The sequence below is a fragment of the Pseudomonas sp. ES4 genome, from assembly GCF_050586665.1.
GTDB lineage: Bacteria > Pseudomonadota > Gammaproteobacteria > Pseudomonadales > Pseudomonadaceae > Aquipseudomonas > Aquipseudomonas frederiksbergensis.
In genome coordinates, this window is record NZ_JBOBDO010000003.1 from 111387 (window position 1) to 169057 (window position 57671).

Sequence of the window (57671 nt, forward strand, 5' to 3'; positions counted from 1 at the left end):
AAGTGCTTGATCTGTTCCAGCAGCAGAGGTGGCAGATCGGTGTATTCCTTCACGTCGACGTACAGCTGGGACAGCTTGTCGTGTGGGACTGCGATGACTTTGGCATCGCCGCCGCCGTCGTCGGTCATGTGCAGGATGCCGACCGGACGGGCGCGGATGACCGAACCTGGCGCTACCGGGTAAGGGGTCACGACCAGCACGTCGAGGGGGTCACCGTCGTCAGCCAGAGTGTTCGGGATGAAACCGTAGTTGGCCGGGTAGAACATCGGGGTGGCCATGAAACGGTCAACGAACAGGCAATCGCTGTCTTTGTCGATTTCGTATTTGATCGGCGCGTGGTTGGCCGGAATCTCGATCGCGACGTAGATGTCGTTCGGCAGGTCTTTGCCAGCCGGAATCTTGCTGTAGCTCATTGGGCGTTGCCCCCGTTAGTTGACCAAAATCACTTGGCCGGATTGACCAAAAAGTGGCGGCGATTATAGGCATATTCCGCCGCCGATGCTATGTACCAGAGGTCGTAGAGACCTTAGTCGCGTGCCTGATAGACCGGGTTCTCGGCCAGAAGTTGCCGCAGCCGGGGCAGCGGGTCCTGGCGATAAAACAGCTTCAGCTGCTCATAGACCTGAGGATACGCCTCGTGCAGCAAATCCGGGGCGCTGAAGAAGTATTCGCTGGTGACTGCGAAAAACTCGGCGGGGTTTTCCGCCGCGTACGGGTCGATGGCGGTGTCAGCGTCGGGATTGTGGTCCAGTTGCCGATCAAGGTCGTCGTAGGCCTCTTGCATGACTTTGGCCCAATCGCTGACCCGCATGTCGGCGTGCAGTGGCGGCAGGCCGTTGGCGTCGCCGTTGAGCATGTCGAGTTTATGCGCGAGTTCGTGGATCACCAGGTTGTAGCCTTCCCAGCCACCACTGGCCATCACGCCGGGCCAGGCGAGGATGATCGGGCCTTGCTGCCAGGCTTCGCCGCTGTGTTCGCCGTCCCATTCGTGCTCGACACCGCTGGCGTCGCGATGGCGCTGGGGGCTGAGAAAGTCGTCGGGATAGAGGACGATTTCGTGGAAACCCTGATACCAGTTCAGATCGCCCAGATGCAGCAGCGGCAGTTGCGCCTGGGCGGCAAGCAGCAGGCGCTGCTCCTGATGGAGTTCGACGCCGGGCAGGGCGGTCAGGTGTTTGTCCTGGAGGAACAGCACGCTGGCTTCACGCAGCCACCGGTCTTCAGCGGCGCTGAGGCCATCGAGAAAACTCAAGTGATGACGCACCCGCTGCCACATGTCGTCGGCAATCGGGTGTTTGGCCAAGGTGCGCCGACGACGCCAGGCGCTCAGGGACCACATGGTGAATCAGCGCGATTGTGCTTTGGACGCGGCGTTGCCGAAGCGGCTGCGGATGATGCCGATGATCATCGGTACCAGCGACAGCAGGATGATGCCCACGACCAGCAGCGACAGGTTTTGTTTGATGAACGGTACGTTGCCGAAGAAGTAACCGAGGGTCACCAGGCCACCGACCCACAGGATGGTGCCGAGAACGCTGAAGGCAAAGAACCGCGGATACGGCATTTTCGCCACGCCGGCGACGAACGGTGCAAAGGTGCGGATGATCGGCAGGAAACGCGCCAGGGTCACGGTTTTGCCGCCGTGTTTGTCGTAGAAGTCGTGGGTTTGCTGCAGGTAGTCGCGGCGGAAGATTTTCGAGTTCGGGTTGCTGAACAAACGCTCACCCGCCGTTCGTCCGATCACATAGTTGGTGCTGTCGCCAAGGATCGCCGCCAGCATCAGCAGGCCGCCCAGCAGCACCGGGTCCATGCCGCCACCGGCCGCAACGGCACCCGCGATAAACAGCAGGGAATCGCCCGGCAGGAACGGCATCACCACCAGACCGGTTTCGCAGAAGATCACCAGAAACAGAATGGCGTAAATCCATGGCCCGTAGTTGGTTACCAGCAAATCGAGGTAAACATCGAGATGCAGGATAAGGTCGAGCGGGTTGAAATCCATGGAGAGCACCTGAGGTGACGGCCCGACTCGGCAGGCCTGTGCGGATGACTTCGCGAAAGGCTACAGACGGGTGTAGTTTTTCTTACAAGCCGGAAAGGTCGGCATTATACGGTCTGACAGGTGAAAAGCGCGTTGAGTTTGTAGCGGGGAATGTCGACAGGATCAACGGTTGGTATGGACCACTGTGGGAGCGAGCAAGTCGAATCGTCGCGCCGCCGCTCCCACAGGTGTTGAGGCGGATCAGAGCTCCTCGCTGATCGGCAACACGTAGTTCTTGAACTCGGTGTCTTCCTTGAACCCGATGGATTCGTAGGTTTTCTGCGCGACTTCGTTATTGCTGCTGGTGGAAACGCGCATGCGTACAGCGTTGGTTTCCTTGGCCATTTTTTTCGCGGTGCGGATGAGGTTGTCGGCCACCAACTGGCGGCGGGCCTCTTCGGCAACGTAGATGTCGTTGAGGATCCACACGCGCTTCAGCGAAAGGGACGAAAAGCTCGGATACAGCTGACAGAAACCCATCAGTTTGTTGCTGTCGTCATCGGCCAGGGCCAGGTAGATCACCGACTCCTTGCGACGCAGGCGTTTTTCAAGGAATGCCCGGGACGAGTCGGGATAAGCCAGGGAGCCATAAAACTCGCGATATTTAACGAATAACGGCGTCAACAGGTCCAGGTGTTCGAGGGTCGCTTGAATAATCCGCATGGTAGGTCTCGTCTTCAAGTGGCTGTCTTACATGGGGACGGCGACGGGAAACCCCTGGCGGCCGTGCATCGATCCTGCCTGAAACATGGATAGAAACGCAATGCGGAAACGGTTCAGGTATCCGACGGGCTCAGTAGGAAATTACCTTTCACGTCCGCCCCCTCTTCCGACTCCAGTGTCAGAACCTGGGCTTCGTCCTTGAGATTGACTCCTGACAACTGCCGCCGACAGGCCTCGCGCATCAAGTACAGCAAGCGGTGCGCTGCCATGCCGTAACTCAGGCCTTCGAGTCGAACGTTGGAGATGCAGTTGCGATAGGCATCCGTCAGCCCGACCTTTGGATTGTAGGTGAAATACAGTCCCAGACTGTCCGGGGAACTGAGGCCCGGGCGTTCGCCGATCAGGATCACCACCATTTTCGCCCCCAGCAGTTCGCCGATCTCGTCGGCTACCGCGACCCGGCCCTGTTCCACCAGAATGACCGGTGAGACGGACCAGCCGTCATTCACAATCTGATCTTCCATTCGCGCGAGAAACGGCAGGGTATGGCGATGAACGGCCAGTGCCGATAATCCATCGGCAACAACAATGGCCAGATCGACACCGTCGGGATGGCTCAATGCGTAATCGCGCAGCGCCTGAGCCGACTCATCACTCAGCTTTCGCCCTAGATCGGGGCGTTGCAAATAACTGTTCCGGTCCGTAGCGGCACTATGTAGCAGCAAACTGGCTCGCCCGCGTTCAGCCAGTTGTGCGCTGAGCCCGGCAGAGTCGAACGGCAAGTGCACCGCGTCCCGTGCCTGCGCGTGGGCGTACTGAAAATCCAGCTGCGCACTGGTCGGCATGCTGGTGCCGGTTCTACCCAAAGCGATCCGCGCCGGCGTCAGGCGACGCAGTTCCAGCAATGGGTTCTGTGGGTCAGCAGGTGGTTTGTCCATTTCAACACTCATCCCAGTTGCGCCATCGCTTGGCGGAAAGCCGGCGGCAGGCTGTCGCCGAAGTGAATCTTGCCGTCTGCCTGGGTGAAAATGCCCATTCTCGCGAGCCATTGTTCGAATTCCGGCGCAGGTTTCAGGCCCAGCGTCTGGCGGGCGTAAAGCGCGTCGTGGAACGATGTGGTCTGGTAGTTGAGCATGATGTCGTCGGAACCGGGGATGCCCATGATGAAGTTGATCCCGGCCACGCCCAGCAGGGTCAGCAGGGTGTCCATGTCGTCCTGGTCGGCTTCGGCGTGGTTGGTATAACAGATGTCGCAACCCATGGGCACGCCCAGGAGCTTGCCGCAGAAGTGGTCTTCAAGGCCGGCGCGGATGATCTGTTTACCGTTGTAGAGGTATTCCGGGCCGATGAATCCTACGACGGTGTTCACCAGGAACGGCTTGAAATGGCGCGCCACGGCGTAGGCGCGGGTTTCGCAGGTCTGTTGATCGATGCCGTGGTGGGCGTTGGCTGACAAGGCGCTGCCTTGACCGGTTTCGAAATACATCAGGTTCTGCCCCAGCGTCCCGCGATTCAGACTCAAACCGGCGTCGTAGCCTTCCTGCAGCACGTTCAGGTTGATCCCGAAACTGGCGTTCGCCGCTTCGGTGCCGGCGATCGACTGGAACACCAGGTCCAGCGGCACGCCGCGATTGATCGCTTCAATGGACGTGGTGACGTGGGTCAGCACGCAAGCTTGTGTAGGAATTTCGTAGCGCTGGATGATTGCGTCGAGCATTTCCAGCATGGTGCAAATCGAGGCGATGCTGTCGGTGGCCGGGTTGATGCCGATCATCGCGTCGCCGTTTCCGTACAGCAGACCGTCGAGAATGCTCGCGGCGATACCGGCGGGTTCATCGGTGGGGTGGTTGGGTTGCAGGCGGGTGGATAGCCGACCGCGCAGGCCCATCGTGCCGCGGAATTTTGTAACAACTCGAATTTTCTGCGCGACCAGCACCAGGTCCTGCACGCGCATGATCTTCGACACGGCGGCGGCCATTTCCGGGGTCAGGCCGGGCGCGAGGGCGCGCAGGCTCTGTTCGTCCGCGGCATCGCTGAGCAGCCAGTCGCGAAAGCCGCCGACGGTGAGGTGGCTGACGGCGGCGAAGGCTTGTTTGTCGTGGGTGTCGATGATCAGACGGGTGACTTCATCGGCCTCGTACGGAATGAGTACTTCTTGCAGGAAGTGGCTGAGGGGGATATTGGCGAGGGCCATCTGCGCGGCTACCCGTTCGCCGTCATTGAGGGCGGCGACACCGGCCAGAAAGTCCCCGGAACGCGCCGGACTGGCCTTGGCCATGACGTCCTTGAGACTCTCGAAGCGATAGGTCTGGGCGCCGACCGAGTGAGCAAAACTTGCCATACAGATTCTCCGTGACGGCGCAGACAGGGCCTGCGCCGTGATTTCTGGCCGTTAGTGCAGGGCTTTTTCAGCGTTCTGAATGGCCGCGAATTCTTCTTCGGGCGTACCTGCTACCAAGTGATGCCGGCTGTAGAAAGCAAAGTAAGCAATTAACACTCCATAGATGATCGCCGCGCCAATCACCACGCGTGGGTCTACCAGGAAACCCGCCACCACGGCGATGCAAGCCAGCACCAACGCTACACCCGAGGTGAAGATACCGCCGGGCGTGCGGTATGGGCGATCCATTTTGGGGCGCCGAATGCGCAGTGTGATATGCGCCGCCATCATCAGGACGTAGGAAATGGTCGCACCGAACACCGCCACCAGAATCAGCAGGTCGCCCTGTCCGGTCAGCGACAACCCGAAACCGATGATGCCAGGAATAATCAGCGCCAGTACCGGGGCCTTGCTTTTGTTGGTCTCGGACAGTTTGCGTGGCAAGTAGCCGGCGCGGGACAGGGCAAAGATCTGCCGCGAATAGGCATAGATGATCGAGAAGAAACTGGCGATCAGACCCGCCAGGCCCACCAGATTGACGAAATGGCCCATCCAGGTCGAGCCGCCATAGGCCTTGCTCAATGCTTCGACCAACGGATTACCGGAGGTCAGCAGCGCGTTGGCGCCAGCACCGCCTGGTCCGATTACCAGAATCAGCAGGGCAAAGCTCACCAGCACCAGCATGGCGCCGATCAATCCGCGAGGCAGGTCGCGTTTCGGGTTTTTGGTCTCTTCTGCTGCCAACGGCACGCCTTCGACAGCGAGAAAGAACCAGATCGCGTAAGGAATTGCCGCCCACACGCCGACGTAGCCGAAGGGCAGGAAGCTGCTGGCGCCCTTGGCGTCAGTCACCGGGATGTCGAGCAGATTGGCGACATTGAAGTGCGGCACCATCGACACCAGGAACACGCCCAGTGCCAGCGCGGCGACGGCGGTGATACCGAACATAAGTTTCAGGGCTTCGCCGACCCCGAAAATGTGAATGGCGATAAAGATGATGTAGAACGCCAGGTAAATCATCCAGCCGCCGATGCCGAACAGTGATTCGCAATAGGCGCCGATAAACACCGCGATCGCCGCCGGGGCGATTGCGTATTCGATCAGGATCGCAGTCCCCGTCAGAAACCCGCCCCACGGCCCGAATGCGCTACGGGCAAAACCGTAGCCGCCACCCGCGGTAGGAATCATGGAAGACAGTTCCGCCAGGGAGAAACACATGCACAGGTACATGGTTGCCATCAGCAACGTGGCGAGAAACATACCGCCCCAGCCACCTTGGGCGAGGCCGAAGTTCCAACCCGCATAATCGCCGGAGATGACGTAGGCCACCCCCAGACCCACCAGCAGGACCCAGCCTGCTGCACCTTTTTTCAGTTCCCGTTGCTGGAAATAGTCGGAGCCGACTTTTTCAAAGTCGACCGAGGAGGTAGCCGGCTGCACGCTGGCTTGATCGCTAGGCATAGGGGTTCACCTGTTCTTATTGTTTTTGACCGGCATGGTTGCCGGGTGGGCGCGAAGGTCTAAGGTGCAAGCAAGCTCACTCCCGCAAGGAGAGTGGCTTGCCTGCGACAGACGCTTTAGAAGAAGCCCAACGGATTGATGTCGTAGCTCACCAGCAGGTTTTTGGTCTGCTGATAGTGATCGAGCATCATCTTGTGGGTTTCACGACCGACGCCGGATTTCTTGTATCCGCCGAACGCGGCATGCGCCGGGTACAGGTGGTAGCAGTTGGTCCACACACGACCGGCCTTGATCGCGCGGCCCATGCGATAGGCGCGGTTGATGTCGCGGGTCCAGAGACCGGCGCCGAGGCCGAACTCGGTGTCGTTGGCGATGGCCAGGGCTTCGGCTTCGTCCTTGAAGGTGGTGATGCTCACCACCGGGCCAAAGATTTCTTCCTGGAACACGCGCATTTTGTTGGTGCCCTTGAGCAGGGTCGGCTGGATGTAATACCCGGTCGCCAGGTTGCCCTCGAGTTTTTCCACCTTACCGCCGGTCAGCAGCTCGGCGCCTTCGCCCTTGGCGATTTCCAGGTACGACAGGATTTTGTCGAATTGCTGCTCGGACGCCTGGGCGCCGACCATGGTGTCGGTGTCCAGCGGGTCGCCACGTTTGATCGACAGGACTTTCTTCATCACGACTTTCATGAAGTCGTCATAGATCGACTCTTGCACCAAGGCGCGGGAAGGGCAGGTGCAGACTTCGCCCTGGTTGAAGAACGCCAGCACCAGGCCTTCGGCGGCTTTTTCGATGAAGGTTTCTTCGGCTTGCATGATGTCGGCGAAGAAGATGTTCGGCGACTTGCCACCCAGCTCCACGGTGGACGGAATGATGTTTTCGGCGGCGCATTTCATGATGTGCGAGCCGACCGGGGTCGAGCCGGTGAAGGCGATCTTGGCGATGCGTTTGCTGGTGGCGAGCGCTTCGCCGGCTTCTTTGCCGAAGCCTTGCACCACGTTCAACACGCCCGGTGGCAGCAGGTCGCCGATCAGCTCCATCAGCACGGTAATGCCCAGTGGCGTTTGCTCGGCAGGCTTGAGCACCACGCAGTTGCCGGCGGCCAGGGCCGGGGCGAGTTTCCAGGCGGCCATCAGGATCGGGAAGTTCCACGGGATGATCTGCCCGACCACGCCCAGCGGTTCATGGATGTGATAGGCCACGGTGTTGCCGTCGATTTCGGCGGCGCTGCCTTCCTGGGCGCGGATGCAACCGGCGAAGTAGCGGAAATGGTCCGCCGCCAGCGGGATGTCGGCGTTGAGGGTTTCACGCACGGCTTTGCCGTTGTCCCAGGATTCGGTGATTGCCAGGACTTCCAGGTTCTGTTCGATGCGGTCGGCGATTTTCAGCAGCACCAGCGAGCGCGCCTGGGCGGACGTGGCGCCCCAGGCATCGGCGGCCGCGTGGGCAGCGTCCAGGGCCTTTTCGATGTCTTCGGCCGTGGAGCGCGGGAATTCGGCAATCGGTTGGCCATTTACTGGCGAGGTATTGGTGAAGTACTGACCTTTGACAGGCGCGACGAACTCGCCGCCGATGTAGTTACCGTATTTGCTCTTGAACGAAACGATAGCGCCTTCAGTACCGGGGTGAGCGTAACGCATGGTGATTTCTCCTTGGCTTTTGTGCTTATAAGGGAGAGCGCATGTGCGCCTGCTATAAGCGTAGAGCAAAGGTCGGGCCACTGCGTTGCAGGTCAGGTAAATCAAGGCCTTGCGCGGTTTTTGTCGGACCGGCGGACTGCGTCTGTGACGGTTTCGGTACGGTCGCCGTGACACTTTGTACCGCTTCTGGCGCAAGGTGTGACGGGTCGGTCTCGCCAGCATTGCAATGCGCGCTAGGCTGGAGGATGCTCGGCCTCACGCCATTTTGCTTCGTGTAGCAGCTGCCGAAGGCTGCGTCCGAGTGCGAAGCGCTCGCCTCATTTTTGGCGATGCATACGGGACACCGGTTTACGACTGCTTCGCAGCCGGACGCAGCCTTCGGCAGCTGCTACACGGATGCGGAGCAGACTCAGCGGGGAGAACAATAAGAAATGCACGACAACCATTTGAGTCGCCATGCCCAGCAGGTCTTGACCGTCACTCAGGGCAAAACCCACCTGCACGGTCCCGGCAGCGACCCGTCGATTGCCCGTTCCTGGCTGCGCTGTCTTGAGGACTACCACCTCGACCCGGCCCTGACCATGGCGCCGACGGTGCTGGAACATGGTCGCGTACTCGAAAGCCGCGAACGCTTGCAGCAAGTACTGCACATCGCCGGCAGTGAAATGACCAGCCTTCATCAGCAGCTTTCCGGCGCTGGCCACGCCGTTCTGCTGACCGACGCCCGTGGCGTGATCCTCAATTGCGTCACCGCGCCTGCCGAGCGGAAGATTTTCGAGCGCGCCGGCCTCTGGCTCGGTGCCGACTGGAGCGAAGCCTGCGAAGGCACCAACGGCATTGGCACCTGTCTGGTGGAGCGTCAGTCCCTGACCATCCACCAGGACGAGCATTTTCGCGGCCGTCACACCGGCCTGACCTGCTCGGCGAGCCCGGTGTTCGACCCTCACGGCGAACTGCTGGCAGTGCTCGACGTGTCCTCGGCGCGGCACGAGGTCTCGCGTCAGAGCCAATTCCATACCATGGCCCTGGTCAATCTTTCGGCGAAGATGATCGAGAGCTGCTATTTCCTGCGCTACTTCGACAATCAGTGGCTGCTGCGTTTTCACCTTCAGGCCGAATCCGTCGGGCTGTTCAGCGAAGGGTTGCTGGCGTTTGACGGGGAAGGGCGGATCAGTGCGGTCAACCAGAGTGCGTTGAACCTGCTGGGGCATATTCGCGGTGGGTTGCTGGGCAAACCGGTGGAGGCGTTTTTCGATTGCTCGCTGGATGAATTGCTCGGCCGCGCCAGCGTCAATGCCAGCGCCAGTTGGCCGTTGCGCACCCGCGACGGGCGGTGCTTGTTTGCGGTGTTGCGCGGGCAGCCACGCAGCATTCCGGTGCCGGTGGTGCAACGTGCGGTGATCGCCGAACCTTCGCGCTTGTCGGGCATTTGTCTGGGTGACACGGGCTTGCAGGAAGATTTCCGCAAATCCTTGCGTGTGTTCGAGCGGGACGTACCGCTTCTGATCAACGGCGAAACCGGGTCCGGCAAAGAAGCTTTTGCCAAAGCCGTCCATCAGGCCAGCCAGCGAGCAGAAAAAGCCTTCGTCGCCCTTAACTGCGCGGCGATCCCTGAAAGCCTGATCGAGAGCGAACTGTTTGGTTATCGCGGCGGCAGTTTTACCGGTGCGCGCAAGGAAGGCATGCGCGGCAAGTTGCAGCAGGCTGATGGCGGGACTCTGTTTCTCGATGAAATCGGCGACATGCCCCTGGCTTTGCAGACCCGGCTATTAAGGGTGCTGGAGGATCGTCAGGTGGTGCCGATCGGTGGTGAGCCGGAGTCGGTCAACGTACGGATCATCAGCGCCACTCACCGCAATCTGCTGGAGCGGGTGCAGGACGGCAGCTTTCGCGAGGATTTGTATTACCGGCTCAACGGGCTGGAAGTTGCACTGCCGGCGTTGCGTGATCGCAGTGATAAATCTCAGTTGCTCGACTTTTTGCTGGCCGAAGAGGCGGGCGGGGAAACCGTCTTGATCGACGGTCCGGCGCGCCAGGCTTTGCTGGCCTTCGCGTGGCCGGGGAATGTGCGGCAGTTGCGCAATGTGTTGCGGACCTTGGCGGCGTTGTGTGATGGCGGGCGGATCGGGCTGGAGGATTTGCCGGCGATGATCCGTCAGGCCCGACCGGTGCCGGTTGTTGCGGTTGAAGAGTCGTCGGACCATCCGCTGGATGATGCCGAGCGGTTGGCCTTGCTGAATGTGCTGGAACAGACGCGTTGGCATATGACTCACACAGCGGAACAGTTGGGTGTCAGTCGTAACACCCTTTATAGAAAACTGCGTAAACACGGGATAGCCCGCTAGGCCGTTGATCGTTCCCACGCTCCGCGTGGGAATGCCTCCCCGGACGTTCCGCGTCCGCTTTTGGGACGCAGAGCATCCCTTGCTGCATTCCCACGCAGAGCGTGGGAACGATCAGCGTGGGGACGATCATTAAAGACAGAGTGCGAATTTTCCCACCCTACGCTAACCTGCGGCCATGTTTTGCGAGGTCGACTAATGCACATTCACATTCTTGGTATCTGCGGCACTTTCATGGGTTCGATGGCGGTTCTGGCCAAAGAGCTGGGCCATCACGTGACGGGCTCCGATGCCAACGTCTACCCGCCGATGAGCACTCAGCTTGAAGCTCAGGGCATTGAGTTGACCCAAGGCTACGACCCGGCGCAGCTCGATCCGGCGCCGGATCTGGTGGTGATCGGCAATGCCATGTCCCGCGGCAACCCGGCTGTCGAATACGTGCTGAACAAAGGCCTGCCGTACGTCTCCGGCCCGCAATGGCTGGCGGATCACGTACTGCAAGGTCGCTGGGTGCTGGCCGTCGCCGGTACCCACGGCAAAACCACCACCAGCAGCATGCTCGCCTGGGTATTGGAACATGCGGGCATGAGCCCGGGTTTCCTGATCGGCGGTGTGCCGCAAAACTTCTCGGTGTCCGCTCGTCTGGGTGATACGCCATTCTTCGTGATCGAAGCCGATGAGTACGACAGCGCGTTCTTCGACAAGCGTTCCAAGTTCGTTCACTACCGCCCGCGCACGGCGATCCTGAACAATCTTGAATACGATCATGCCGACATCTTCCCCGATCTGCCGGCTATCGAGCGGCAATTCCATCATTTGGTGCGAACCATTCCGAGCGAAGGCCTGGTGATTCATCCGACCACCGAGCCGGCATTGCTGCGCGTTATCGAAATGGGCTGCTGGACCCCGGTGCAAACCACCGGCGCCGGTGGTCAGTGGCAGGTCAAACTGCTCAGCGAAGACGGTTCGAAGTTTGAAGTGATGTTCGAAGGTGTTGCCCAAGGTGTGGTCGAGTGGGACATGACTGGCCAGCACAACGTCGCCAACGCCCTGGCCACGTTGGCTGCGGCGCGCCATGTTGGTGTTGTGCCGTCCATGGGCATCGCTGCGCTGAGCGCCTTCAAAAGCGTCAAGCGCCGGATGGAGAAAGTCGCGGAGGTTCGCGGCATCACCATCTACGACGACTTCGCCCACCATCCGACGGCGATTGCGACGACCCTCGACGGGCTGCGCAAGCGCATCGGCGATGCACCGCTGATCGCGATCATCGAGCCGCGCTCCAACTCCATGAAGCTCGGCGCTCACCGCGACGGCTTGCCGGAAAGCGTGGTCGATGCCGATCAAGTGATCTGGTATGCGCCGGCCAACCTCGGTTGGGATCTGGGGGCTACTGCTGCGTTGTGTTCGGTGCCGTCGATCGTCAGCGATTCGCTGGAAGGCATCATCGAGCGCGTGAAGAGCCAGGCCCAGCCCGGCACTCACGTGGTGATCATGAGCAACGGCGGCTTCGGCGGCCTGCACGGCAAACTGGCCGAGGCGCTGCAATGAACAACGGCCCGGAACGCATCACGCTGGCGATGACCGGGGCTTCCGGCGCCCAATATGGTTTGCGCCTGCTGGACTGCCTGATTCGTGAAGACCGCGAAGTGCACTTCATGATCTCCAGGGCGGCGCAACTGGTGATGGCCACCGAGACTGACGTGAGTTTGCCGCCGAAAACCCAGATGATGCAGGCCTTCCTTACCGAATACACCGGCGCTGCCGCCGGGCAGATTCGGGTGTATGGCAAGGAAGACTGGATGTCGCCCGTGGCCTCGGGCTCCGGCGCGCCGGCAGCGATGGTGGTGGTGCCGTGTTCCACCGGCACCTTGTCGGCCATCGCGACGGGAGCCTGCAACAACCTGATCGAGCGTGCCGCCGACGTCACCTTGAAGGAACGTCGCCAGCTGATTCTGGTGCCGCGTGAGGCGCCGTATTCGAGCATTCATCTGGAGAACATGCTCAAGTTGTCGAACATGGGCGTGACGATTTTGCCGGCGTCGCCCGGTTTTTATCATCAGCCGCAGACCATCGACGATTTGATCGATTTTGTCGTGGCGCGAATTCTCAATCTGTTGAACATTCCCCAGGACATGCTGCCGCGTTGGGGCGAACACCATCTGACCAGCGATGAATAAGCTGCTGGCGATTGTGCTGGCGCTGCAATTGGCTGGCTGCGCCACGGCGCGAACGCTCGATGCCGCCAAGCCAGGGGCGCCCGTGGTGTATTCGGGGACGCGTCTGGATTTGTATGCCTTGAATGGCGGTTGCTGTGCCATGGACCGCTTCGGCGCCGAAGCCCCGAGCTACCCCGGCATTGACCTGCCGGCCAGTGCGTTGCTCGACACGCTGCTGTTGCCGCTGTCGGTGCTCACGGTGATCGGTGTAAGTTTTCAGGCTACGGGTGGTCTCTGACTGATCGCTGACTGATCGTTCCCACGCTCTGCGTGGGAATGCAGCCCGGGACGCTCTGCGTCCCAAAGCGGACGCAGAGCGTCCATTGAGGCATTCCCACGCAGAGCGTGGGAACGATCTTAGTAGGGCTTTACTTGCCGAGTTTTCGCAACTCATCCGACTCGACAATCCGCACCCCTTCCTGCTCTTCCAGCGCCAGTCGCCACATCGCGCGGGCCAGTTGGCAGGCTTCGATGCCGCGGTATTTGCCAGGGATCAAGCGCGACAAAGGCCCGACGAATTGCTCTGCCATGCGCGGTTCCATACGCTCGCCCAGCAGCAGCGAAGGTCGGCAAATGGTCAGTTGCGGCCAGTCCTGTGCGCGCAATGCATATTCCATCTCGCCTTTGACCTTGTTGTAGAAAATCGGGGACCTGCGATCGGCGCCCAGGGCACTGACCACGATCAGGTGCCGTGCGCCCATCTCCCGTGCACGTTTGGCGAATGCCACCACCATGTCCAGGTCCACTGCGCGAAACGCTTCTTCCGAGCCGGCCTTCTTGAGGGTGGTGCCCAGGCAGCAGTAGGCGATGTCGACGCGACCACTCAATTGCGGCAGAAACTCCGCCGGGTCGCCAACCGGGTTTTCCAGGTGGGGATGCTCGGCCAATGGCCGGCGTGAGGGCGCCAATACGCGTGTGATCGTGGGCTCGTTGAGCAGGCGATCAAGTAAATGCTCACCGGTCAACCCGGTAGCTCCGGCAAGCAATACGTGCTGAGGCGTCAAGTACATAGTGTTTCCCCCTTGATACATTTCAGCTTAGTTGCTCTTTGCATCCTTGCTGCTGATGGAGACACTTTGAAGCGCTTTTCGTGCCTGTTGCTTGCGCAACAGCTGCCAGTGGGAAAGAACGGTTTTCGGCGCCCAGATCTGCGGTTCAGAGGCTTCGAAGCTGTCCGCCAGTTCGCGCTCTGCGATGGTGGCCCTGGCCAGTTTGAAGGCGTGCTCCAGGTCGTCGGTCTGGTTCAGTGCCTTGGCGAACAGCGCGTCGCCGAAGTAGGTGAAGTTGGCTTCTTCCGAGCAGCCGAAGGACACGCGGTCAGCGCGCGAGGCGGTCATGATCAGGGTGCGTTCATCCTTGAGCGCCGGAATGAAGCCGCCCGAGTAGCAGGACGAAATCACGATGATCTTGTCGCGGTTTTTCAGCGGCGAGAGAACTGCGGCGAGTTCGTCGGCCGGCAGATCGGACAGTTCCATGCGCGGCTGGTCGAGCACAAATTCGTGTTCGCTGGTGCCGTGGCTGGTCAGGTAGATGAAGATCAGGTCTTCCGGGCCGCTACGTTCGGCCAGGGCGGCGGCAGCGCGACGCAGGTTTTCACGCGTGGCCATCGGCCGGTCGACGAGGTGGTCGCGATGGTTCACCAGGCGGATCTGGCCAAAGGCACTAAAGCGACTTTTGAGCATGTTGCTGACGTAATCGGATTCGCGCAGGAACACGCTTTGCTTGCCGTCACCGCCGAGTGTCAGGGTGTACAACTCGACTGTCGGCGTCGAAGCCGGCACGCTGGACAGTGCATCGTCGAGCAAGCGGCCCTGAGCCAGCAACCCGAGTTCCAGGCTGTCCGGCAGCAGCTTGCCATCGGCATCGCGAACCCGCTGGCCGTTGACCCACGTACCGTTTTGCACTGTGCCGTCAGTCAGCACCAGGGTGCCGCGCCCCGAGTAACTGTCATTGTCGAATTGACCGATGTAGAAGCTGCCGTCGGACAGGTTCAATCGACCTTGGCCGGAGAAGCGCCAGTCAACGAACTGGCCGATGTAATGGCTGCCGTCGGCGCCGATCAACTCGCCCTTGCCGTTTAGCGATCCTTCCTTGAATTGACCGAGCCAGACATCACCGTCGGCGTTCTCGTAGCGACCCTTGCCGTGCAGTTGATTGTTCTTGAAGCCACCGACATATATATCGCCATCGGCGCTGTTGAACGTCCCGTTGCCTTCGAGCTGACCGTCGACGAAATGCCCGGTGAACTGATTGCCGCTGGCGTCGCCCCGTTGGCCTTCGCCGTTGGGTTTGCCGTGGGCGAACTGGCCCTGGTACGAGCTGCCGTCTTCGAGTTCGAGACGACCGAGCCCTGAATATTGATCGGCCTTGAATTCGCCGCGGTAGGTCATGCCGTTTTCTTTGAGGGTGCCTTCGCCGTCCCGTCGACCGGCTTTGAAACTGCCGGTGAAGCTGCTGCCGCTGGTGGTCAGTGTGCCCTTGCCGTCGAACAGCCCCAGATTGAATCCACCGCGATAGACTTCGCCGTTACTGCCGTGCCATTCGCCCTGGCCATGCCAAAGGCCTTTGTCGAAATCGCCGGCGTACCAGCTGCCGTTCGGGTAATCGATCCGGCCCTGGCCTTGCAGTAATCCGTTGACCAGTTCACCGCGATAGCGTCCGCCGTCCGGCAACCGGGCGTCGGGGGGCAACAGCGATTCGCCGTCGCCGCAAGCGGTGAGCAATAAGGTCAGGGCGAGGAGTGCAAGTGGGCGCATAGCGGGATCCGGGCAATTAGGCGACCGAGTATGCCGCAGCTGTTTGACCTTATATAGCCAGGAAACAGAAGAGGGCGCGAAACAGCCTGAGCTGCTTCGCATCCGGGATGGTTTACACGAAACAGAGGGACAGTGGCTCGGCGATGTAGGCCGGTTTGTCCGAGCCTTCGATCTCAAGCGTGGCGGTGGCCTTGAGCAGCCATTGGCCGGGTTTTTTCTCGATGACTTCGTTCATGTCGACCTTGAGTCGTACCCTGGAATTGACCTTCACTGGCTGAATGAAACGCACGGTATCGAGACCGTAGTTGACTACCATCTTCGCCCCTTCAGGCAGGATCAGGATGTCTTCCATCAGTTTGGGGATCAGCGACAGCGACAGGAAACCGTGGGCAATGGTGCTGCCAAATGGCGTTTGCGCGGCTTTGACCGGGTCGACGTGGATGAACTGAAAGTCCCCTGTGGCTTCGGCGAACAGGTTGATGCGCTCCTGATCGATGGTGAGCCATTCGGAACGTCCAAGTTCCTTGCCGACATAATCTTTGAGCTCTGCAACTGGAACATAGGGCATTGAGACTCTCCTTGGGTTCATCGGTTTTATAGTTTTTGAGGTGGGGGGATTTGACCTCCCGAGTTACCACTTTAGATCAACATGGCAAATGGCTCCGGTCAACTGACCATGATTTTGGCGAATGCCGGTCTATAGCGTTGACGTGCTTATAATGCTCGGCGCGTTCGTGCGGGATGAGATTGGCGGGAGATGACGGATGTTGTTACGTGGCCTGACCTGGCTGGTGCTGTTCCAATTGCTGGGCACAGCCATCAACCACTTGTTTCTACCCATACTGCCGGGGCCGATTGTCGGCCTGCTGTTGCTGTTGGTGTTCCTGATCAGCCGTGGCCAGGTCGGCGAGCCGCTGAACCTCGCAGCCAGCAGTCTGCTGCGTTACCTGCCGTTGTTGTTGGTGCCACCGGCCGTGGGTGTGATGGTTTACGCCAAGGACATTGCCGCAGATTTCTGGGCCATCGTCGGTGCGCTGGTGTTGTCTCTGTTGTTGTCCATGGCTTTCGCTGGCGTGCTGATGCAACGCATGGTCAAGCGTCACGCTCATCGTGAGGACAGCCAATGATCTTCGACTGGCACGGCGCCTGGGCGTCGGTGATTCATCATCCGTTGTTCGGCATCGGCATTACGCTGGGCGCTTATCAGCTTGTGCTTGCGGCGTACGAGAAAACCCGCTGGATCTTTCTGCAACCGGTGCTGGTCTCGATGCTGCTGGTGATCGGCGTAGTGGTGGGTTGCGGCCTGAGCTATGCCGAGTACCGCAAGAGCACCGAAATCCTCAGCATCCTGCTCGGGCCGGCGACCGTGGCGCTGGCGGTCCCGCTGTACCTCAATCTGCGACGCATTCGGCAGTTGTTCTGGCCGATATTTACTACGCTGGTGATAGGTGGTGTTGTCGCCACCGGCATGGGCGTATTGCTGGGCTGGTCGTTTGGTGCCGAACACATGATCCTGATGACCATGGCGCCGAAGTCGGTGACTTCGCCGATTGCCATGCTGGTGGCAGAGCAGATCGGTGGCGTTGCGGCGCTGGCGGCGGTGTTCGTGTTGATTACCGGGGTGATCGGGGCGATCTTCGGGCCGAGTCTTTTGACCCGGCTGGGCGTGCATAGCCCCGAGGCACGCGGCATGGCGCTGGGCATGACCGCCCACGCGGTCGGCACGGCGGTGGCGATGCAGGAAAATGAAGAATGCGGCGCCTTTGCGGCGCTGGCGATGAGTCTGATGGGCGTGGCCACGGCAGTTTTGCTGCCGTTGGCGGTGTCGATGGTGGTGTAAGGAAATGTCTATGAGCTTGCCGCTTTTTCCGCTGAATACAGTGTTGTTCCCAGGTTGCATCCTCGATTTGCAAATCTTCGAGGCGCGCTACCTGGACATGATCAGTCGCTGCATGAAGCAGGGCGGCGGCTTTGGCGTGGTGTGCATCCTCGACGGCGAAGAGGTCGGCATCGCGCCGGCGGGCTACGCGCTGGTCGGGTGCGAGGCGCTGATCACTGATTTCAAACAGCAGGACAATGGCTTGCTGGGCATTCGGGTGCAGGGCGGGCGGCGCTTCCACGTGTTGCGTACCGAAATTCAGCGCGATCAACTGACCGTCGCCGAGGTCGAGTGGCTGGAGGACGAACCTGAGCAACCGCTGCAAGACGAGGACGCCGACCTGGTTGCACTGCTCAAAGCCTTGGCCGAACACCCGATGGTCGAGGCGTTGAACATGGGCACCGAAGCAACCGGGCAGCAGTCGCTGGCCAATCAGTTGGCGTACCTATTGCCATTTGCCGAAGTGGACAAGATCGACCTGCTGCAACTCGATGATCCGCAGCAGCGACTGGATGCGATTCAGGCGCTGCTGGATGAGTTGCAAGGCGAGTTGTTTGCCTAGTGTCTGCCGACAGGATCAGGCGGTTGTCGGCGTTATCAAGTCAGGCGTAAAGACCACGTCGTTGGAGAACACTTCCTTACCGGCGGGAAAGTTAATCACCGGTTTGTTGGCCGCCGCCACCTGATCGATCAACATGTCGTAGTCACTCAGGTTGTTTGCGCCGGCCCATGTCCGCTCTTCGATACTGTCAGCCTCGCCTCTGGTTGAATGGTCGGCGTGAACATAGGATTGCAAGTAGATGTCACTGACCCGTGCTGCGCGGGTAAAGGTCGAGTTGACCAGCCAGATCCGGTCTGCGCTGAAGCCACGGCTGGATACTGAAATATGCCCTTCCAGATCATCATCGGGAAACCAGGTTTTACCGCCGGTTCTTTTCGATTCGTCGAGCGCATCCCTGTTGAAATGATAGTTTTCACGGGCCGGGACGATCTCGATGTTGCGGGTGTCGAGCAGGTAACAAAAGGCAATGTTCTGGTTGAGTCTTTTCGGGTAATAGTCCTTCTCCGTGATTCGTCCCGGTTCGCTGTCCGAGCCGCTGTCGGTATCGGAGTCTGCCGCACTGTCAACGGATTCTGTATCGCTCGACTCGGTTCGGCTCAAGTCGCCGGGGTACTTGTGGTACTGAGTGTCGTACAGAAGTTCTTTTATCCCGGATTGCTTGCCGAATTGGCGGATGTACTGTTTCGCGTTGTTCAGACTGAAGGTCGCGCTGACAGCCTTTTGTGTCGTTGAACCTTCACCGAGATCCTGGCGCGGGAGCATATGGCCGTCCCGGGAAAATTCGAAAGGCGTGCGGTCATCGCCCCTGAACATCGCGGGTATATCGGTACGGTACAAACAGTTGTATTTATTGCGCTTGTACCCGGCGTACGCCAGTAAGCCATCGAGATAGGTGCGGGTGTAATTGGCATTGAAATCCGTAAAGCCCCGCCCGCGGTTTCGCAGGCTGAAGATTTCAGGCAGCAACTCCTCGTAGGCGTGGTTGAACCGGTTGATGTTTGTCTCGTCGATGGACGTTTGTTTATGGTTCTCGGCCCACTGCGGGGCGGTGCCGTTGGCCTGTATCTCGGCGAGCATCTGTGTGAGTTGCCGGTTCGACAGGTTGTAAGGCTTCATCGTCGCCGCCACCTCATCCAGGGTTTTGTGCGGGCCTCGCAAGTTCATCCGGACTTGAAGCTGTTCAAGAAGCTTGCCTCTTTCTTCTGCGGTTACACGCGCCATCTCGACGTAATCAGGGGTGTTTCCCGTCTCTGTGGTCGGCTGCGTATCCGGCAGGCGCGGTGGTGTCGCCGGCAAACCGGGCCCCGATAGATCCTCGATCAAGGGGCGTTTTTTAGACGGCCCTGGTTGCTCGTCGATCAGGGGCCGCTTTTGGGGAGTTGGTTGAGGATGGCGCTGGTTGAGCTGCACATTGTCGAACATCGCCTTCAATTGCCCGTACGAGTGTGGCTCCATTAACTCGGCAAATTCGTCTTGCTGCTTGTCAGGTGCCATCCAGCGTCGCAATTCGTTGATCAGATGGGGTTTGCGGCGTCGGTTTGTACGCGGTTGCGCCCATTGTGGCTTGTTGCCGGTACTGGCGACCTCGGCGCGAAATCGGCTGATCTGTGCTCCCTGCAATCCGTAAAAGTCCCAGATGTCGTAGTCCGTCCAGACGGGAATTTGCTGCGCAGGCTGATTGATCGGGGTATCTGGCGGATCGACTCTGACAAAGTGTCCGTTCATATCGACAAAAGCATATTGGGTCGCCGGACCGACGAGCGGGTCCGCGTCCTGTTTTCTATGCATCACCACATACCCATGAAGATTGGTTGCCTGTGGCTCCCAGGTGTAGTGGGCAATGTCGACGTAGCTTTGTGCGGGTAGTTGTTGTGCAGGCGCCGGTTGTGGCACATGCGTTGGTTTTATTGAGGACTCGCCGGGCAGCGACTCGGCAGCCAGGCGCCAGGTCCTGCTGTCTGGGTTGAGCCGCAACGCCGGTCCAGAGGCCGTCAGTTCGTTACGCCGTTTTGCCCGATACATTCCGACAGCGGAGTCGAACTCGACAAGCACCGTTCCACCGGACTGAATGTCGACGTACCGGCGTTGCGCCTGGACTCTAAACCCGTCAGCGCCGGGTGCGGGCAAGAGGTTTGAGGACGATGCGGGCAGACGGAACCGATGCAGTGGGTCGGAGCCGGAAGCGGCGGTTGGTGCTCCGGCAGTGGCAGTGTCCTGGACATTCAAGACGGGCAATGGCAGCAGGGAAGGTTGAGTCAGGGAGGGGCCCGTGATGGGTAACAAGGGGGCTGGCGGCGTAGTGTCCGATGACATGCCTGCCTGCAGATTTGGGTGACCGATTGCAGAGTGTCCTGGCCCATGCAGTGGCGGCAGATTCAATGCGGGTGGTTCAGGCATGTTTATTTTCGGTATCGAAGATACTGGTGGTTTTGGCATGTTGGAATCCTTTCCAATAGTGGCCTGAAAGATGACCGGCTCCCGGAAGTCCAGGGCCGGTATTATTCAACGATGAGCAGAGCTGGCCTTATGGAAACACAATGTCGTTTGAGTATATTTCTCCGTCAGGCAGTTTGATGACAGGTTTGCCCAAGTTTGCGGCCTGATCGATCAAGTTGTCATATTCCCACTCGTTGTCGTCACCGCTCCAGGTTCTTTCTTCAATGGGTCTGCCCGCACGGGGGCTGTGCCTGGCGGACTCGGGCTGACTCAGGTACAGGGCGCAGATGTCATTGATCTTCGCTGCACGCGTCCCGCTCGAGTTGATCAGCCAGATCCTGTCAGCACTCAAGCCGCGCGCAGACATTGAAATGTGGCCTTCATATGAATCGTCGGGAAACCAGATCTTTTCACCGGGCTTTTTTTCGGTTCGCGCATAGGCATTGAAAGCCAGGTTTTCTTCGCCAGGCACAACTTCAATATTGCGGGTGTCGAGCAAATAGGTAAACCCGATGCGCTGATTTTGCCTTTTTGCGATGTAGTGTTTGTCATGGAAACGCAAGAGCGGGTTACCTGAGCTGTCCTCGTCGCTGCTGGATGAGCTGTCGTCCTCGTCACTGCTGGATGAACTTTTGCCTCTTTCTTCGTATCTGCGGGTTCCGCTGTAGTCGATTAATTCCCCTGGGTATTTGTGATGCTGAGTGTCATACAGCAACGCTTCCACCTCTGGAGCGCTGCGAGCATGTACATATGCCTCCGACAGACTGAACGTTGCGCTCACGGCTTTTTGTGTGGTTGATCCGACACCGTGTTTCTGGCGTGGGCGCATGTGATCCTCGAAAAACTCGAAGGGGTTGCGGTCGTCCCCCCTGAACATGGCCGGAATATCAGTTCTGTATAAGCAGTTGTATTTGTTGCGCTGGTAACCGGCCTTTGTGAGCAGGGCATTGAGATATGGACGGGTGAAGTTGTCGGAGAAGGAGATGTTGCCGGTTGACTGGTTTCTGAGGTGCAGTATCTCGGGCAACAGTTCTTCGTAGACTTCATCGAACCGATGAGGGTTGGTTTCGTCCATGGAAGAATGTCTGAGGTCCTCAGCCCACTGGGGAATGCGTCCTTGGGCCTGCACGTCACTGACCAGTCGCGAGAGCTGTCGTGTCGACAGGTTGTAGGGTTGAATCTGGCGGGTGATCTCCTCCCGCGATTTCGCGGCTGGTCCCGTGCTTGTCAGGGATCGAAGTTGTTCGATCAGTTGGTCTCTCAGTGCTCCGTACTCAACGGACTTCGTAATGTAGTCGGGCACTGCGGGACTATCCGCTCTGGGGGATTGTTCGTCCGCCAGGCGTGGGCGTTGTGCCTCGGCTCCGGTTTGCGCTTGCGGGTTGTCCAGCTTGCGTTTGTGTACTTCACGTTGGCGCCTGGCGACCGAATCGAGACTGACCCTGTCGAGTTGCGCCGCCCATTGCTCGACCGAATAGTTCAGAGGCTCCATTCGCCGGTTAAATTCATCCCGGCTCATATGTGGCGCCAACCAGCGGCGAAGTTCATCGAGAAGATACGATTTCTGAAGCCGCTCCTGTCGAATGGAGGCCCATTGCGGCTTCATCCCGGTGACCGTGACTTCGTCGCGGAAACGGGTGATATCACTGCCGGAAAGATCGTACATATCCCATAGGTCACGATCGGTCCACGCCGCTAGCTTGGCCGCCGGCTGGTCGATCGGGGTCGAGCCCGGTTCGACTTTGACGAACGAACCGTTGTCATCCTGAAAGGCCATATGGGTTTCGGGTCCTACGTGTGCGTCCAGGCCTCTTTTTCGATGCAGAACGACGTATCCCTGAAGGTTTGTTGCGTCCGGGTTCCAGACATAGTGTGTGCTATCAAGGTAGATGCGTGGGGCGATAGCAGTCGTTGACATGTTTACTGGCGGCGGGGCAGGGGGATTGAGGCTCCAGCTTTTTCCATCGTTGTTCAGGTGCAATACCGGTCCGCTGGGAGTCACTTCGAAGCGACGTTGTGCCCGGTATGTGTTCGTGCCTGCGTCATAGCTGACTTGGACTGTACCGTTGCCCGGGATGTCGACGTACATGCGTTGGGCATGGATTCGCAAGCCGGCGTCGTTTGGGGCGGGCAACATGTTTGCCGAGTAGACCGACACTCGAAACCCATTCAATGGATCATTGCCGAGAGCACGTGTCGGCACCGTGGACGTAGCGACTGCCTGTGTTTGTATCGGCTGCTGGGCGTCGGGCAACAGACCGGGTGTCAGCCCAGGCGCATGGGGCGTGCCATCAGGCCATCCCGCAGCAGGTTGCATCGACTCCAGCCCTGTATTCACGCGGGTGCCCGGCAGCGACGCATCCGCTTGCAATCGCGGCGGGGTCGTCGTCGGCAGCTCAGGCAGGTTGATTTTGGGTATCGAAGATATCGGTGGTTTGGGTGCCATGTTGGAATCCTTTCCAGTGTTGAAGCGGTGTTTGAATGAAATCAGGTGTGGCGCAATTCGATCATTGATCCATTGGGGTTTCGTTCACGGGGGCGCGCGCGATGTGCATGTCCTCCAGGTGCAGCTTGCGCGACCAGTCACCTTCGAGCGTCCAGTCCTCGGCGACGCTGTCGTAGTAAATGGCTTTGCTGTCATCGTCACGCAATTGCAGATGGAGGATGAGCACCAGGTCGGTCATCGGTTCGTTGCCTTGGCGATGCAGACTGATCCCTGCCTGGATCGCGTCGATGCTGGAATAGGCCTGGGCATTGATTTCTGCCAGAAGCACCACGGCAAATTCCTGTTCGATGTCGTATCGGTGGCCGGATGAGGTGAAAACACGCACCGTTTCCATCAGCGCGTCACCGGTCTCGTCGTTGGGCAGCAGAATAAGGATGTGGCCGACCCATAGCTGTGCGCCGCTCAGGCGGATGTGCTCGCGGCCGATCGTCTCACTCAGGTGCTGTGTATGAATATTCCAGGTTGAAGTACCGATAGCAGCGGCTATCGCGACCGAAGTCGACAGCCTGAGGATGGTGTCGGCCGCCGGATGGATGTCGTAGGTCGCGGCCTGCCCCTCCAGCACGAGAATGCCGGTCTGGGGCGCGGCTTGGATGTCCACCCGCAGGTCCTGCGGTTTCAGCACGGTGGGCGGATGGGCCGCAGGTTGCTGCATCAGGTAGTGGCCGGTACGCTCAACCAGCGAGCGGGGTGTCAGTAAAGTCTTGTGACCCGGTTGGCGTTGGTCTTCAAGATAGGAATGGTGCGGCAGTTCTACCCGGTAGGAAATTCCGTCGCGCATGATGAGCACAAAGTTGTGTGTGGGCATCAGCCCTGACGCGATCACGTTGCCTATGACATTGCTACCGACCCCCGCGCGATCGCGGGCCATGTCTTTGAGCGTCAGGCGCTTTTGATCCATGAAGCGCAAGGTCAAGTTGACGTCCTGGTAGCGCAGGTACTCGGAGTTGATGTTGCGTGTTGACCTGACCGTGTACTGCGCCTCTACGGCTTCTATTTCATGACTGTCGTAATCCAGGAATAGCGTGCTGAGCGTCGTTTCGCTCACGTGCCGGACAGCCAGTACGGTCGAGGCCAAATGTCGATAGACGAAGTAGCTTGAGTGCGATGCGCTGGAGGCGACATGGTCTCCTCCGTTCAACAGTTGCGGCGGGGTTGCAGGTTTGCCCCGCGCCAGGATGATTGCGTTGACGCCGACGTTGTCGCGGCCATCGAGCTGTTGCGGCAAGTCAGGTTTGAGTGAGTAGAGATCCTTGGTGCGCACTATCAGTTTGTCGTTGCGCAGCAGGCGTTTGTCGGCTTCCTGGCGATAAATCCCTTTGACCGTGACGGTGATCCGCGGCAGTTTTCCATCTATCCCGTGAAGAGCGGACAGCACCAGCGAAGTCCCTTCGACCCGCCAGCCTTGAATGCGTTCGAGCGTCCAGTCGAGGTCGATGAGGCTGGGGTCCTGGCCATCTTCGATCAGTGTGGTGGCGTCGGTTTTGTCGGCGATGATGTAGTGATCTTCGCCGGGACCGCCGTTGGCCTGGCTGTTTGGCCCTTTGATCACAATCGTGTCGGCACCTGCGCCGGTGTCGGCAATGTCCGCGTTTCCGCGCAGGACGATTCGGTCCGCCTGCGAACTGCCGGTGATGCTATTCGCGGCGTCCGCCAGCGTTTCGACAGTCTCAACAGACTCAAAGCGCAGGGGCGGGGTGTCGGGGCTGGCGCGCAGGTTCAGTTGCCCTGTTTGCAGGTCAATGTGCACGCCCTGATGCGGCTTGTCGCGCGAGACCTTGCCTTCCAGTTGCAGCGTGTCATTGCCGGCGCCACCTCGCAGCCGACTGCCTGACAGATCGCCAGGCTGGAGAGTGTCGGCGGCGATCCGAAAGCTGAAAATATCATCCTTGTCGCCACCGGTGAGGGTCTTTTTTCCCGTGCCGTAGCTGAACTGGTTGGGTTTGTCCCTGACCCCCACAACGGTGTCGTGCCCGCCTCCCAGTTGCCAGAGGATGGCCTTGTGCTCGCCCGCGCTACCGATGATTGCGCCCGGAATGTGGCTGATGCCTTGGCTGGCATCGAACGTGTCGTCGGTTTCCTTGATGACGGCTTCCTTTTCCTCGATGTATGGACTTTCGCCGCCGGCATCGTCCCACTGGTATTTCCAGTGCTTGACGGTCTGCAATTCGACTTGATAGCTGCCTAACACTACCGCTTCGACAGTGTCTTTCAATTCGTTGTCCAGCCAGCTTCGGGCCGTCTTTTTCAGTAGCTCGCTGTAGCTGCTGTCGGTTTTGGCGACGAGGTAGCGGTCGAGGATGTCTCGATCCATGGTTTGCCCGGTGAACGCAAACCAACCCGAGCGCAAGCGTTCGTGGGTGCTCAATGTAATGTAATCGTCGATGTCATCGACCTGGCGAGCGGCACCGTAAATTCTTGCACCCAGGATGAGCACGGCACCCGCCGCAATCCCGATCGGGCCGGCGGCACTGAAACCGGCAAGTGCCGCTATACCCAGAACAATACTCAGCCCGGCGCTGGTCAGGCTAAGCGCTGCATTGAAGTAGTGATCCTGAGCTTGTTTGCCGGTGGCGCTGGCGGCGTCGTTGAACGCTTTGATGGCGGTGTAGATATCGAAGGGAAGAGTCAGGACACTGGCAAGCAGGCCGGCGCCGCGTGCCAGGTACTTGCCGGCACTGGTTTTGCTGAACCCTGTAAACACCTTGCCGCCACTGAGCATCATGTTTCTGCCGACGTTTTCCAGACCTCGCTCGAGGAACAAAGAACCCACCTCGGCAGTGATCCCGCCTACGTTGATGCCGGCTTCAACCAGGTCGCCTTTCTTCAGTGCTTCTGCGGTGCCCATGATGCCGCTGTAGATGCCGTAGCCCTGCAGCCCGACGCCCATGCTGGTCATGCTGCGGCTTTTGACCTTGTCGGCCCAGCTCGGCAGGTTTTCAGGCAGCGAAGGGGTGCTCAATGACAATTGCTGGGCGGAGTCCAGCAGTTTGCCAAGGCTTTGCATGGACGCTGACAAGTCGGAGGATGATGCTGAAAGCAAAGACTGGGCGCTGGCCGAGCGCAGAACGCCGAGTTCAAACAACAACCCCGCGCAGCTGTCGCTATGTTGAGGGGATTGCAGCCTGCCCTCGATCTTGGCCGGATCAAATTGCAGAGCGTTTATGAATGTCTGGTCGGGCTCAAGCTGAATCGGATGATTTGCGTTGATCACCTGGCCATTGAGCCTGGCCCCCATGTCATACAAGTCCTGGCGACTGATGGTTAATTCGCCAATGCGAACCGGACCGTTCAATTGATCCTGGAGCAAGAGTCTGTTCCGACGTTGTTCATCTTGGGGTGTGGAGGAGGGCATCCGTGCCGAGAGAGAAGGGGGCGTTTCGGTAATACGGATGTTTATCGGCAGTGTTGGATTTTGCCCGGTGGATATGGATGGCGTGGACATGGTTCGAGTATCTCTTCTTTCATATAGATGTAATTCGGTTCTTGGGCCTCATGTTGGCGTTGAAAAGTATTGTTGAGATGGATGTAGCAGGTGCGGTACATATTTATAGCTTTCGTTATTTTATATGCCCTCGCAGACGATTTTTTTAAGAAGCAATGTTGCAAGTTGAGGTTGAATTAAGTAACGCAATAAATAGGGGGCGCTGTTTTATCAACTACTGCGATCTTCTGATCGGTAATAGCGGTCAGTCCAGGCAGTTCACAGCTTCTCTTCGAAAGGAGAAGCTGCGAGCCCTTCGCTATCAGTACGAGTAACGCAACAGAGCGTGAGGCAAATTCCACAGCGCGAAGAAGCCGAACAATGCCATCAACACCGGCAAGACCAACCACCAGACTTTGGTCGGCATCGGATTCAGGACTGTCTGACGCTGGGTCACGGCCAGGCTGGCCGCACAAACACAAGCCGCCAGTACCGCTCCGGCCAGGACATCGGTTGGCCAGTGCGCGCCAAGATAAACCCGCGACATGGCGATGGACACAGCCGGCAAGCAGCCGAGCAGCAGCCAGGTCAGGCGCATGCGCGTTGGCTGGCCTCGGCCGGCCAGTACCGCCAAGGTCAGGAATAGCGCAAACGAACCGGACGAATGACCACTGGGCATGCTGTAGCTGCTCAGCGGATCGGCCAGTACTTCCGGGCGCATCCGGGCGAACAGGTTTTTGGTTCCGGTGTTCGCCAGCGCGGTGATCAGCAGCGTGCTGCCGGCGAAGAGCATGTGTCGCCATTGTCGGGTAACCAGCAGCAGGATCGTCAGCGCCGCGCTGATCGCGAACATGTTTTTGAACTCGCCGAGCTGGGTGAGCATCACCGCCACTTCATCCAGCAGCGGGCTGCGGTGCTCCTGTATCAGCGTCATCAAGCCCTGATCGAAGGCGTTCAGATGCGCAAAGCCAATGAACAACCCACCGAGTATCACCAGGCTGAGGCCGGCGATGTATACGGTAACCAGGCGATGAGCGCGCACGCTGCTGTTGACGCTCAGGCCTACCAGCGCCGCGATGCTGCCGACCACCAGCCCGACCTGTGGCCAGAAACCTTCCGGCAGCGGCAGACGAATCGCCGCGCCAGTGGCCCAGCCGGGCAGCAGATAGGCAACGGTCCAGCCAGCGGCGGCCAGCAGGCTGACGACAGCGAAGCGCGGGAAGGGCATGTCGAACATCCCAGCGACCATCGGCAGCATCGGCCGCAGCGGTCCGATGAAGCGCCCGACCAACAGGCTGGCGATGCCGTAACGCTGGAAATATGCCTCGGCCCCGGCGATCCATTCCGGATGATGACGCAACCCTGGCAGGCGTCGGATGTTCTGATGGAAATGTCGCCCGATGAAGTAAGAGACGGTATCGCCGAGAACGCCAGCGACGAACCCCAGCAATAACGTTTCGCTCAATGACAGCGCGCCACTGCCGGCCAGTACCGCCACGGCGAACAGCAACACCGTACCGGGCACGATCAGCCCGGCAATCGCCAGGCATTCTACAAAGGCCACGATGAACACCGCCGCGGCCAGCCATTGTGGGTTGACCGTCAACCAACCGGTCACGCTATCGAGCCATGGGCCCATAAAAACAACTCCATTGAATAATCAATCGGTCCCGAGGGACGAACGCAATCTTCAAAACACATGTGGGAGCGAGCCTGCTCGCGATAGCGGAGTGTCAGACGACATCTACTTCGACAATCAGTCTGCTATCGCGAGCAGGCTCACTCCCACAATGGATTTTCAATAATTCAGGTCAGCAAAAAATAATCGCGACCTTCTATCTGCCCCCGTCGCAAGGGGTTGCGCGTGCAATACGGCGCGTAAGCCGCATCGACGAAACGGTACATCAGATGCTCATCGCGACCGTGAGGAATGCCCAGGCGTGTGGTTTGTATGATGTGAACGGGCGCCGGGCCGACATCTTCCACCAGCAGCACCTCATGATCGAAGCGCTTGGCGTCCCAGACCGGTACCTTCAAGCCCAATGCCTTGCAAAGCAACGTCTGTCCAGCGCAGAGCTTTTGCGTGGGGCGGGGGCGACCTTGGGTGTCGGGATTGTTCAACAGCATCTGCGCCAGGCTTGCCGGCCCGCTCAAATCATCAACCCACGGATAGGCGGATTTGATCAGCACGGCATTGCCCGGTCCCTGGGCGCTGAAGTTCAGGGAATCGCCGCCACGGGCGTAATACATATAGATGTGGCCGCCATCCAGAAACAAAGCCTTACGTTTTTCTGTGTAGCCGAGGGAGGCGTGACTGCCTTTTTCTTCGAAGTAATAGGCCTCGGTCTCGATAATCCGGGCGCTGAGCCACAAGTCGCCAACCCGATGGCGAATGACTTTGCCGAGTAAATCCCGGGCCAGCGTTTGGGCGTCTCTGTCGAAAAATGCATCCGCGAGCCCCTTGGGCAGGCTCGTCGCAGAGGTGCGAACAGTCAGGTTAGTCATGATGAACGGCGTTTATCAGGGCTGATTGAGTCGCGATGATAACAATTTGCAGCTTAATCACGGCTTAACGTCGGCAAATTGCCCTCCATTTCGACCATCCGCCCGTCACCGCTGTTAGTCCCGGGACGCGACAGCTATAATCTGCCGCTTTACTCTTTACCAAGACCTTAGCAAAGACCACTCCAGACCATGACTGAGTCCGTTCTTGATTACATGACCCGATTGGGTCGCGCTGCCCGCGAAGCTTCTCGCGTCATCGGCCGTGCCAGCACCGCGCAGAAAAACCGCGCCTTGCAGGCTGCTGCCAATGCGTTGGACGCCGCACGCGCCGAGTTGACGGCTGCCAATGAACTGGATCTGGCCGCTGGTCGCGCCAATGGTCTTGAGCCTGCATTGCTTGAACGTCTGGCACTGACCCCGGAACGCATCGACGGCATGATCGTCGGTTTGCGTCAGGTAGCAGCTCTGCCGGACCCGGTCGGCGCGATCCGCGACATGAGTTTTCGGCCGTCGGGCATTCAGGTCGGCAAGATGCGCGTGCCGTTGGGCGTGATCGGGATCATCTACGAATCCCGGCCCAACGTGACCATCGATGCCGCCAGCCTGTGCCTGAAGTCCGGCAACGCAACTATCCTGCGTGGCGGCTCCGAGGCGATTCATTCCAATCGTGCCATTGCCGCCTGCATCCAGCGCGGTCTGGCCGAAGCCGATTTGCCTGCCGCCGTGGTGCAAGTGGTCGAAACCACTGACCGCGCCGCCGTTGGCGCGCTGATCACCATGCCTGAATACGTCGACGTTATCGTGCCCCGTGGCGGTCGTGGCCTGATCGAGCGCGTCAGCCGTGACGCCCGCGTGCCGGTTATCAAGCATCTGGACGGCATCTGTCACGTTTACGTCAGTGCTCACGCCGACCTGCCGAAAGCCCAGCGTATCGCGTTCAACGCCAAGACTTACCGCTACGGTATCTGCGGTGCCATGGAAACCCTGCTGGTGGACCAATCGGTCGCCAAGGATTTCCTGCCATCGATGGCTGCACAGTTCCGCGAAAAAGGCGTCGAGCTGCGCGGCTGCGAACGCACCCGGGCGATCATCGAGGCGGTTGTCGCCAGCGAAGAGGACTGGAACACCGAATACCTGGCGCCGATTCTTTCGATCCGCGTGGTCGACGGGCTGGACCAGGCCATCGAGCACATTAATAAGTACGGCTCCCATCACACCGATTCGATCGTCAGCGAAAACCTGGCCGACACCCGGCGTTTCGTGGCCGAAGTCGATTCGTCTTCGGTGATGATCAATACGCCGACGTGCTTTGCCGATGGCTTCGAATACGGATTGGGTGCCGAGATTGGCATTTCTACTGATAAGCTGCACGCCCGCGGCCCGGTGGGCCTCGAAGGTCTGACCTGCGAGAAGTACATCGTGGTCGGTGATGGCCAGTTGCGCGGCCAGGCGTCGGACTGACTTGGGCGACCTCGACCAGTCAGCCCCGGTAACCGCCAGCGAGCCTGCGCCTCGACGCATTGGCATGTTGGGCGGGACCTTCGATCCGGTGCACATCGGCCATTTGCGCGGTGCGCTGGAAGTCGCCGAATCGCTGGCGCTCGATGAGCTGCGTCTGACGCCCAGTGCCAGACCGCCTCATCGCGGTACGCCGCAGGTATCGGCGAAAGACCGTCTGGCGATGGTCGAGTGCGCGGTGGCCGGTGTGGCACCGCTGGTGGTGGACGCCCGCGAATTGCAGCGGGACAAACCGTCCTACACTATCGACACCCTGGAGCTGATGCGCGCCGAACTGGCCGCCGAAGACCAGGTTTTTCTACTTTTGGGCTGGGACGCATTTTGCGGCCTGCCCACTTGGCACCGCTGGGAAGAGTTGCTCCAGCATTGCCACATCCTGGTGCTGCAACGCCCGGATGCCGACAGCGAACCGCCGGATGCCTTGCGCAATCTGTTGGCGGCACGCTCGGTGAGCGACCCGCTGGCCCTCAAAGGGCCGAGCGGACAGATTGCATTCGTCTGGCAGACACCGCTCGCGGTATCCGCCACCCAGATCCGTCAACTGCTGGCCAGCGGTAAGTCGGTACGTTTCCTGGTGCCCGACGCGGTCCTGGCCTACATCGATGCGCACGGTCTCTACCGTGCGTCGAACTGAAAAAGGGAGCGCTTCAAAACACGTGAACGCGTGTACCGAAGCGCCCGAACATACGAGCAAAACGAGTTTTATATGACTGACAAAGACGTAACTAAAGTAAAGCGCAAAGGCACGTTCAAGAGCGCCCCACTGCCAGTAGAAGTTCCAACCGGCCCCGAGCTGCGCGGCGAAGAGCTGGTCAAGGTTGCCGTAGCGGCCCTGGAAGACGTCAAGGGCCAGGACATTCAGGTGATCGACGTTCGTGAAAAGCAGAGCATCACTGACTTCATGATCATCGCCACCGGTACGTCCAACCGCCAGATCGGCGCGATGCTGGACAAGGTCCGCGAAGCGGTCAAAGCCCAGGGCGTCAAGCCGCTGGGTGAAGAAGGCAAGGGCGACAGTGACTGGGTCCTGCTGGATATGGATGATGTCATCGTGCACATGATGACCGCTTCGGCTCGTCAGTTTTACGACCTGGAGCGTCTGTGGTCCGGTGCAGAGCAGAGCCGTGCCCTGAACGCGGCTCACCACAGCCCGGAAAACACCCATGAGCACTTCGTCAAGCTCAACAAAGACCAGCAATAAGGGACCGCTGTGCGACTGCGACTGATCGCCGTCGGTTCACGCATGCCCAAATGGGTGGAAGAAGGCTGGCATGAATATGCCAAGCGTCTTCCGTCCGAGCTGGCGCTGGAACTGGTGGAAATACCGCTCAACACCCGTGGCAAGAACGCCGACGTGGCGCGCTTCATCCGTCAGGAAGGCGAAGCCATGCTGGCGAAGGTCGGGCCGAACGAGCGCGTTGTCACCCTCGAAGTCCACGGCAAGCCCTGGAGCACCGAGCAGCTGGCGGTCGAGCTCGATCGCTGGCGGCTGGACTCGCGCACGGTGAACTTCATGGTCGGCGGCCCCGAAGGGCTGGCGCCGGAAGTCTGTGCCCGGGCCGATCAGCGCTGGTCGCTCTCGCCGTTGACGTTGCCGCACCCGCTGGTGCGAATCCTGATCGGCGAACAGCTGTATCGTGCCTGGACAGTCCTGTCCGGCCACCCTTACCACAAGTAGTTCTGCCCTCATGCCCCAGCCGATCCGCATCAAGGACCACGAAAAAGACGCCCGTCTGGTGCGTGGCCGCGTCGTGTTCGGGGCCATTGCGGTGGTGGCGCTGATCTGTGTGCTGATCGCGCGGCTGTATTTCCTCCAGGTGATTCAGTACGAGTACCACTCGACCCTGTCGGAAAACAACCGTGTCCATGTGCAGCCGATTCCACCGACTCGCGGGTTGATCTTTGATCGCAATGGCGTGGTGGTGGCCGATAACCGGCCCAGCTTCAGTTTGAGCATGACCCGTGAGCGCTCCGGCGACTGGCAGCAAGTGCTCGACGTCATTGTCGAAGTGCTGGAACTGACGCCTGAAGACCGGGTGATCTTCGAGAAACGCATGCGCCAGGGGCGTCGGCCATTCGAACCGGTGCCGATCCTGTTCGAGCTGAGCGAAGAGCAGATCGCCCGCATCGCGGTCAATCAGTTCCGTCTGCCGGGGGTGGAAGTGGTCGCGCAGCTGGTGCGTCACTACCCGCAGGGCCCGCACTTTGCGCACTCGGTGGGTTACATGGGGCGGATCAACGAAAAAGAGCTGAAGTCGCTCGATCCGGTCAATTACAGCGGCACCCACCACATCGGCAAAACCGGCATCGAGCGCTTCTACGAGCCCGAACTGCACGGCCAGGTGGGTTACGAAGAAGTCGAGACCAATGCTCGAGGCCGCGTATTGCGCGTGCTCAAGCGTACCGATCCGATTCCCGGCAAGGACATCGTCCTGAGCCTGGACATCAAATTGCAGGAAGCGGCCGAAGCTGCGCTCGGCGGTCGTCGTGGTGCGGTGGTAGCGCTGGACCCGAAAACCGGCGAAGTGCTGGCGATGGTCAGTGCGCCAAGTTTCGATCCCAACCTGTTCGTCACCGGCATCAGCTTCAAGGCTTATGCCGAGTTGCGCGATTCCATCGACCGGCCACTGTTCAACCGCGTGCTGCGCGGTCTGTACCCGCCGGGTTCGACCATCAAACCGGCGGTGGCGATTGCCGGCCTGGATGCTGGCGTTGTGACTGCATCGAGCCGAGTGTATGACCCCGGCTATTACCAGTTGCCCAACTACGATCACAAATACCGTAACTGGAACCGTACCGGTGACGGCTACGTCGATCTGGACACGGCGATCATGCGGTCCAACGATACCTACTTCTACGACCTGGCCCACAAACTGGGAATCGATCGGTTGTCGGCCTATATGGGCAAGTTCGGCATCGGCCAGAAGGTTTCGCTGGACATGTTCGAAGAGTCGCCGGGGCTGATGCCTACTCGTGAATGGAAGCGCGCGACCCGGCGTCAGGCCTGGTACCCAGGCGAAACGCTGATTCTCGGGATCGGTCAGGGCTATATGCAGTCCACTCCGTTGCAGTTGGCCCAGGCCACGGCGCTGGTGGCCAACAAGGGGGTGTGGAATCGCCCGCATTTGGCCAAGACCCTCGAAGGTGCGAAGCCAGTGGACGAAAATCCGATGCCTGACATCATCCTGCGTGACCCGTCCGACTGGACCAAGGTCAACCACGGCATGCAGCAGGTAATGCACGGTGCCCGGGGCACGGCACGCAAAGCGGCGATCGGTGCGCAGTACCGCATCGCGGGCAAAAGTGGTACGGCTCAGGTCGTTGCGATCAAGCAGGGCGAGAAGTACGACCGCTCCAAGGTTCAGGAGCGCCATCGTGACCACGCCTTGTTCGTCGGCTTCGCACCGGCCGACAACCCGCAAATCGTGGTGTCGGTGATGGTCGAGAACGGCGAGTCCGGTTCCGGCGTCGCCGCGCCCGTGGTGCGCCAGATCATGGACGCCTGGCTTCTGGATCAGGACGGTCGGTTGAAGGCCGAGTACGCCAGCCCTATCAGTGCGGAGGCTACGGCCCGTGAAGAGTAATTTCGACCGCATCCTCTCCAGCGAGGATGTGATGCGTCGCCGCGCGACGCTGTTGCAACGCATGCACATTGACGGCCCGTTGCTGATCCTGTTGCTGACCCTCGCCGCCGGCAGCCTGTTCGTGCTGTATTCGGCCAGCGGCAAGAGCTGGGATCTGCTGGCCAAGCAAGCCACTTCGTTCGGCATCGGTCTGGTATCGATGATCGTCATCGCCCAATTCGAACCGCGCTTCATGGCCCGCTGGGTGCCAGTGGGGTATGTGATCGGTGTGCTGTTGCTGGTGGTGGTGGACGTCATGGGCCACAACGCCATGGGCGCCACACGCTGGATCAACATTCCCGGGGTGATCCGCTTCCAGCCTTCGGAATTCATGAAGATCCTGATGCCGGCGACCATCGCCTGGTACCTGTCCAAGCGCACCTTGCCGCCGCAGCTCAAGCATGTGGGCGTCAGTCTGTTTCTGATTGGCTTGCCGTTTATCCTGATCGTGCGTCAGCCGGACCTCGGCACTTCGCTGCTGATCCTCGCCGGTGGCGCGTTCGTTCTGTTCATGGGCGGCCTGCGCTGGCGCTGGATCCTCAGCGTGCTCGCTGCTGCTGTGCCGGTGGCTGTCGCCATGTGGTACTTCGTCATGCACGATTACCAGAAGCAGCGAGTCCTGACCTTCCTCGATCCCGAAAGCGATCCGCTGGGCACCGGCTGGAACATCATTCAGTCGAAAGCGGCCATCGGTTCCGGCGGTGTGTTCGGCAAGGGCTGGCTGCTTGGCACCCAGTCGCACCTGGATTTCCTGCCGGAAAGCCACACCGACTTCATCATTGCGGTCATGGGCGAAGAATTCGGCCTGGTGGGCATCTGCGCACTGCTGCTGATTTACCTCCTGTTGATCGGTCGCGGACTGGTGATTACCGCCCAGGCCCAGACATTGTTCGGTAAATTGCTCGCGGGCAGCCTGACCATGACGTTTTTTGTTTACGTTTTCGTCAACATCGGTATGGTCAGTGGCCTGTTGCCGGTTGTGGGGGTGCCGTTGCCGTTCATTAGCTACGGAGGAACTTCGCTGGTGACGCTGCTGTCAGCGTTTGGGGTTTTGATGTCGATCCATACCCATCGCAAGTGGATCGCTCAGGTTTGAATAAGGTGAAGATTTCAATGCAAGTAATGCGTGGCTGGGCGACTCGATATGCGCCGTGGGTCGGCCTGGTAAGCATCCTTGGCACAGCGCAGGGCGCGCTGGCCGGCGATTACGAAGGCTCACCGCAGGTGGCCGAATTCGTCGGTGAAATGACCCGCGACTACGGTTTTGCCGGTGAGCAGCTGATGGGCGTGTTCCGCGAAGCCGAGCGCAAGCAGTCGATCCTGGACGCGATCTCGAAACCCGCCGAGCGAGTCAAGCAGTGGAACGAATACCGTCCGATGTTCATCACCGACGCGCGCATTGCCCGTGGTGTCGACTTCTGGCGTCAGCACGAAGCGGTACTGGCCCGTGCCGAGCAGGAATACGGCGTGCCGGCGCAGGTCATCGTCTCCATCATCGGCGTCGAGACCTTTTTCGGCCGCAATACCGGCAATTTCCGGGTAATCGACGCCTTGTCGACCCTGGGTTTCGACTATCCTCCCCGTGCCGAATTTTTCCGCAAGGAATTGCGTGAGTTCCTATTGCTCGCCCGGGAAGAGCAGGTCGATCCGCTGACGCTCAAAGGCTCTTACGCGGGCGCCATGGGTTTGCCACAGTTCATGCCGAGCAGCTTTCGCGCCTACGCGGTGGACTTCGACGGTGACGGCCACATAAATATCTGGACCAATCCGGACGATGCCATCGGCAGCGTCGCCAGTTATTTCAAGCGTCACGGCTGGGTTGCCGGCGAACCGGTGGTCGGCCGCGCCGATGTGCGTGGCGATCAGGTGGACGAAGGTTTGACCACGGGCATCGAGCCGACTAAAACGGTTGGGGAGTTGCGGGCGCTGGGGTGGGCAAGTCATGATGCGCTGCGCGATGATATGCCGGTTACGGCGTTCCGCCTGGAAGGTGACAATGGCCCTGAATACTGGATGGGCCTGACGAATTTTTACGCAATCACGCGTTATAACCGCAGCGTGATGTACGCCATGGCCGTACATCAACTGTCTGAACAGCTGGTCCAAGCACGGGGCGTCAAGTAATGCGGGCATTGCCTATGAATAAACCCCTGAAGCTGATGGCATTCGCCGCGTTGGCGATGCTGGTCGCCAGTTGCTCGACCAGCCGCGCGCCTGCTCAGAAATCTGCGACCGCCGTTCGTTCGGCACCTGGCCTGGATATCAACCGGGCGCACAAGGATGGCGCACCCTGGTGGGATGTCGACGTATCGCGTATCCCGGATGCCACGCCAACCCTGCACAGCGGGCCCTATAAAGCCAACCCGTACACCGTGCTGGGCAAGACTTACTTCCCGATGCAAGAATCCAAGACCTACGTGGCCTCGGGCACGGCGTCCTGGTATGGCACCAAATTCCACGGTCAGAACACCGCCAATGGCGAGGTCTACGACCTGTACGGCATGAGTGCTGCGCACAAGACCTTGCCACTGCCGAGTTACGTTCGGGTGACCAACCTGGACAACAACAAGAGCGTAGTCCTGCGGGTCAACGACCGCGGGCCGTTCTACTCGGACCGAATCATCGATTTGTCCTACGCAGCGGCCAAGAAACTCGGTTATGCCGAAACCGGCACCGCGCGGGTCAAGGTCGAAGGCATCGACCCGCAGCAATGGTGGGCCGCCAAAGGGCGCCCGGCGCCTTTGATGCTCAACGAGCCGAAAATTGCGCAGAATAATGCCCCGGTGATCACGGCTTCGGCCGGCACCGTCGAACAATGGACACCCCCGCCGCAGCAGCACGCTGCGGCCGTTGTGCCTTCGCCGATCGATGCAAAAAAAAACGCTTCTGTACCAGCCTCTGGCCAGTATCTGCAGGTGGGCGCGTTCGCCAACCCGGACGCTGCAGAACTCCTGAGATCGAAGCTCAGCGGGATGGTGAGCGCTCCGGTGTTCATCAGTTCGATCGTGCGCAATCAACAGACCCTGCATCGGGTGCGCCTGGGGCCGATCGGCTCGCCGGGTGAAATCCAGCAAGTGCAGAACAGTGTGCGCCTGGCCAATCTCGGTTCGCCGAGCCTGGTCACTGCCGAATAATACGTAGTACTTGATTGACGGTTCGCTTGCGGTTTGGGGGGTGGACCTGGTTGTTGGCTCGTTGAAGAACAAAAGCCCGGCAAGGGTTCAGAGTGAACAACTGAACACGCGACAGCTTTTTAGAGAGCTGTCTGATTAGTTTTGCCCCTTAGGGCAGTTTCCATTAGCGATTTCGAGAGACGGATGAACATCACCACCTTTGCCAAACGCCTGTGCCTGCTAGTCCCGCTGCTCCTCTCGCCTGCCGCTTTCGCGGTCGAGATGATGCCGTCGCCACCGCAACTGGCCGCCAAAGCCTATGTACTTATGGATGCCAGCAGCGGCAACGTGCTGGTGGAGAACAACGGTGACCAGCGTCTGCCTCCGGCCAGCCTGACCAAGCTGATGACCGCGTACATCGCGACCCTGGAAATCCGTCGTGGCCAGATTGGCGAAAACGACCCGGTGACCGTCAGCGAGAACGCCTGGCGTACTGGCGGTTCGCGGATGTTCATCAAGGTCGGCTCGCAAGTCACGGTCAGCGACCTGCTGCACGGCATCATCATTCAGTCGGGTAACGACGCCAGCGTTGCGCTCGCCGAGCACATCGCCGGCAGCGAAGATGCCTTCGCCGACATGATGAACAAAACCGTGGCCGACCTGGGCATGACCAACAGCCACTTCATGAACCCGACCGGTCTGCCGAACCCTGAGCACTACTCGTCGGCTCACGACATGGCCGTGCTGGCTCGCGCAATCATCCACGAAGACCCGGCTCACTACGCGATCTACTCGCAGAAAGAGTTCTTCTGGAACGGTATCAAGCAACCTAACCGTAACCTGCTGCTGTGGCGCGACAAGACGGTCGATGGCTTGAAAACCGGTCACACCGACGAAGCCGGCTACTGCATGGTGTCTTCGGCAGTACGTGATGGCATGCGCCTGATCGCTGTGGTGTTCGGCACCAACAGTGAAGTGGCTCGCGCTTCCGAAACCCAGAAGCTGCTGACCTACGGTTTCCGCTTCTTCGAAACCCAGACCTTCTATCAGAAAGGCGCTGAGCTGGCTCAGGCTCCTGTCTGGAAAGGCACCACCAATCAAGTCAAGGCCGGCCTGGCTCAAGACCTGACCATGACCCTGCCAAAAGGCCAGCTGAAAAAGCTCGCCGCGAGCATGACCATGAACCCGCAACTGATTGCACCCATCGCCAAGGGCGACGTAATCGGTAAAGTCGAAGTGAAGCTGGACGACAAAGTGGTGCATAGCGCTGACCTGATCGCTCTGGACGCAGTCGACGAGGGTGGTATCTTCCGCCGCATGTGGGATAGCATCCGTCTATTCTTCTACGGCTTGTTCAACTGAATTAGTGTGGACCTGCATGGCCCTGTTCCAATCCGGAACGAGGCCATGTCCGTTGCCACGGCTTACGAGGCCGTTACGCCATGACAGACACCGAAGTAAAGGCGCCAAAAATCGAATTCCCCTGCGCGGATTACCCGATCAAGGTAATCGGCGACACCGGCGTGGGTTTCAAGGACAAGATCATCGCGATCCTTGAGAAACACGCGACCGTTGATCACGACACCTTTGCCGAACGGCAGAGCACCAACGGCAAGTACACGACCATCCAGCTGCACATCATCGCCACCGGCCAGGAACAGCTGTACGACATCAACAGCGAGTTGCGGGCTACCGGTTTCGTGCACATGGTGCTGTGATGTCGGGCACGCTGGGCTTTCGTGAGCTTGGCCAGATGGCTTACGAGCCGGTCTGGCATGCCATGCAACGCTTCACCAACGAACGTGGCAGCGATGCCGCGGACGAGATCTGGCTGGTCGAGCACCCACCGGTGTTCACCCAGGGGCAGGCCGGCAAGGCCGAGCATTTGTTGCTGCCGGGAGATATTCCGGTCGTGAAGGTCGATCGCGGTGGCCAGGTGACTTATCACGGTCCCGGCCAATTGGTGGCCTACCTGTTGCTCGATGTACGCAAGCTGGGTTTCGGCGTGCGTGACTTGGTCAGTCGCATGGAACAATGCCTGATCGAGTTGCTGGCCAGCTACGGCGTCACCGCCGTGGCCAAGCCGGATGCCCCGGGTGTCTACGTCAATGGGGCGAAAATCGCTTCTCTGGGTCTGCGGATCCGCCACGGTTGCTCCTTTCATGGCCTGGCCTTGAACGTGGATATGAACCTGGAACCGTTTCGACGGATTAATCCCTGCGGCTACGCCGGGCTGGCGATGACCCAGCTGAGCGATCACGCAGGATCGATTGAATTTGCCGAGGTAAGTGCCCGGCTGCGCGCGCAGCTCGTCAAACACCTCGACTATGCTGAGCAGACGACCCTAACGGGCGGAATCGACTGATATGACTACTGATGCAGTGCAAACCATGATCCCGACGCTGGATGTCACCGAGCGTCCGGCCCCGCGTGCCAAGGTTGAAGCCGGCGTGAAGCTGCGCGGCGCCGAGAAGGTTGCACGTATCCCGGTGAAGATCATTCCGACCACCGAACTGCCAAAGAAACCTGACTGGATTCGCGTGCGTATCCCGGTTTCCCCGGAAGTCGACCGCATCAAGGCCCTGCTGCGCAAACACAAGCTGCACAGCGTGTGCGAAGAGGCGTCCTGCCCGAACCTGGGCGAATGCTTCTCCGGCGGTACTGCGACCTTCATGATCATGGGTGACATCTGCACCCGTCGCTGCCCGTTCTGCGACGTCGGCCACGGTCGTCCGAAGCCACTGGACGTCAACGAGCCGGAAAGCCTGGCCATCGCCATCGCCGACCTGAAACTCAAATACGTGGTGATCACCTCGGTAGACCGCGACGACCTGCGTGACGGCGGTGCCCAGCACTTTGCCGACTGCATCCGCGAGATCCGCAAGCTGTCGCCGAACGTGCAGCTCGAGACCTTGGTCCCGGACTACCGTGGCCGCATGGACGTTGCGTTGGAAATCACTGCTGCCGAGCCGCCAGATGTGTTCAACCACAACCTGGAAACCGTGCCGCGCCTGTACAAGGCCGCGCGTCCGGGTTCGGATTACCAGTGGTCGCTGACCCTGCTGCAACGCTTCAAGCAGATGATGCCGCACATTCCGACCAAGTCCGGCCTGATGCTGGGTCTTGGCGAAACCGACGAAGAAGTGATCGAAGTCATGAAGCGCATGCGCGAGCACGACATCGACATGCTGACCCTGGGCCAGTACCTGCAACCGTCCCGCAGCCACTTGCCGGTCCAGCGTTTCGTGCACCCGGACGTGTTCGCCTGGTTCGCCGAGGAAGGTTACAAGATGGGCTTCAAGAACGTCGCTTCCGGCCCGTTGGTACGTTCTTCGTACCACGCCGACGAGCAGGCGAAGCTGGTTAAAGCCGAGCTGATGTCGTCCTGATCGGTTGCCAGACATGAAAAACGCCCGCAGGCCTTCAGCCTCGCGGGCGTTTTTTTGCCTGCCCACCGCAATGACAGACTTTTCCTGCAACTTTCGGTGCGACGGACCCTCTTCTGTTTGTCCCCGTTCCTGACTACTGTGTGCTTGACGCATTCACGCAGGGAGATTCATGGATGACCGTTTTACCGAACCATACCCTTTGTCCACATGCCCCCGTCCCGGCCTTGCCGTCTGCAGGGCTGATCGGCGTGATCGCGCCTGCCGGCCCTGCGGCACTGAACACTGATAAAGCCATTGCCTGGATGCGCACTCGCGGTTATTCGCTGCGCGTGTTTCCCGGCGTTTATGAGCAAGAGGGTTATCTGGCCGGCAGCGATGATGTGCGGCTCAACGACTTGCATGACGCGTTCGCCGACAGCGAGGTCGATGCCATTATCTGTCTGCGTGGCGGTTACGGTACGCCGCGTTTGCTCGATCGCATCGACTTTGAGCTGCTGCGCAACAATGCCAAGCCGTTCATCGGCTACAGCGACGTCACTGCGCTGCACTTGGCTATCAGTCGTCATGCCGGGTTTGTGACCTTCCATGGCCCGATGCTCAACGCGGACCTGCTGGGTGACAAACAACAACCCACCGAATTCTCGTTTTTCAACATGCTGCGCGGGCAGGTGAAGGCGGGCAGTGTGCTTTCACACCCGGTGGCCTGGCCGTTGACCACCATCGAGCCCGGCATTGCCCATGGACGTTTGCTGGGGGGCAATCTGTCGATGATCGCCGCAACCATGGGTACGCCGTACGAGATCGATGCCGAGGGCGTCATCCTGTTCATCGAGGACATTAACGAGCCGCTGTATCGCATCGACCGGCTGCTGACTCATTTGCGACTGGCCGGCACGCTGCACAAGCTGCGTGGGGTTTTGGTGGGGGATGTGGCGGGGGTCGATACGGTTTCTCTGGAGCGCTTGCTCAAGCAGACCTTTGCACCTTTGCGGATACCGGTGTTGGCAGGGTGGCGTAGCGGGCATTGTGATCCGAACCTGACGTTGCCGATGGGCGCGCTGGTCAGATTGGATGCGGGGGAAAAGGTGTTGGTGTTGGAGCAGGATGTGGTTGTCAGGCGCTAGAGTGTTGTCGCCTGTTAGTCAGTCATCGCGGGCAAGCCATGCTCTTACAGGGTTTATGACGACCCAACGTAGGCGCATGGCTTGCCCGCGATGCTTTTAGCGGTTACGCAGGCCTTCGAGCAACTTGTGCGTCGGATACCCATCCGCCGGCCAGCCAAACGACTGCTGGGCGCTGCGGATCGCCTTGCGGGTATTGGCGCCGATAATCCCGTCGGCGTTGCCCGCGTCGTAGTTCTGGGCACTCAACAGGCTTTGCAGTTCGATCCGCTCGGTACGGCTCAGCGGCAAATCATCTTTGGGCCACGTGCCGTCGATCAGGCCGGCGCCGTTGAAACGCTCGGACAACAAGCTAACGGCCAAGGCGTAGGACGACGAGTTGTTGTACTTGAGGATCGCGCGGAAGTTATCGAGGACCAGGAACGCCGGGCCGCGGTAACCGGCCGGCAGCAGCAGGGCGGCTGACAGGTGTTCGGAACCTGCCGGAACCTGGCCGCCGTTGGGCAGGGTGACGCCCAGTTGCTGCCATTCGGCGACGCTCTTGCGAATCGTGCCATCGGCCAGGATGTAGTTGAAACTGCCTGGCAACTGCACTTCAAAGCCCCACGGCTGGCCTTTCTGCCAGCCTGAGCTTTGCAGGTAGTGTGCCGTCGAGGCCAGCGCGTCGGCCGGGCTGCCCCAGATGTCGCGGCGACCATCGCCATCGAAGTCTACGGCGTGGGTGTTGTAGGTGGTCGGGATGAACTGGGTCTGGCCCATGGCGCCAGCCCAGGAGCCGAGCATTTTCTCGGGCGCGATATCGCCCTGTTGCAGGATCTGCAGGGCGGCGATCAGTTGCGCGTGGGCAAACCCGGGACGCCGACCTTCATAGGCCAGGGTCGCCAGGGAATTGATCACCGACTTGTTGCCCTGGAACTGCCCGAAGTTACTTTCCATGCCCCATACCGAGACCAGTGCCTGGCGATCGACGCCGTAGCGCTGTTCGATGCTTTGCAGGATGTCGGCGTACTGGCTGACCAGCGCCTGGCCTTTGTGTACCCGCAGCGGCGAAAGGGCGCCGTCGAGGTATTCCCAAACCGGACGGGAAAATTCCGGCTGGCTGCGGTCGGCACGGATCACGCTGGAGTCGAGGCTGACATTGGCGAAGGCGCGGTCGAACAGATCGGCGCGGATACCGGCGGCCAGAGCGTCCTTGCGGAAACCCGCCTGCCATTCGGCGAAGGTCTGGGTGGGCTGGATATCGAGGTTTTCACCGGTCGGCACCACGGGCGGAATGACCGCAGGGGCTGTCGCGACAGGGAGGGTCTGAAGCGGCTTGGCGTCGGCTGCGGTGGGTTTTTCCGCGCAGGCGACTAGCAAAATGAGGCTGGAGGCAGCTATCAGTTGGCGCACAGGCCAACGACGGGAAATACAAAAGGGCATGCACGGGTCCAGGGAGTACGAATCAGGTGCAGACCTTAACATGTTGAGCGAGCGCTTGCCTTTCAGGCCGCCAGAAAGTAAGAAGCCTCCCAGCTATTAGACTGGAAGGCTTCGCGGCGGTAGCTGCCTTTGCCCTTGCCGGCTCGTTCCTGACGGCTGCGGAACAGTGGCTGGGCGATGATGGATTTGGCCTTGTTGGGGCCACGTTTAGATGGCTTTTTGCTCATGATCGGATCTCTCGATTGAGTGGGTTTTGCGGGGGAAATAATCTGCCGAAGTTGAGATTCTGTCTATAGGGCAAATGGATGTGAGTAGCGTAGGAAACCTCTGTAGCAGCTGGCGAAGCCTGCGTTCGGCTGCGCAGCAGTCGTAAAATCGGACAGCGCGGTGTGCCAGGATGATCCGGAACTCAGTATTGACGACTGCTGCGCAGCCGAACGCAGGCTTCGCCAGCTGCTACAGAGGGCGTGTTTACTCGGCAGGCAAGGTCAGGCGTTGGCCGGCCATCAACAACGACAATCGACTAAGGCTCATCCATGGCGAGCCTGCAGCCTGGCCTTTGATTTGCGCATCGATGCGCTGAGCTTCCAGCAATAGCTGCGCCCAGCGTTGCGCCGAGTAGCGTTGCAAGGCTTTGCTCATCAGTGGCTTGCGTTTGTCCCAGACCGGCGGTCGGGCGGAGCTGAAGGCTTTGTCCAGTGGCACGCCCTGGCTGTACTGCAGCGACAGGTTGGCCAACAGACGCAGTTCCCGGGCCAGCGCCCAGAGGATCACTGGTGGCTCAACGCCTTCGCCGCGCAGCCCTTCAAGCATGCGCAGGGCATGAGCGGCTTCGCCGTTGAGAATCGCGTCGGTCAGGCCAAAGACATCGAAGCGCGCACTGTCGGCCACCGCCGCTTGCACGGTTTCGACGGTGATCTGGCCACCTTCGGCCATCAGCTTGAGCTTTTCGATTTCCTGGGCCGCCGCCAGCAGGTTGCCCTCGACCCGTGCGGCGATCAGTTCGACGGCGTCCTGGCTGGCGGAAAGCCCTGCCTGGGACAACCGTTGACGGATCCAGCTCGGCAACTGGTTGGTCTCTATCGGCCAGATTTGCACGAACTGGGTCTGTTGACCTTCGATCAGCGCCTTGCCCCACTTGGTTTTCTGCGCGCTGCCATCGAGTTTCGGCAGGCTGATCAGCAACACCGTGTCTTCGGCGGGCCGTGAGCAGTACTCGATAAACGCGGCAGCGCCTTTGTCACCGGGTTTGCCGGACGGCAGACGCAGTTCCAGCAGGCGCTTTTCGGCGAACAGCGACATGCTCGCGCCGGCTTGCAGCAACGTTCCCCAGTCGAAACTGGCGTCGGCGGCGAAGACCTGGCGTTCGTCGAATCCCTGTTGGCGGGCGGCGGCACGAATGGCGTCGGCAGCTTCCTGACACAGCAGTGGGTCATCGCCACTGATGATGTAGACCGGCGCGAGTGCACCTTGCAGGTGTTTGGCGAGTTGGGCGGGGGCGAGTTTCATAGGCGAGGGCTAACGGGGCGCCTGAGCGCCCCGTAAGTCTTACTGCTGCGGCAGTTCGATTGGCGACTGGCGTGGCGTTTGCGCTTCAACCTTCTGCGCCGCTTCCAGTGCATCGGCCTCAGCCTTGGCTTTGGCGTTGGCGGTCTGTTGCATCTGGTCCAGCTGAGCAGGCGTGAGCTGTTGCAGACGCAGCATCATCCGTTGGACCAGTTCACGACGGGTTTCCTTGCGGGCGTCGTTGGCTTCCTGGTCGGAACCCACCAGGTTGCTGCCGTCGTGGATAAAGATTTTTTGCACTTCGAGCTTGTCGCTCAGCAGCGGCAGGTTGCTCTCGCCACGGATGTCGTAGCTCAGCAAGGTGCTTACCTGGTACTCGCCAGTACGACCGGCACCTGCGTAGCTGAGGATGCGCTGGCTTTCCTGCTCATCAGTCAGCACCAGTTTGTAAGGTGCACCGCTGTAGACCTTGACGCCGCTGCTTTCCAGCACTTGACGCAGTTGCGTCACGATTTCGCCGTAAGCGTTACGGGCACTCAGGTCGAGTTCCTTGATCGCCAGTTCATTGGTGCCGGTGCCGCGCAGCTGGAAACCGCAGGCGCTCAACAGGACCGCAAGGCCCATCACCAGCAAATTGCGTTTGATCATCTTGTTGCTCCCCTTGAAACCATGTGGGCCGATCATGCGGCCCGAAAGGTTTTACTCGGCGCCAGGCATGACCTGGCGCCTGATCCAATTAGCTTGCGACGATATTGACCAGTTTCCCGGGCACTACGATCACTTTACGAATGGTCAGACCGTCGACAAAGCGCAGCACGTTCTCATTGGCCCGTGCGGCGGCTTCGACTTCTTCGCGGCTGGCGCTGGCGGGCATTTCGATGTGGCCGCGCAGCTTGCCGTTGACCTGGATGACCAGTTGCAGGCTGTCCTGTACCAACGCGCTTTCGTCCAGCACCGGCCAGGCGGCGTCGATCACCGGGTCAGCGTGACCCAGTTGATTCCACAGCTCGTGGCTGATGTGCGGTGTGATCGGAGCCAGCAGCAGCGTTACGGCTTCCAGGCCTTCGTGAATCAGCGCGCGATCCTGTTCAGTGCCTTGCGGGGCTTTTTCCAGCACGTTCATCAGCGTCATCACCTGAGCGATGGCGGTGTTGAATTTGTGGTTCTGGCCGACGTCGTGGCTGGCCTGCTTGATCGCCTGGTGGATCGAACGGCGAATGGCTTTCTGCCCGTCATTCAGGCCGGCGACGTCCAGTGTGCCCGGCAGGCCCTGAGTGACGTGGGCCTGAGCCAGGCGCCAGACACGCTTGAGGAAGCGATGCGAACCTTCTACGCCGGAGTCGGACCATTCCGCGCTCATGTCGGGTGGCGAGGCGAACATCATGAACAGGCGGCAGGTGTCTGCGCCGAACTGGTCGATCATCGACTGTGGGTCAACGCCGTTGTTCTTCGACTTGGCCATCTTCTCGGTGCCACCGATTTCCACCGGCAGGCCGTCCGCGATCAGCTTGGCGCTGATGACCTTGGCCTTGCTGTCGCGTTCGAGTTCGACATCCGCCGGGTTGAACCAGGTGTAAGCACCGTTGGCTTCGCGGCGATAGTAAGTCTCGGCGATCACCATGCCCTGGGTCAGCAGGTTCTTGAACGGTTCGTTGGAGCTCACCAGGCCTTCGTCGCGCATCAGCTTGTGGAAGAAACGTGCGTAGAGCAGGTGAAGAATGGCGTGTTCGATACCGCCGATGTACTGATCAACCGGCAACCAATGGTCGGCCGCCGATTTTTCCACCAGGCCGCCTTCATAGTGCGGCGAGGCGTAACGGGCGTAGTACCACGAGGACTCGACGAAGGTGTCCATGGTGTCGGTTTCACGCTTGGCCGGTGCGCCGCATTTCGGGCAGCTGCACTCGTAGAACTCGGGCATGCGCGCCAATGGCGAACCGGCGCCATCCGGCACGACGTCTTCCGGAAGTACCACGGGCAATTGATCTTGCGGGACCGGCACATCACCGCAGGTGGTGCAGTGGATGATCGGGATCGGGCAGCCCCAGTAGCGCTGACGGCTGATGCCCCAGTCGCGCAGGCGGAACTGGGTACGCGAGGCGCCGAGGTTCTTCTTGATCAGCGCGACTTCGATGGCGTCGAAAGCGCCTGGGAAGTCGAGGCCGTCGAATTCGCCGGAGTTGATCAGCGTGCCGTGCTCGCCGTACGCGTCCTGCCACGGAGCCGGGTTGGTGTCACCGGAACTTGTGCGTACCACGGACTTGATTGGCAGGTTGTACTTGGTAGCGAACTCGAAATCGCGTTCATCGTGAGCCGGAACAGCCATCACCGCGCCATCGCCGTAGTGCATCAGCACATAGTTGGCGACCCACACCGGGAGTTTCTCGCCGGTCAGCGGATGTTCGACGAACAGCGAAGTCGGCAGGCCTTTCTTCTCTTGGGTGGCGACGTCGGCTTCGGCAACGCTGCCGCCCTTGCATTCAGCGATGAACGCTTGCAGCTCAGGGTTGTTCTGCGCGGCCAGGGTCGCCAAATGGTGCTCGGCGGCTACGGCAACGTAGGTCGCGCCCATCAAGGTGTCTGGTCGGGTGGTGAAAACTTTCAGCGCACCGGCTTCGCCGATGGACGCAACGTCATACGGGAACTGCACTTCCATGCCGCGGGATTTGCCGATCCAGTTGCGCTGCATGGTCTTGACCTGTTCAGGCCAGCCAGTCAGTTCGTCGAGGCTTTCCAGCAGCTCATCCGCGTAGGCGGTGATCTTGAAGTAGTACATCGGGATTTCGCGCTTTTCGATCAGCGCGCCGGAACGCCAGCCGCGACCGTCGATCACTTGCTCGTTGGCCAGGACGGTCTGGTCGACCGGGTCCCAGTTCACGGTGCCGCTTTTCTTGTAAATCACGCCTTTTTCGAACAGGCGAGTGAACAGCCATTGTTCCCAGCGGTAGTAATCAGGCTTGCAGGTGGTGACTTCGCGGGACCAGTCCACCGCGAGGCCCAGGCTGCGCAGCTGGGTTTTCATGTAGGCGATGTTTTCGTAGGTCCACTTGGCGGGCGCTACGTTGTTCTTCATCGCGGCGTTTTCCGCCGGCATGCCGAAGGCGTCCCAACCCATGGGTTGCAGGACGTTCTTGCCTTGCATGCGCTGGTAGCGGGAGATCACGTCGCCGATGGTGTAGTTGCGCACGTGCCCCATGTGTAGCTTGCCGCTGGGGTAAGGGAACATCGACAGGCAGTAGAAAGTCTCCTTGCCTGGCTGTTCACTGACTTCAAAGGACTTTTGCTCGTCCCAGAACGACTGGGCGGCGGCTTCGATTTCACGGGGCTGATATTGTTCGTGCATGGCTACTTTTGAACTGAATAGGGGTGGCCTAATCCTCTTCAATGCAACGCTGGACGGTGATCACGCCAAATCGGCGTTTCGGTGCCCAGGCGAGCTGGAAGTGGAGTTACAGGAAGCGCCGTAGCATACATGACCGCACTCTACCGAGGGAAACCCTGATTGCTGCTGCGGGTCGCCCAAAAACCGCTGCGAGGGCCGTTGGTCGCAGTACTCAGCCGGTTTGTTGATGGAGGCTAAGCTCTAAATGGGGAGTGAGTCTTATCTTCAATGAGGTGATGGATGGTTGAGTCACGGCAAAAAGTTACAAAACCGGAGCTGTACGAAAGACTGATCGATCGTTTGGGAATGGCCTTGGACGCGGCAAAAACCGCTGACCGGTTACGCGATGAGCGTCCGTTGGAACTGGAATTGCGTGGCTTGAGCCCCGCAGAGTTTGATCTGGTCAAGGCGTATCTCGATCGCAGTGAACGTGAGACACACGGATGCTTGTCAGAAGCAGTGAAGCAACTCGACGCACCACGTTCGGCCAAGATCATCTGGCTCAAGGACAAGGCTCCTGGCAAGGACACGGTAAAGGTCCGGTCTTTGCAGTTCAAGTAAGGACACTGGAAGCAATGTCTGATGTATTTGTGAAGCTTGGTCCTTCCGTATTTGTTGTCGCATTGCGTCAACCCACTTAGGCTTCGGGCATCTTTTGGAGATGCTCGATGCCTTTTCGATATTTCGTTAAACAACTCCTGTTGCCGCCCGGCATTCTTTTGCTGCTGTTGGTGCTTGCGTGGTGGTTGCGACGCTCAAGACCGCGCCTTGCCGGGTTGTGCTTTGCCTTAGGCGTGGGCGGCTTCTGGTTGATGAGCTTGCCGGTGGTGGTGCAGTGGGGTGCGAAGACGCTGGAGCGTGAAGCGCCGCTGGCTCGTAATGAATGGGCGACATTGGCGCAGCGTGCCGACGCGATTGTCGTGCTGGGCGCGGGGCGCGAACGTGGCGATCTGGCCTGGGGCGACGACCAGCCGACGGGGGTGGCGCTGCAGCGCGAGCGTTATACGGCGCGGCTGGCCAAGGCGTCGGGCTTGCCGGTCCTGACCAGCGGCGGTTTGCATTACGGTACGCCGCCGACTGAGGCCAGGTTGATGGCTGACTCATTGCAAGATGATTTCGGCGTGACGGTGCGTTGGCAGGAAGGGCGCAGCCGCACGACCTGGGAGAACGCGCAGTTCAGCGCCGAGGTGTTGTTGCCGCAAGGGATCAAGCGCGTGGTGATCGTGACTCAGGCCTGGCACATGCCGCGAGCCGTCTGGAGTTTCGAAAAGGCAGGTTTTGAAGTAGTCCCGGCGCCGATGGGGTTTTTAGGCGTGGACAACGCCCGGCCACTGGGCGGCTGGATGCCGGAATTCAAGTCAATCTGGCAGAGCGGGCAGTTGATGAATGAGGCGGTGGGGCAGATCGGGTATTCGATCTTTTACCGAGGCGATGTTGGTGCTGATTGATCGTTCCCACGCTCCGCGTGGGAATGCCGCCGGGGACGCTCTGCGTCCCGCTGTTGACGCTGTGACGCAGAGCGTCACGGGATGCATTCCCACGCGGAGCGTGGGAACGATCATCAGACTGTCTTGGCCATTCGGCTTGCGATCAGCGCCCAGCCAAACAACAACACGCAAACAATGATCAGTGGCCACGAACGCCATTCCAGATAAGGCGTCAGGTTGTGCATGGGCACCACTTCACCGTACAAAATGCCACGTTCAAACTGAGGGATCTGCACGGTGATCTGACCGAACGGGTTGATCAGGCCGGTCACGCCGTTGTTGGTGGCGCGGATCATCCAGCGACCAGCCTCGAGCGCGCGCATCTGCGCCATCTGTAAATGTTGCAGCGGGCCGATGGACGTGCCGAACCAGGTGTCATTACTGATGGTCAGCAGCAGATCGCTGCGCGCCGCAAGGCTGGCGGCGAATTCCGGGTAAACCACTTCGTAGCAGATGAACGGTGCAATCTGATAGCCCTTAGCTTGCAGCATCGCCTGATCGGCGGGACCGCGGGCAAAGTCCGACATCGGCAGGTCGAAGAAGGCGATCAATCCGCGCAGCACGTCCTGCAACGGAACGTATTCGCCAAACGGCACCAGCTTCTGTTTGAGGTAAGTGCCATCGCCTTCGCCCACGACGGTGATGCCGTTGTAGAAACGCTTCTGGTGATGGACTTCCTCGCGAATCGGTACACCGGTAATCAGCGCGGATTTACGCTCTGCGGCGAAGCTTCCCATCATGTTCAGGTAGCCCTCGGCGGACTCCTTGAGCACCGGGATGGCCGTTTCCGGCCAGATCAGCAAGTCGACCGGTTTGGAGCTGAAACTCATGTCACGGTACAGCGCCAACTGCGCGTTGAGCTGCGTCGGATCCCACTTCATGCTCTGTTCGATGTTGCCCTGAATCGCTGCGACACTTAGCGGAGCACCCGCCGGGGTTGTCCAGGCGTGTTCCTTGAGCGCCATGCCGGCCACCCAAGGGCCAATCAGCAGCAACACACCTGCGGCGATAAAGCCTTTGCGGCCGGTGCGCAGCAGTCGCAATGCGTTATAGATCAGCGCTGCCGTCAGGGCCAGGGTGAAGGAAATCAGCCACATCCCGCCCAGCGGGGCGAGCCCGGCCAACGGGCCGTCGAGCTGACTGTAGCCGGAATAAAGCCAGGGGAAACCCGTCAGGAACCAGCCGCGAAAGGCTTCCTGGCCGACCCACAACGCTGCAAACGCCAGGGCGTCGGCCAGCGGCGCTTCGTTACGGCGCAGCCAGCGCGCCCAGATCCAGGCGGGCAGGGCGAAGAACCAGGCAATCGCCGCCGTGAAGATCAGCATCAGGAAACCAGCCAGCAGCACCGAAGCGCCGCCGAAGTGGTGAATGCTGTAGTAGATCCAACTGGTGCCAGCGCCAAACAGGCCGAAACCGAAACACCAGCCACGGCCCAGGGCCTGACGTGGGTTCAGTTCGCGCAAGCCGGCATAAAAGAAACCGACCGCCAGCAACGCCAACGGCCAGATATCGAACGGCGCCAGGGCCAGGGTGGTGATTGCACCGGCCGCCACGGCCAGCAGGTTACCGGGCCAGCCGGGGCGGGTTATCCAGCGCATTTCTATCCTTAGTTTTTACCGGGCGATAGGTGACAGGCGCAGCAGGTGAATCCGACGGCTGTCGGCGTTCAGGATGCGGAAGCGATAGGGGCCGATTTCAGTGATTTCGTTGCGTTTTGGCAGGTGCCCGAACGCGCTCATCACCAGACCGCCGACCGTGTCGAATTCGTCATCGGAGAATTGGCTGTCGAAGAATTCGTTGAAATTCTCGATCGGCGTCAGGGCCTTGATCAGGAAGTCACCGCTGGGCAGCGGCTTGATGTAGCTGTCTTCTTCGACGTCATGCTCGTCTTCGATGTCGCCGACGATCTGTTCCAGCACGTCTTCGATGGTCACCAGGCCCGCCACGCCGCCGTATTCGTCGATGACGATAGCCATGTGGTTGTGGTTGGCACGGAACTCGCGCAGCAGCACATTCAGGCGCTTGGACTCGGGCACGAAAGTGGCCGGGCGCAGCAAGTCCTTGATGTTGAAGCTGTCGCCGTTCTCCTTGAGGATCAACGGCAGCAAGTCCTTGGCCAGCAACACGCCCATCACGTCATCGTGGCTTTCGCCGATCACCGGGTAGCGGGAGTGGGCCGAGTCGACCACGGCAGGCAGGAACTCGCGGGGTGTCTGGGTCGCCTTGATGCTGATCATCTGCGAGCGCGGGACCATGATGTCCCGTACTTGCAGGTCAGCCACCTGGATGGCGCCTTCGACGATGGCCAGCGCTTCGCTGTCCAGCAACTTGTTTTGGTGGGCGTCGCGCAGCAGCTCCAGCAGCTCCTGGCGGTTCTTCGGCTCGTGGGCAAAAGCCTGGGTGAGCTTACCCAGCCATGACTTTTGCCCGTTGCTCGATCGATCTTCGCTCATAGCGATTACTCTGAATCCTTTGTTGTAACGATAGGGGATGTGTCTGTTTCGTCGTCCGCATACGGGTCGGGATAGCCCAACTCTGCAAGCAACGTTCGTTCCAGTGCTTCCATTTCTTCGGCTTCCTCGTCATCGATATGGTCGTAACCAAGCAGATGCAGGCAGCCGTGAATGACCAGGTGAGCCCAATGGGCCTTGAGTGCCTTGCCTTGTTCGGTTGCTTCGCGCTCGACCACCGCCACGCAGATCACCAGATCGCCCAATAGCGGGATATCCAGAAATTCGTCGGGCACATCGGCAGGAAACGACAAGACGTTAGTGGCGTAATCCTTTTGCCGCCAGGTGTGGTTCAGCTCGCGACCTTCCGCTTCATCGACCAAACGAATGGTCATTTCGGAGTCGGCTGTGCGCTGGCGCAGCGCCAGTTCGCACCATTGGCGGAACTCGGCTTCGCTGGGCGCAGGCGCTTCGGTAGCCAGTTGCAGATCAAGCTCAAGCATCGTGGCGATTGTCCTTGGACGAGACCTTCGCCGGTTCGTCGGCCACGCGATTCTCGAAGCGCTCGTAGGCTTCGACAATGCGCTGCACCAATGGATGGCGCACGACGTCTTTGGGCATGAAATGGGTGAAGCTGATGCCCGGTACGTCCTTGAGCACTTCGATCACATGGTGCAGCCCGGACTTGGTGCCTTTCGGCAGGTCGACCTGGGTGATGTCACCGGTGATGACGGCGGTAGAGCCGAAGCCGATCCGGGTAAGGAACATTTTCATCTGCTCGACGGTGGTGTTCTGGCTTTCGTCGAGGATGATGAAACTGTTGTTCAAGGTTCGGCCGCGCATGTAGGCCAGCGGCGCAACTTCGATCACCTGACGCTCGATCAGCTTGGCCACGTATTCGAAGCCGAGCATTTCGTAGAGTGCATCGTAGAGCGGGCGCAGGTACGGGTCGATCTTCTGCGACAGGTCGCCGGGCAGGAAACCAAGCTTTTCACCTGCTTCAACCGCCGGTCGTACCAGCAGGATGCGGCGAATCTGCTCGCGTTCCAGTGCGTCTACCGCGCAGGCAACGGCCAGATAGGTCTTGCCGGTACCGGCCGGGCCGATGCCGAAGTTGATGTCGTTACCGAGGATTTCCTTCACATAGCGCAACTGATTCAAGCCGCGAGGGCGAATCATGCCTTTCTTGGTGCGCAGGGCGACGGAAGGTTCGGAGGGGGAGACGTTGTCCAGCTCTTCGACGGCCGATTCCTGCAGGAACAGGTGAACCATGTCCGGCGACAGCTCGGTACCCTTGGTTTCCCGGTACAGGCGGCGCAGGAGGTTTTCCGCGGAGGTGGTGTGCTTGGGATCGCCGATCAGTTCGAACTGGTCTCCGCGGTTGCGGATCTCGATATTCAGGCGCTGTTCGATCAAGCGCAGATGCTCGTCGAATTGCCCGCACAGATTGGCGAAGCGGCGAGCTTCAAAAGGCTCGAGGATAAAACGATGTGGTTCTATGGGTGCGTTCAAGGTCGTATTTAGCCGCCCTGGGGCAATTAAGATGAAATCAAGGATAACGCCAGAGGCCCGGGTGCGAAAGGTCTTAAATAATATGCCGGATTTTGGTACTTCATCTGTGGCGAGGGGGCTTGCCCCCGTCCGGCTGCGAAGCAGTCGCAAAATACTCGGGACCGCTTCGCAGTCCAACGGGGCGATGCGGCGTTCCGACAAGCCCCCTCGCCACAAAGCTCGCTCCCACAGGGTAATGAGGTGTTACTGAATCAGCGAACCCCGCAGCGAGTGCGGTTGTGCGGCATCGATATGCACATCGGCGAACTGCCCGATCAACGTCGGATTGTCGCAGCGGAAGTTGACGATGCGATTATTCTCGGTCCGGCCTTGCAGTTCACCGGGGTCTTTTTTCGAATAATCGGTGACCAGAATCCGCTGAATGGAGCCCACCATTTGTCGGCTGATCTCGAAACCTTGCTGGTTCAGACGATGTTGCAAGGCGTTCAGGCGTTCTTTTTTCAGCGCTTCCGGCGTTTCGTCGGCCAGATCGGCAGCCGGAGTGCCCGGGCGTTGGCTATAGACGAACGAGTAGGAGAAGTCGAAACCGACGTCTTCGATCAGCTTCATGGTCTGTTCGAAGTCTTTTTCGGTCTCGCCCGGGAAGCCGACGATGAAGTCCGAGCTGATGCAAATCCCCGGTACGGCAGCACGCAGCTTGCGCAGTTTGGATTTGTATTCCAGCGCGGTGTGGTTGCGCTTCATCGCCGCCAGGATTCGGTCCGAGCCCGATTGCACCGGCAAGTGCAAGTGTTTGACCAGTTCCGGAACGTCGGCGTGAGCCTGGATGAGGCTATCGGAGAATTCCAGCGGGTGTGAAGTGGTGTAGCGGATGCGATCGATGCCATCGACGGCGGCGACGACGCGGATCAGTTCGGCCAGGTCAGCCAAACGACCGTCATGAGTGGTCCCGCGGTAGCCATTGACGTTCTGCCCGAGCAGGGTCACTTCACGCACGCCGTTTTCAGCCAGATGGATGATCTCGGCGATCACGTCATCGAAAGGTCGGCTGACTTCTTCGCCGCGGGTGTAGGGCACCACGCAGAAAGTGCAGTACTTGCTGCAGCCTTCCATGACCGACACGTAGGCGCTTGGGCCATCGATGCGCGGCTCGGGCAAGTGGTCGAATTTTTCGATTTCCGGAAACGAGACGTCGACTTGCGGCAGCTTGGTCGCGCGGGCGGCGTCGATCATTTCCGGCAGGCGGTGCAAGGTCTGCGGGCCGAACACCACATCGACGTACGGCGCACGATCGCGGATGGCGGCGCCTTCCTGGCTGGCCACGCAACCGCCAACGGCAATCACCATGTCCGGGTTGGCCAGCTTCAGTTCGCGCCAGCGGCCGAGTTGGGAATACACCCGGTCCTGGGCACGTTCGCGGATCGAGCAGGTATTGAGCAAGATCACGTCGGCATCTTCAGCACGAGCGGTGACTTCCAGGGCCTGATGTTCGCCCAGCAGATCGACCATGCGCGAGCTGTCGTACTCGTTCATCTGGCAACCGTGGGTTTCGATGTAAAGCTTCTTGGCCATGGACAGAGTCATCACGTGATTCAAAGAACCGCGCATTATAGGGAACATGTTCCAAGGTTCCTACCGTTGCGCGTCCGGCGGCTATGCTATAGTTCGCGCCCTCATTTTTATCCCCCGATGTGTTGCTCGCCCACCATGACCAAACGTGAAGCTCCAATCTACAAGGTGATTTTCCTCAACCAGGGCCAGGTGTACGAAATGTATGCCAAACAGATCTATCAAAGTGATCTGTGGGGCTTCCTGGAAGTTGAAGAGTTCGTCTTTGGCGAGCGCACGCAAGTGGTCGTCGATCCGAGCGAAGAGAAGCTCAAGGCTCAGTTCGAAGGCGTTGTGCGCAGCTTTGTGCCGATGCATTCGATCGTGCGGATCGACGAGGTCGAGCGCCTCGGTACACCGAAAATCAGCGAAGCCCGCGGCGCGGTCGGCAATGTCATGCCGTTTCCGATGCCGATGCCTGAGAAGTAAATAGCAATCCTGAAGCTGACAGGGCTCTCTTCTGTGGCTAGAGAGTCATTGTGGTCAGGGGATTTGTCTGTGGTGAAGGGATTTATCTGTGGCGAGGGGATAAATCCCCTCGCCACAGTTAAGGCAACGGCGAGAACGGCGTACGCCCATCGGCGCTTTGCAATTCCATCAGATACTTGCGGAAGATTTGCCCCAGCACCTGGGTAGCGACTTCCAGTTCTTCGCGGGGCATTTTCTCGGCGACTTCGTCGGCAGTGTCCAACGCTTCTTCAGCGCCATTGACCGCCGCCATTTTCAGCACGATATACGCCTGGACGTTGTTGGCCGGTACGCCTTCGCCGTGGAAGAACATGGAGCCGAGTTTGAATTGCGCCTGAGCATGGCCTTGCAACGAGGCTTTTTCGAAGTAGCCCAGGGCTTTTTTGAGGTCGCGCGGCGTATTTGTGCCGTCGTAGTAGAACTCGCCCAACTCGTATTGCGCCTGCGCATCCCCTTCATCCGACGCTTTCTGGCAGGCGGCGAGCGCCTGTGCCAGGTCTTGCGGCTGAGTATTGAGGGTGCAACGACCCATCGCTGGGATTAACAACGAGTTGCCGCCTGCTTGTGCGAGCGCGAGCAGGGGCTGAAGGAGCAACAGGCAGCCCAGTGCAAGGGCGCGGCCGGTGCGGTTCATGGGAATCGACTTACCTCTGAGGGGCGCGCGGACCCGTCGAGGGATCCAATAAGCGCGCATTATGAAATAAGCAGGGCCAACCTTACAAAGTCTTTACTCGTTTTTCTGCTGCGCGGGGAATATATCGGCCACTTTGCCGAGTATTTGAGCAGAAGCGCAGGAATAAGGACGGGAATGCAGGTGAAAGCTGACGCTGGCAACTGCCAGCGTCAGCGGCACAGCGTTATTTCAATGCAGCAAATGCGCGTTCGGCAGCATCCAGCGTCAGTTTCAGCTCGGTTTCGCCGTGGGCAATCGAGGTGAAGCCGGCTTCGAAGGCGCTCGGCGCCAGGTACACGCCGCCTTCAAGCATCAAGTGGAAGAAGCGTCCGAACAGGGCGGCGTCGCTGTCCATCACGTCATCGAAGGTCACGATGTCGTCGGCACCGCTGAAGTACAGACCGAACATACCGCCGGCCTGTGTGGTCACGAACGGAATGCCCGCGGCATCGGCGCGTTGTTGCAGGCCATCGAGCAGGCGACTGGTGTAGTCAGTCAACTCTGCGTGGAAGCCCGGGCGGCTGATCAGGCGCAGGGTCGTCAGGCCGGCAGCCATGGCCAACGGGTTACCCGACAAGGTGCCCGCCTGATAGACCGGGCCCAAGGGTGCGATGTGCGACATGATTTCGCGCTTGCCGCCGAAGCAGCCAACCGGCATGCCGCCACCGATGATTTTGCCGAAGGTGGTCAGGTCTGGCGTCACGCCGTAGTGGGCTTGTGCACCACCAAGGGCGACACGGAAACCGGTCATCACTTCGTCGAAAATCAGCACCACGCCATGCTTGTCGCACAGGGTTCGCAGGCCTTCGAGGAAACCTGGTGCCGGCGGTACGCAGTTCATATTGCCGGCCACGGGCTCGACGATGATGCAGGCCACTTCCTGGCCGACTTCGGCGAGCATGGTTTCTACCGCGTCGATGTCGTTGAACGGCAGGGTCAGGGTGTGTTTGGCGAACGCCGCCGGCACACCGGCCGAGCTCGGCACGCCTTGGGTCAGGGCGCCAGAGCCGGCCTTGACCAGCAGACTGTCGGAGTGACCGTGGTAGCAGCCTTCGAACTTGATGATGCTGTCGCGGCCGGTGAAACCACGGGCCAGACGAATCGCGCTCATGGTGGCTTCGGTGCCGGAGCTGACCATGCGCACCATTTCCATCGATGGCACGATCGAGCAGACCAGGTCCGCCATCTGGGTTTCCATCTCGGTCGGCGCGCCGTAGGACAATCCGTGCTCAAGCTGTTTGCGCACGGCGTCCAGCACATCCGGGTGGCTGTGGCCGAGAATCATCGGCCCCCAGGAGCCCACGTAATCCACATAACGCTTGTTGTCTTCGTCGGTGACGTAGGCGCCTTCCGCGTGTTTGAAGAACAGCGGCGTGCCGCCAACGCTTTTGAACGCGCGAACAGGCGAGTTCACGCCACCGGGAATGTGTTTCTGGGCATTGGCAAACAGGGTTTCGGAACGAGACATGATCGGGCTCTCAAATCAGATTTTCAGTAATTCGTTAAAGGCGCGGGCGCGGCGTGTCACTTCAGCCGTGCTCTCGGCGCCAAACAGGCCATGGACCACCGCCAGCAGATCGACCCCATGGGC

52 protein-coding genes (2 of these 52 cut by a window edge) are annotated in these 57671 nt (G+C 59.7%); 23 read left to right on the top strand and 29 right to left on the bottom strand.

Features of this window, described 5'->3' with window-relative positions; genetic code table 11:
- The 8 genes from ppa to exaC form a co-directional block, all read right to left on the bottom strand.
- Positions 1–413 carry the 5' portion of an inorganic diphosphatase gene (gene ppa / locus ACQ4OB_RS04815; protein WP_028620880.1) on the bottom strand. The gene continues 115 nt to the left of window position 1, outside the view, so only the first 413 of its 528 coding nucleotides appear in the window; it begins with the start codon at positions 411–413; the stop codon falls past the left edge of the window.
- Between the two features lie 113 nt (positions 414–526).
- Positions 527–1339 carry a zinc-dependent peptidase gene (locus ACQ4OB_RS04820; protein ID WP_102616762.1) on the bottom strand — a complete coding sequence of 271 codons (813 nt, stop codon included), beginning with the start codon at positions 1337–1339 and terminating at the stop codon, positions 527–529.
- Positions 1340–1345: 6 nt separating this feature from the next.
- Positions 1346–2002: a DedA family protein gene (locus ACQ4OB_RS04825; RefSeq protein WP_102616763.1), complete on the bottom strand. Its 657-nt coding sequence runs from the start codon at positions 2000–2002 to the stop codon at positions 1346–1348.
- 240 nt (positions 2003–2242) lie between these two features.
- Positions 2243–2704 carry a GNAT family N-acetyltransferase gene (locus ACQ4OB_RS04830; RefSeq protein WP_074871233.1) on the bottom strand — a complete coding sequence of 154 codons (462 nt, stop codon included), beginning with the start codon at positions 2702–2704 and terminating at the stop codon, positions 2243–2245.
- Between the two features lie 113 nt (positions 2705–2817).
- A complete protein-coding gene (gene eutC, locus ACQ4OB_RS04835) occupies positions 2818–3642 on the bottom strand; it encodes an ethanolamine ammonia-lyase subunit EutC (RefSeq protein ID WP_162842847.1) in 825 nt (274 codons plus the stop codon).
- Positions 3643–3650: 8 nt separating this feature from the next.
- The gene (locus tag ACQ4OB_RS04840) at positions 3651–5045 is read right to left on the bottom strand and encodes an ethanolamine ammonia-lyase subunit EutB (protein ID WP_430955221.1); all 1395 of its coding nucleotides are present in this window, start codon (positions 5043–5045) and stop codon (positions 3651–3653) included.
- Positions 5046–5096: 51 nt separating this feature from the next.
- Complete coding sequence (gene eat, locus ACQ4OB_RS04845; RefSeq protein ID WP_074871226.1) at positions 5097–6545, bottom strand: ethanolamine permease; 1449 nt, start codon at positions 6543–6545, stop codon at positions 5097–5099.
- A gap of 116 nt (positions 6546–6661) precedes the next feature.
- Entirely contained in the window at positions 6662–8182 is a 1521-nt protein-coding gene (exaC, locus tag ACQ4OB_RS04850; RefSeq protein WP_033054129.1) for an acetaldehyde dehydrogenase ExaC, read from the bottom strand.
- A gap of 431 nt (positions 8183–8613) precedes the next feature.
- Here exaC and ACQ4OB_RS04855 point away from each other — a divergent pair, with 431 nt between their 5' ends.
- From ACQ4OB_RS04855 to ACQ4OB_RS04870, 4 genes are all read left to right on the top strand, one after another.
- Positions 8614–10527 carry a sigma-54-dependent Fis family transcriptional regulator gene (locus ACQ4OB_RS04855; protein ID WP_074871225.1) on the top strand — a complete coding sequence of 638 codons (1914 nt, stop codon included), beginning with the start codon at positions 8614–8616 and terminating at the stop codon, positions 10525–10527.
- A 195-nt stretch (positions 10528–10722) separates the two neighbouring features.
- Positions 10723–12072: a UDP-N-acetylmuramate:L-alanyl-gamma-D-glutamyl-meso-diaminopimelate ligase gene (gene mpl, locus ACQ4OB_RS04860; protein WP_430955222.1), complete on the top strand. Its 1350-nt coding sequence runs from the start codon at positions 10723–10725 to the stop codon at positions 12070–12072.
- Positions 12069–12701, top strand: a complete 633-nt coding sequence (gene ubiX / locus ACQ4OB_RS04865) for a flavin prenyltransferase UbiX (protein WP_074871217.1) — start codon at positions 12069–12071, stop codon at positions 12699–12701. The genes mpl and ubiX overlap by 4 nt, the downstream gene beginning before the upstream one ends.
- Complete coding sequence (locus ACQ4OB_RS04870) at positions 12694–12978, top strand: YceK/YidQ family lipoprotein (RefSeq protein WP_074871215.1); 285 nt, start codon at positions 12694–12696, stop codon at positions 12976–12978. The genes ubiX and ACQ4OB_RS04870 overlap by 8 nt, the downstream gene beginning before the upstream one ends.
- Before the next feature lie 130 nt (positions 12979–13108).
- On the opposite strand, the gene ACQ4OB_RS04875 is transcribed toward ACQ4OB_RS04870, so the two are convergent.
- From ACQ4OB_RS04875 to ACQ4OB_RS04885, 3 genes are all read right to left on the bottom strand, one after another.
- The gene (locus ACQ4OB_RS04875; RefSeq protein ID WP_074871213.1) at positions 13109–13750 is read right to left on the bottom strand and encodes an oxidoreductase; all 642 of its coding nucleotides are present in this window, start codon (positions 13748–13750) and stop codon (positions 13109–13111) included.
- A gap of 27 nt (positions 13751–13777) precedes the next feature.
- Complete coding sequence (locus ACQ4OB_RS04880) at positions 13778–15496, bottom strand: C13 family peptidase (protein WP_074871212.1); 1719 nt, start codon at positions 15494–15496, stop codon at positions 13778–13780.
- A 112-nt stretch (positions 15497–15608) separates the two neighbouring features.
- Entirely contained in the window at positions 15609–16064 is a 456-nt protein-coding gene (locus ACQ4OB_RS04885) for a MaoC family dehydratase (RefSeq protein WP_074871210.1), read from the bottom strand.
- Between the two features lie 196 nt (positions 16065–16260).
- Between ACQ4OB_RS04885 and ACQ4OB_RS04890 the strand changes: the two genes are divergently transcribed.
- Genes ACQ4OB_RS04890 through ACQ4OB_RS04900 form a run of 3 tightly spaced genes read left to right on the top strand, consistent with a single transcriptional unit; the run spans position 16261 to position 17937 of the window.
- Entirely contained in the window at positions 16261–16623 is a 363-nt protein-coding gene (locus tag ACQ4OB_RS04890) for a CidA/LrgA family protein (protein WP_076029618.1), read from the top strand.
- Complete coding sequence (locus ACQ4OB_RS04895) at positions 16620–17336, top strand: LrgB family protein (protein ID WP_074871207.1); 717 nt, start codon at positions 16620–16622, stop codon at positions 17334–17336. Before ACQ4OB_RS04890 ends, ACQ4OB_RS04895 begins: the two co-directional genes overlap by 4 nt.
- Before the next feature lie 10 nt (positions 17337–17346).
- Entirely contained in the window at positions 17347–17937 is a 591-nt protein-coding gene (locus ACQ4OB_RS04900) for an LON peptidase substrate-binding domain-containing protein (protein WP_008152802.1), read from the top strand.
- 15 nt (positions 17938–17952) lie between these two features.
- Here the strand turns inward: ACQ4OB_RS04900 and ACQ4OB_RS04905 are convergent, their stop codons facing one another.
- From ACQ4OB_RS04905 to ACQ4OB_RS04925, 5 genes are all read right to left on the bottom strand, one after another.
- The gene (locus ACQ4OB_RS04905; protein ID WP_430955223.1) at positions 17953–19989 is read right to left on the bottom strand and encodes a hypothetical protein; all 2037 of its coding nucleotides are present in this window, start codon (positions 19987–19989) and stop codon (positions 17953–17955) included.
- 472 nt (positions 19990–20461) lie between these two features.
- Complete coding sequence (locus ACQ4OB_RS04910; protein ID WP_430955224.1) at positions 20462–22819, bottom strand: hypothetical protein; 2358 nt, start codon at positions 22817–22819, stop codon at positions 20462–20464.
- A gap of 61 nt (positions 22820–22880) precedes the next feature.
- Positions 22881–26189, bottom strand: a complete 3309-nt coding sequence (locus ACQ4OB_RS04915; protein ID WP_430955225.1) for a calcium-binding protein — start codon at positions 26187–26189, stop codon at positions 22881–22883.
- Between the two features lie 436 nt (positions 26190–26625).
- Positions 26626–27942, bottom strand: coding sequence for a bifunctional DedA family/phosphatase PAP2 family protein (locus tag ACQ4OB_RS04920; RefSeq protein WP_102615779.1), 1317 nt, complete (start codon positions 27940–27942; stop codon positions 26626–26628).
- A gap of 167 nt (positions 27943–28109) precedes the next feature.
- On the bottom strand, positions 28110–28808 hold the full coding sequence (locus ACQ4OB_RS04925) for a DNA-3-methyladenine glycosylase (protein WP_074871199.1): 699 nt from the start codon (positions 28806–28808) through the stop codon (positions 28110–28112).
- A 189-nt stretch (positions 28809–28997) separates the two neighbouring features.
- Between ACQ4OB_RS04925 and ACQ4OB_RS04930 the strand changes: the two genes are divergently transcribed.
- The 13 genes from ACQ4OB_RS04930 to ACQ4OB_RS04990 all read left to right on the top strand — a co-directional run bounded on the left by ACQ4OB_RS04930 (position 28998) and on the right by ACQ4OB_RS04990 (position 41575).
- Entirely contained in the window at positions 28998–30269 is a 1272-nt protein-coding gene (locus ACQ4OB_RS04930; protein ID WP_074871197.1) for a glutamate-5-semialdehyde dehydrogenase, read from the top strand.
- A gap of 1 nt (position 30270) precedes the next feature.
- Positions 30271–30960, top strand: coding sequence for a nicotinate-nucleotide adenylyltransferase (nadD, locus tag ACQ4OB_RS04935; RefSeq protein WP_430955226.1), 690 nt, complete (start codon positions 30271–30273; stop codon positions 30958–30960).
- 72 nt (positions 30961–31032) lie between these two features.
- Complete coding sequence (gene rsfS, locus ACQ4OB_RS04940) at positions 31033–31527, top strand: ribosome silencing factor (protein ID WP_008152812.1); 495 nt, start codon at positions 31033–31035, stop codon at positions 31525–31527.
- Positions 31528–31536: 9 nt separating this feature from the next.
- The gene (gene rlmH, locus ACQ4OB_RS04945) at positions 31537–32004 is read left to right on the top strand and encodes a 23S rRNA (pseudouridine(1915)-N(3))-methyltransferase RlmH (RefSeq protein ID WP_007937439.1); all 468 of its coding nucleotides are present in this window, start codon (positions 31537–31539) and stop codon (positions 32002–32004) included.
- A 10-nt stretch (positions 32005–32014) separates the two neighbouring features.
- A complete protein-coding gene (gene mrdA / locus ACQ4OB_RS04950; RefSeq protein WP_074871193.1) occupies positions 32015–33910 on the top strand; it encodes a penicillin-binding protein 2 in 1896 nt (631 codons plus the stop codon).
- 31 nt (positions 33911–33941) lie between these two features.
- The gene (rodA, locus tag ACQ4OB_RS04955; RefSeq protein ID WP_074880374.1) at positions 33942–35045 is read left to right on the top strand and encodes a rod shape-determining protein RodA; all 1104 of its coding nucleotides are present in this window, start codon (positions 33942–33944) and stop codon (positions 35043–35045) included.
- A 17-nt stretch (positions 35046–35062) separates the two neighbouring features.
- On the top strand, positions 35063–36073 hold the full coding sequence (gene mltB, locus ACQ4OB_RS04960; protein ID WP_074871191.1) for a lytic murein transglycosylase B: 1011 nt from the start codon (positions 35063–35065) through the stop codon (positions 36071–36073).
- Entirely contained in the window at positions 36073–37083 is a 1011-nt protein-coding gene (locus ACQ4OB_RS04965; protein ID WP_102615776.1) for a septal ring lytic transglycosylase RlpA family protein, read from the top strand. Before mltB ends, ACQ4OB_RS04965 begins: the two co-directional genes overlap by 1 nt.
- A gap of 183 nt (positions 37084–37266) precedes the next feature.
- Positions 37267–38424 carry a D-alanyl-D-alanine carboxypeptidase family protein gene (locus ACQ4OB_RS04970; protein WP_074871187.1) on the top strand — a complete coding sequence of 386 codons (1158 nt, stop codon included), beginning with the start codon at positions 37267–37269 and terminating at the stop codon, positions 38422–38424.
- Between the two features lie 80 nt (positions 38425–38504).
- Positions 38505–38780, top strand: a complete 276-nt coding sequence (locus ACQ4OB_RS04975; RefSeq protein WP_074871185.1) for a DUF493 domain-containing protein — start codon at positions 38505–38507, stop codon at positions 38778–38780.
- A complete protein-coding gene (gene lipB / locus ACQ4OB_RS04980; RefSeq protein ID WP_008152829.1) occupies positions 38780–39427 on the top strand; it encodes a lipoyl(octanoyl) transferase LipB in 648 nt (215 codons plus the stop codon). The genes ACQ4OB_RS04975 and lipB overlap by 1 nt, the downstream gene beginning before the upstream one ends.
- A 1-nt stretch (position 39428) precedes the next feature.
- Positions 39429–40451 (top strand): lipoyl synthase, encoded by a 1023-nt coding sequence (gene lipA / locus ACQ4OB_RS04985; RefSeq protein WP_059402097.1) that lies wholly within the window; start codon positions 39429–39431, stop codon positions 40449–40451.
- 173 nt (positions 40452–40624) lie between these two features.
- Complete coding sequence (locus tag ACQ4OB_RS04990) at positions 40625–41575, top strand: S66 peptidase family protein (RefSeq protein ID WP_102615775.1); 951 nt, start codon at positions 40625–40627, stop codon at positions 41573–41575.
- A gap of 96 nt (positions 41576–41671) precedes the next feature.
- Here the strand turns inward: ACQ4OB_RS04990 and ACQ4OB_RS04995 are convergent, their stop codons facing one another.
- The 5 genes from ACQ4OB_RS04995 to leuS all read right to left on the bottom strand — a co-directional run bounded on the left by ACQ4OB_RS04995 (position 41672) and on the right by leuS (position 47843).
- Positions 41672–42994, bottom strand: a complete 1323-nt coding sequence (locus tag ACQ4OB_RS04995; RefSeq protein ID WP_074871181.1) for a lytic murein transglycosylase — start codon at positions 42992–42994, stop codon at positions 41672–41674.
- Positions 42995–43056: 62 nt separating this feature from the next.
- Positions 43057–43221 carry an alternative ribosome rescue factor ArfA gene (arfA, locus tag ACQ4OB_RS05000; protein ID WP_047533707.1) on the bottom strand — a complete coding sequence of 55 codons (165 nt, stop codon included), beginning with the start codon at positions 43219–43221 and terminating at the stop codon, positions 43057–43059.
- A gap of 244 nt (positions 43222–43465) precedes the next feature.
- Complete coding sequence (holA, locus tag ACQ4OB_RS05005) at positions 43466–44503, bottom strand: DNA polymerase III subunit delta (RefSeq protein WP_074871179.1); 1038 nt, start codon at positions 44501–44503, stop codon at positions 43466–43468.
- A 39-nt stretch (positions 44504–44542) separates the two neighbouring features.
- On the bottom strand, positions 44543–45148 hold the full coding sequence (gene lptE / locus ACQ4OB_RS05010) for an LPS assembly lipoprotein LptE (protein WP_074880371.1): 606 nt from the start codon (positions 45146–45148) through the stop codon (positions 44543–44545).
- Positions 45149–45236: 88 nt separating this feature from the next.
- On the bottom strand, positions 45237–47843 hold the full coding sequence (gene leuS / locus ACQ4OB_RS05015) for a leucine--tRNA ligase (protein ID WP_430955227.1): 2607 nt from the start codon (positions 47841–47843) through the stop codon (positions 45237–45239).
- A gap of 279 nt (positions 47844–48122) precedes the next feature.
- On the opposite strand from leuS, the gene ACQ4OB_RS05020 reads away from it, so the two are divergent.
- Both ACQ4OB_RS05020 and ACQ4OB_RS05025 read left to right on the top strand, forming a co-directional pair.
- Positions 48123–48443 carry a hypothetical protein gene (locus ACQ4OB_RS05020; protein WP_074871175.1) on the top strand — a complete coding sequence of 107 codons (321 nt, stop codon included), beginning with the start codon at positions 48123–48125 and terminating at the stop codon, positions 48441–48443.
- A gap of 107 nt (positions 48444–48550) precedes the next feature.
- On the top strand, positions 48551–49330 hold the full coding sequence (locus ACQ4OB_RS05025) for a YdcF family protein (RefSeq protein ID WP_102615772.1): 780 nt from the start codon (positions 48551–48553) through the stop codon (positions 49328–49330).
- Between the two features lie 113 nt (positions 49331–49443).
- Here the strand turns inward: ACQ4OB_RS05025 and lnt are convergent, their stop codons facing one another.
- From lnt to miaB, 5 genes are all read right to left on the bottom strand, one after another.
- Positions 49444–50967 carry an apolipoprotein N-acyltransferase gene (gene lnt, locus ACQ4OB_RS05030; protein WP_430955228.1) on the bottom strand — a complete coding sequence of 508 codons (1524 nt, stop codon included), beginning with the start codon at positions 50965–50967 and terminating at the stop codon, positions 49444–49446.
- A 15-nt stretch (positions 50968–50982) separates the two neighbouring features.
- Positions 50983–51822 carry an HlyC/CorC family transporter gene (locus tag ACQ4OB_RS05035; protein WP_074871170.1) on the bottom strand — a complete coding sequence of 280 codons (840 nt, stop codon included), beginning with the start codon at positions 51820–51822 and terminating at the stop codon, positions 50983–50985.
- 5 nt (positions 51823–51827) lie between these two features.
- On the bottom strand, positions 51828–52322 hold the full coding sequence (ybeY, locus tag ACQ4OB_RS05040) for an rRNA maturation RNase YbeY (protein WP_074871169.1): 495 nt from the start codon (positions 52320–52322) through the stop codon (positions 51828–51830).
- The gene (locus tag ACQ4OB_RS05045) at positions 52315–53331 is read right to left on the bottom strand and encodes a PhoH family protein (protein WP_074871167.1); all 1017 of its coding nucleotides are present in this window, start codon (positions 53329–53331) and stop codon (positions 52315–52317) included. Before ACQ4OB_RS05045 ends, ybeY begins: the two co-directional genes overlap by 8 nt.
- A 243-nt stretch (positions 53332–53574) precedes the next feature.
- Positions 53575–54903 carry a tRNA (N6-isopentenyl adenosine(37)-C2)-methylthiotransferase MiaB gene (miaB, locus tag ACQ4OB_RS05050; RefSeq protein ID WP_033053447.1) on the bottom strand — a complete coding sequence of 443 codons (1329 nt, stop codon included), beginning with the start codon at positions 54901–54903 and terminating at the stop codon, positions 53575–53577.
- A 135-nt stretch (positions 54904–55038) separates the two neighbouring features.
- Here miaB and ACQ4OB_RS05055 point away from each other — a divergent pair, with 135 nt between their 5' ends.
- Positions 55039–55368: a DUF1820 family protein gene (locus tag ACQ4OB_RS05055; RefSeq protein ID WP_007894425.1), complete on the top strand. Its 330-nt coding sequence runs from the start codon at positions 55039–55041 to the stop codon at positions 55366–55368.
- Positions 55369–55486: 118 nt separating this feature from the next.
- Here the strand turns inward: ACQ4OB_RS05055 and ACQ4OB_RS05060 are convergent, their stop codons facing one another.
- The 3 genes from ACQ4OB_RS05060 to thiE form a co-directional block, all read right to left on the bottom strand.
- Positions 55487–56041: a tetratricopeptide repeat protein gene (locus tag ACQ4OB_RS05060; protein ID WP_074871163.1), complete on the bottom strand. Its 555-nt coding sequence runs from the start codon at positions 56039–56041 to the stop codon at positions 55487–55489.
- A 223-nt stretch (positions 56042–56264) separates the two neighbouring features.
- Positions 56265–57548: a glutamate-1-semialdehyde 2,1-aminomutase gene (gene hemL / locus ACQ4OB_RS05065; protein WP_430955229.1), complete on the bottom strand. Its 1284-nt coding sequence runs from the start codon at positions 57546–57548 to the stop codon at positions 56265–56267.
- A gap of 15 nt (positions 57549–57563) precedes the next feature.
- On the bottom strand, positions 57564–57671 hold the 3' portion of the coding sequence (gene thiE, locus ACQ4OB_RS05070; RefSeq protein WP_430955230.1) for a thiamine phosphate synthase. 516 nt of this gene lie beyond the right edge of the window; only the last 108 of its 624 coding nucleotides appear in the window; its start codon lies beyond the right edge, outside the window; the stop codon is at positions 57564–57566.

Coding starts and splice junctions, on each gene's coding strand:
- ACQ4OB_RS04885 (WP_074871210.1), bottom strand. CDS start 16,064: ATGCCCTATGTTCCAGTTGCAGAGCTCAAAGATTATGTCGGCAAGGAA.
- mpl (WP_430955222.1), top strand. CDS start 10,723: ATGCACATTCACATTCTTGGTATCTGCGGCACTTTCATGGGTTCGATG.
- rsfS (WP_008152812.1), top strand. CDS start 31,033: ATGACTGACAAAGACGTAACTAAAGTAAAGCGCAAAGGCACGTTCAAG.
- ACQ4OB_RS05020 (WP_074871175.1), top strand. CDS start 48,123: ATGGTTGAGTCACGGCAAAAAGTTACAAAACCGGAGCTGTACGAAAGA.
- lptE (WP_074880371.1), bottom strand. CDS start 45,148: ATGATCAAACGCAATTTGCTGGTGATGGGCCTTGCGGTCCTGTTGAGC.
- ubiX (WP_074871217.1), top strand. CDS start 12,069: ATGAACAACGGCCCGGAACGCATCACGCTGGCGATGACCGGGGCTTCC.
- ACQ4OB_RS04910 (WP_430955224.1), bottom strand. CDS start 22,819: ATGGCACCCAAACCACCGATATCTTCGATACCCAAAATCAACCTGCCT.
- ybeY (WP_074871169.1), bottom strand. CDS start 52,322: ATGCTTGAGCTTGATCTGCAACTGGCTACCGAAGCGCCTGCGCCCAGC.
- ACQ4OB_RS04995 (WP_074871181.1), bottom strand. CDS start 42,994: ATGCCCTTTTGTATTTCCCGTCGTTGGCCTGTGCGCCAACTGATAGCT.
- ACQ4OB_RS04965 (WP_102615776.1), top strand. CDS start 36,073: ATGCGGGCATTGCCTATGAATAAACCCCTGAAGCTGATGGCATTCGCC.
- ACQ4OB_RS04890 (WP_076029618.1), top strand. CDS start 16,261: ATGTTGTTACGTGGCCTGACCTGGCTGGTGCTGTTCCAATTGCTGGGC.
- ACQ4OB_RS04900 (WP_008152802.1), top strand. CDS start 17,347: ATGAGCTTGCCGCTTTTTCCGCTGAATACAGTGTTGTTCCCAGGTTGC.
- ACQ4OB_RS04855 (WP_074871225.1), top strand. CDS start 8,614: ATGCACGACAACCATTTGAGTCGCCATGCCCAGCAGGTCTTGACCGTC.
- lnt (WP_430955228.1), bottom strand. CDS start 50,967: ATGCGCTGGATAACCCGCCCCGGCTGGCCCGGTAACCTGCTGGCCGTG.
- holA (WP_074871179.1), bottom strand. CDS start 44,503: ATGAAACTCGCCCCCGCCCAACTCGCCAAACACCTGCAAGGTGCACTC.
- ACQ4OB_RS04870 (WP_074871215.1), top strand. CDS start 12,694: ATGAATAAGCTGCTGGCGATTGTGCTGGCGCTGCAATTGGCTGGCTGC.
- exaC (WP_033054129.1), bottom strand. CDS start 8,182: ATGCGTTACGCTCACCCCGGTACTGAAGGCGCTATCGTTTCGTTCAAG.
- lipA (WP_059402097.1), top strand. CDS start 39,429: ATGACTACTGATGCAGTGCAAACCATGATCCCGACGCTGGATGTCACC.
- ACQ4OB_RS04970 (WP_074871187.1), top strand. CDS start 37,267: ATGAACATCACCACCTTTGCCAAACGCCTGTGCCTGCTAGTCCCGCTG.
- ACQ4OB_RS05025 (WP_102615772.1), top strand. CDS start 48,551: ATGCCTTTTCGATATTTCGTTAAACAACTCCTGTTGCCGCCCGGCATT.
- ACQ4OB_RS04930 (WP_074871197.1), top strand. CDS start 28,998: ATGACTGAGTCCGTTCTTGATTACATGACCCGATTGGGTCGCGCTGCC.
- mrdA (WP_074871193.1), top strand. CDS start 32,015: ATGCCCCAGCCGATCCGCATCAAGGACCACGAAAAAGACGCCCGTCTG.
- eat (WP_074871226.1), bottom strand. CDS start 6,545: ATGCCTAGCGATCAAGCCAGCGTGCAGCCGGCTACCTCCTCGGTCGAC.
- miaB (WP_033053447.1), bottom strand. CDS start 54,903: ATGGCCAAGAAGCTTTACATCGAAACCCACGGTTGCCAGATGAACGAG.
- ACQ4OB_RS04820 (WP_102616762.1), bottom strand. CDS start 1,339: ATGTGGTCCCTGAGCGCCTGGCGTCGTCGGCGCACCTTGGCCAAACAC.
- ACQ4OB_RS04895 (WP_074871207.1), top strand. CDS start 16,620: ATGATCTTCGACTGGCACGGCGCCTGGGCGTCGGTGATTCATCATCCG.
- leuS (WP_430955227.1), bottom strand. CDS start 47,843: ATGCACGAACAATATCAGCCCCGTGAAATCGAAGCCGCCGCCCAGTCG.
- hemL (WP_430955229.1), bottom strand. CDS start 57,548: ATGTCTCGTTCCGAAACCCTGTTTGCCAATGCCCAGAAACACATTCCC.
- ACQ4OB_RS04920 (WP_102615779.1), bottom strand. CDS start 27,942: ATGGGCCCATGGCTCGATAGCGTGACCGGTTGGTTGACGGTCAACCCA.
- ACQ4OB_RS05035 (WP_074871170.1), bottom strand. CDS start 51,822: ATGAGCGAAGATCGATCGAGCAACGGGCAAAAGTCATGGCTGGGTAAG.
- ACQ4OB_RS04825 (WP_102616763.1), bottom strand. CDS start 2,002: ATGGATTTCAACCCGCTCGACCTTATCCTGCATCTCGATGTTTACCTC.
- ACQ4OB_RS04840 (WP_430955221.1), bottom strand. CDS start 5,045: ATGGCAAGTTTTGCTCACTCGGTCGGCGCCCAGACCTATCGCTTCGAG.
- eutC (WP_162842847.1), bottom strand. CDS start 3,642: ATGGACAAACCACCTGCTGACCCACAGAACCCATTGCTGGAACTGCGT.
- ACQ4OB_RS04875 (WP_074871213.1), bottom strand. CDS start 13,750: ATGTACTTGACGCCTCAGCACGTATTGCTTGCCGGAGCTACCGGGTTG.
- ACQ4OB_RS04880 (WP_074871212.1), bottom strand. CDS start 15,496: ATGCGCCCACTTGCACTCCTCGCCCTGACCTTATTGCTCACCGCTTGC.
- ACQ4OB_RS04830 (WP_074871233.1), bottom strand. CDS start 2,704: ATGCGGATTATTCAAGCGACCCTCGAACACCTGGACCTGTTGACGCCG.
- ACQ4OB_RS04925 (WP_074871199.1), bottom strand. CDS start 28,808: ATGACTAACCTGACTGTTCGCACCTCTGCGACGAGCCTGCCCAAGGGG.
- rodA (WP_074880374.1), top strand. CDS start 33,942: ATGCGTCGCCGCGCGACGCTGTTGCAACGCATGCACATTGACGGCCCG.
- ACQ4OB_RS05055 (WP_007894425.1), top strand. CDS start 55,039: ATGACCAAACGTGAAGCTCCAATCTACAAGGTGATTTTCCTCAACCAG.
- lipB (WP_008152829.1), top strand. CDS start 38,780: ATGTCGGGCACGCTGGGCTTTCGTGAGCTTGGCCAGATGGCTTACGAG.
- arfA (WP_047533707.1), bottom strand. CDS start 43,221: ATGAGCAAAAAGCCATCTAAACGTGGCCCCAACAAGGCCAAATCCATC.
- ACQ4OB_RS04975 (WP_074871185.1), top strand. CDS start 38,505: ATGACAGACACCGAAGTAAAGGCGCCAAAAATCGAATTCCCCTGCGCG.
- mltB (WP_074871191.1), top strand. CDS start 35,063: ATGCAAGTAATGCGTGGCTGGGCGACTCGATATGCGCCGTGGGTCGGC.
- ACQ4OB_RS04990 (WP_102615775.1), top strand. CDS start 40,625: ATGACCGTTTTACCGAACCATACCCTTTGTCCACATGCCCCCGTCCCG.
- ACQ4OB_RS05060 (WP_074871163.1), bottom strand. CDS start 56,041: ATGAACCGCACCGGCCGCGCCCTTGCACTGGGCTGCCTGTTGCTCCTT.